Consider the following 56111-nt stretch of genomic DNA (forward strand, 5'->3'; position numbering starts at 1 on the left):
CGCATCTTGCTGGAAAACTACTTCCTGCCGGGCGATCTCGAAGCCCAAATCGAGGCCTTCGTCGAACACTACAATCACCGGCGATACCATGAGAGCCTGAACAACGTGACACCCGCCGATGCCTACTTTGGCAAGGCCGAAACCATCATCAAACAACGCGAAAGGATAAAGCGAAAGACCATCGAACAACGGCGCTTGCAGCACCGCAAGCTCGCCGCATAATATCAAACCAATGACGAGGCCCATACTCCGCTAATTTACGCAACCATCTGCGCATAATGTTCTGACGACGGACACCTTCGACGTGATCGACAGACGAATCCGCAAGCGTTTCAGTTGGACGATCGAACCGGACGGGAACATTCCGCGCCCGTACAAATTTGCGCTTCCGCCTGCCGGTTTTGGTTACTTCATCGGTCGTGATCCAATGGCCGAAGGCAAAGTGCGTTTCCCGCACCCAGAGTCGGTCGCCGGAGGCATAAGGCGTGTCCCGCGCGCGCCATTCCGCGTTGCCGTCATCCATGACATAGCTATCAGACCAGGCGGTTTCGGGATTGAAGATGTTGAACCTGCCGCGACCTGGACCATGGTGCCCCAGAACCCGCCGCGTCTGTATCTTGCGGTCTTCGAGAAGGGCGTGGACCATCGGGCCGCTGAAAAGGATCGGGATGTCAGCCATCACACCGCCCCCCGCAGATTAGGGGAGTGCTTTTTGGTTCGCTGAACCTGCGTGAACCTCGGATCCCTGCACAAACCAAGAACAGACCTGTTCACGAAACCGCTTTTTTGCGGGTATTCTCTTATTCTGCGTGGGATGCTGACACTTGGTAAGGGAGAGGTCGACAGTTCAACCCTGTCCAGCAGCACCAGCGCTTAGCTGACATTGCGCCCGAGTTTTGCACAGTTATCTGCTCCTTTCGATGGTTTCGACAGCCTCTTGCTGATGGTGCGGACTGTGATGCCAATAGTGCTTACGAATCGTCTCAAACGTCGTGCCGAAATACTCTGCCGCCTGCAGAACACCGAGTTCACGGCGGACGGTTGATGAGCCCGTCTTTCTTTGGCGATTAAGTACCCTGCCGCTTTTGGTTATCGTCGTTGTGGTTCGCGGCTTCGCCCATTCGCGCTCATAGCGACGGCAGGTTGAACCCTTCACGGAGGCACAAGTTTGGCTGCCCCATAACGGCGCGAGCGCCTGGATTGAATAAATCAATGTTCCGGCCACCGCCAAGTTCTCACCCTTGTCATCCGCGTATCGCGCCAGCACTTCACCGATCATCAGTTCTGACGGATTGGCAGGACCGATGCGTTCGACCGGCTTTCTGCGCGTGGCCCGGTCGTTGAGTTCTCGGGCAAATACATCCCGCACGCGAGTTGCTTCCCGCTTGCCCAAAACCAATGGGCCCTACAATTCGAGGATGGCACGAGTTCATTCGGCTTCTATCTCAACTCCGGGACCAACGAGTGGACACTGAGTGCCAGCCAGGCCAATGCACGGATTTAGCGCCCTTCGAGCAAGACACCGGCGGCACCAGAATTGGAGCTCCGTCTTGTCTGGGACAAGGTGAAAAATCTTGCCAATATCTGGGCGAATGGTCGATTGGTCAATGAGGCTGTGACGGTCCCAGCTATGGCTCCTCCGACGGAGCTCACATTCGGTAAAACTGCCTCGACCTCCGATTTGCATGCAACACTGAAGTATTTCGCTGTACGCCAGTCCGGTGAGACAATCACGCCCGGCCCGCGCTTTGAGCCGCCCAAGCCTCGGCCTGATACTTGCCAAATAGCGGCAGGCTATTTCGTGTCAGGAAACAGCCCGTGCAGGCTCTGATTCATCGCGGGCAAGGGCCTTGCGAATATCGTTTGCCAATCCTGGCTTACCCATCTGTAGCATCGTTGCTTGCAGCCGCTCCGCAAGCTCACCACCACCACCACGCAACAATGTCTTTTGCATCACTCCTCCAAGATAGCGCCGGTAGGTCCGCGCCGGTCGATATAATTCATAGAACCGCGACGACGTCATTGTGCCTTCCACGCATCCATCCACCACAGTCGATAGGACGCCTATCTGCCTCAGGAACTGAGCGCTAAAATGCGCTGCGTAGCGGGTGTGGAGCAAGATCACGTTTGAATTTGCCAATCGTGCGGCATGTCTCCTATCCTCCGGTACTTCGGGATCAAAGATTATCCATGCTTTGCCGACATTATGTAATTCGTCGGCCGCATCCGAATAGGGTCCGGACCAATTTGAGCGTAGTCCGCTTGGATATCTCGCGTCCCAATTTACGACCGAAGGGGCCAAACTTGACTGAGGAGAAAAGGCTATGACCGTGCTGCCAGGAGCGAGAGAAGAAAATGCGCATGCCGCATATCCCCCCCATAGAGACTCCGGAAAAAACTACCTTGCGGTATCCCTCAAAAAGTCCATCGCCGCGCAGTCTGTCGAGATAACCGAACAACTCATCGGATCGAAACCAGTCCGGCCGATAAGCCATGACACCCAAGCTCGACCAGTCGCGCTTTTCGGCGAACTCATAACCCCATGGATCGCGAAGCCGATTCTTATCACGAGCGCGAGATAAGTCGTCGAAACCAACATATAAAACGCTGGATTTTCGGTGGGTATGCTGAACGGCAAAAGTGTCGCCTGATACGTAAAACCCTCTCCGGTACTTAGACACCGCAAGTGAATTTAACCATGAGGGCGCGGGGGCGCGCGGAGGATGTTGCTGTCGCGGTACCTGCTGAGATTGCAAGGAATTCGGCAATCCAACAAGCGCTCTTGCTTGCATCGTCAAAAAGGGAAAATTAATCACGAGTCGGTCAGCGATTTCTTCGTCAGTAAGGCGTACGCAACCACGTTGATGTGCGATTTCAGCCGTAAATTCCGTATCGTTGTTTCCGTTGTGAGTAGCTAGCGACATTCGGTCCGGAATTATACTGGAACGAAATCGTCGTTCCAAAGCAAAATGCCCAAAGCCAAATATGCTTTTCCTGTCGTGCTTAAGTGCCGCACCTGCAGAGAAAAACTTAATCGGCCAATGATAGGTTTCTGGCTTACCGTCAGTTAAGGCGCAGTAAAGCGTACTGGACAAGGAGATCGCAAAAGGTTCCTCGGATTCTAACAGCGGCTCTGCATGCGCCTTCAACTGCTCAACGAAATCCGCGCAAACACAGTCGTCATCATCTAGTCGGAATTGAATGGTTTCGGAAAGCGACAGTTTGAGTTCGCGATAGACTTGCTTTTGTGCTGAAGCCGCATCCAACATCCCAAAAAAGCGCAGCGTGACTTGCGGAATCCCTGAGCATATTTCTTCCAGCTTCTCACGATACTGCTGCGGCATCATTTCTGAGGCCAAGACAATGAAATGAAAATCTTCATCCGTTTGCGCCCGCATCGAGGCCAACGTTAAATGTTCGAAGGTTTTTAAGCGAGCCTCTATCCGTTCAGGTTGAAACAATTGCTCAGCCTGTTTCAACGCGATTGGCAGAATTTCTTCATCAGTTTTGTCACGGTAAACTTTCCAGTCCCCCCGACCGACCAGAGAGAAGCGGCACAGACCGACGACCACCATCCCATCCTCCCATAAGCTAATATCCGCACATCAATGAACGAAACCTATGTCAGACCCGCAGGGAATCGGCGATTTATTGCCTATTATCCGTACAATCGAAGGTTTTGCAACACGCAAAGGATGACTCTCGAAACGAGAGTTGAAGTCGTTACTTACATGAAAACGGAATGAGGCCCTTCATTAGTGAACCATTCCCTATACTTTTTAATTTTACAAATATTTTCAACAGATTAAAAAAATAACCTTCCCGCCACCGGCACGCCCTCGCGCTCAGAAAATGACCCCATGAAGCGCGGATCCATGGATCATAAGCGTGAGAGGAAGTGGCAATCTGAAACTTTCCTCCGAGATCACAACTCAGTGCTTGACAGCTATTATTTGCCATATATGGTTTCTATGCTGGCATTTTCTTGCCTACAGCGATTCTTCGCCAAGTTTGGCCGGAATTTAGGCATCCAGCAATCGATGGTGGCTCGTCTGTTCGATAGTCCAAGGTACTAATACCTTATTTCCCCAATTAGGTCCGCCGAAGTGTCGTAACCCCGAGAGTCGTTTCTCTCATGACGAGGTTTTGGAAACATGGCTTATATTGCCCAAGTGCCTGACGGACTATTGACCCTAGATGCTGATGCCTGGGTCATTGATACAAATGCGCAACACGTTTTAACCGGTTTTTTCGACGGTGCCGAAGAAACTACCGGAGATATCGAAGCAACAAATGAAGGCGGTGATGGCGGCATTGCTGAGGCAGGCGAAACAGTTACCGTTCCGAAAGCTTCGGGTGACGTTCAAGGAACTTATGTTGGTCCGGTTACGCTATCCAGTGCGAACGTTACAGTTGGCATTCCTGCGCTAGCAGGTATCAACGTCAAATTGAATGACATCGACGGTCACGCCATCCGCGGCGAAGATGGCAGCAACTACTTTGTTTCCGATCAACCATTGGAGGATGACCGTCTCGGTGCGACTCTTTCTGTATCGGTTCTTGGTCAAAACATCGAGCTACTAGATGTGCCGCTTTCCGAGATAAATGAAAGCATCGCGGGAGAGCTTGATAGTATTGCAGACTCGCTGGGTCCGATCGCTGGACTGCCGTTCAGCACGCTCGCCGCTACTGTGCGCAGCGGCGCAGATCTAACTCAGCAGGTTCTCGATGCTGTAACGCTAAACGTTGCTGAAGGTGACGGCACCTTGCCTGTTGTCTGTTTCGCACGCGGAACGCTCATCATGACCGACTTCGGGGCAGTTCCAGTTGAGGAACTGTCCGAAGGCATGCTCGTGTTGACGCGCGACCATGGTCTTCAGCCGGTGCGCTGGATTGGCGGACGGAAGATCAATGGGAATACCTTGCACCTTCACCCCAATATGCGCCCAATCCGTATTTGCGCAGGCGCGCTCGGTGAGAACACCCCGGCACAAGATTTGCTGGTCTCTCCGCAACACCGCATTCTCGTGCGCTCGAAGATCGCACAGCGCATGTTCGGAACAACGGAAGTCCTGGTCGCGGCCAAACAACTCTGCCAACTGGACGGAATTGATATCGCGGATGATGTTTCAGAGGTAGAGTATTTCCACTTCCTGTTTGATCAGCATGAGGTGGTGTATTCGAACGGCGCAGAATCGGAATCGCTTTATACTGGGCCCGAAGCGTTGAAATCCGTAGGGGCTGCCGCCCTTGAGGAGATTTTCACGCTTTTCCCGCAGCTCAAGAACACAGACACCATCCCGTCAGCTGCCCGCGAGTTACCCTCGGGACGCAAAGCGCGCAAGCTTGCGGTACGCCATCGCCAGCATAATAAACCCCTGGTGTCCTAAAACTATTATGAGTTGCTTAATATATATCGAGGCAACTCATATAGCACCGATGAAAAAGGCGGTTAGTGTGGTGCCACACCCTAACCGCCAACCTTCATTTCGGTGCAACGAAGGAAGCATTCATCCAGTCTACGGCTGCATAAATGCTCGTATATATTTTACTCGGTAGCGGCTAGGGAAGCAAGGGGATACGCCGAAGTTTATTGATAGTTAGTCAATCAGTTTAAAATTAACCATCATTATTTTTTTTTCAGTAAACTGATGTATATAATACTCTCGACAGTTTTCCAGCCAAACGTCAATTCGTTTTTTTCATGTAACTTCAGTTCTCTAGAAAATCACGGCTTATTTTACTGTAATCGAGAGGAACTGACAACGACATGGGAGGGAGGCAAGTGGTATACATACTTGCGCAAACGGAAAACTCGGCAAACACGAAGCACAACATAAATCCAGAAAGTCATGGACCATCAATATCTGCATCGCACCGTCGATCATATGCAGAAAATGATCCTAGGAAAGATTTCAGGATTTGGGTCGCGCGGAACAATTACCTTATTAAAATTGGCATAGGTTTAGCCGCGATTATATCGATTATATTATTCTGGCTTATATTCGCATAGCTACCGTTACGAAGCGGCAGTGTCCTTCTTTCGGACGTTGTGAGAATTGTCCCGCGGAATTGCAATGTACATCACATGAACGTGGCCATTCATAATAGTGCGTCAGGCCATGCTCAATGATCTCCAGTGTCCGCAATGATTCCCATTAGACGAATGCGCGCCATATCTGGTATGTTGAGGCCACCGGGCATATAGGAATTGCGCCCTTGCATTCGAGCAAGAGGAACTTCCTATGGTGCCGCACACCATTTCCGAGGATGCCGAGATCGTCGTAGGAGAAGGTGCCTATGTCCAGAACAGGAGCACGGGCACAGTCGAAATGTGCCCGCAGGGTGGAGATCACGGGTTTATCATCCCGGCCTTCAATCAGGCAGTTTTTATCGAGACAGGCGGAACGTACACGTTCAAACCGAGGCAAAACCGGACTGCGATTATCGGGGTCTATGTCCTGTGAATGCCGCCTTCATATTCGGGCATTGGCCGCTGGTTCGGTACGCCTCGCGGTCTCTACTCCAACGCTTTCAGTTGATACTTGGCCGGAGCACCCGCAATCCGATCCCGCAAACCTAATCCCGCAAGACGCCAGCAATTCCGACACGGCTACTGGATGGGATGCTGCCACAAGATTGACAATCGATGACGGGGCGGGCCTGGCGAAATGGGATGGCTCAAACACGGGTACAAGTATTTCAAATATCGACATCTCTCCACCTGCCGTTACGGGCAATCAATATGGCGTTCTGGCGTCCGTCGTGTCTCGCACGTCCGGTAATCTGTTCACGGGGTTCCAGTTCTCCAATACGGCTACGGCAGGCTCCGGTTTTACCGATATCGGAAACTGTTCCCGGCAGCTCACGGCGACCGGCGACTATAGCCGCGCCCGGATGTACGTAAACGCGGGCGCGGTGCTTGATGTCGATTACTTGCAAGCTTATGACATCACCGCGATCCTTCAAAAGAAACGGCGGATCGTATTCGTCTACTGTCCGCATGATCGGCCTCTTTCGTCCGCGGGCCTTTCTTGTTTTCACGGAACCACGCTTCGGCATAGGCGCCGACACGGACAGGAAGCGTTACCTCACGCCCATGCAGGCGGAATTGCGCGATGATCTGATCTGCATCGTCATCGACCATGAATCCGACAGCCGATGCACGAGCGGCGCGCTCCCACGACTTCGGATCACGGATACCGCTATAGATGGATCGAAAGTTTGCCTCTGATCCAAACTCGGCTTCAAATTCGGCCGCCGCTTCCGCGCCCTCCGCCAGTTTGCGCGTGCGGTGTTCAACGGCCTGCTCAACATCTTTCCGGTATCGTTCCCGCTGTTTCTCGGCTTCCGCCCATTGGGCTTCGCAGGCGTTTCGCATTGCCTGATGATCCATCAGGGCCTTCGTTACCCCATCCGCCCTGCGCAGGAGCGCGGCAAGAAAATGCCGGTTGATCGGCTCCGCGTCGGTCTTGTCGGCCTCGCGAATCGTTTGCCAGCGCTTGCCATTAAACTCGCGCAACCCCCAAGCAGGCGGCAGGTTGGATAGATCGTCTACGATTCCGGGCGGAATGTGGATCCATCATTGATCGCAATATTTGGCGATTGCCTCGGCTTTCTGCGGATTCGTCGCTTCGCACTTCCAGTCACTGCGGCTGATCGTGATTTCTACACCATGCAGTTCCAACCCTCGGGACGGCCAGAGCGACATGATGACAGTATCGGCGTACCCGCCGCGCGCCGGTTCCCTCCCCGACCTCCTATATGATCGCATATTCTAGGGTGGTCCATCGTTTCGCCATGGCGGCAGTCAGGTCCGGGGCTTTCAGTTTCACTGGCCTGGATTTCTTTTCGAACAGGTCAGTCATGATGCACCTCCGGCAGACCGGCTGTCCGCACAGAAACCGCACAGTTATGCCGGAACACAGCGAGAACTACGGCATATTGACGGAGTATGATTGGCCTTGTATCGTTGCATTTCTGGGCGTGACCTGTCCCTTGGTAAGGGGGAAGTCGACAGTTCAATCCTGTCCAGCAGCACCTCAGATCACCGAAGAACGAACGCTATGCGCTTGTGTCGCAAGGATTGCGACATGGCGCTTCGATGCATCTTCGCCATCTCTGCATCAGGTCTGAAAATCAAAAAGTATAGATGTGAACAATAAATTTACCTTGTTTTTTGCCATGCGCTGGCCTCCTGCGGCCGAATGCTATGAAGTCACCGCGTAGATTCAGCCGGTCATCGACAAGTGAGGAACTTGGGTTTCTTCCGTTTTCCGTACGCCCTCATCCGCGAAAAAACCGGTGATGATATTTCTCGCCATCCAATCACCATGCCCTGATATCCTTGGGCACTCCCGACATCCGAGGCACAGGTCAGTTTCAGAGTATAGACTGTGGGAAACGACAGATTTTCAGGCGATATTTTCTAAAATGCAACATCCATTTTATTGTTTTTCATAGCGATCACTGCCTGTCCTATTTTTCACATCCTTCGCATAATTCGAAAAAACTGAAAATAAGATTTCATTAACCATTTCCTATTGACAAATTTGCCGTATTTCCGTTGCATAGCAGGGCTTCCGGGTTGATTGCAATATTTCCGATCGATTGTTTCCCGTGACGTTAGCTTGCGTGAGTGTGCCAACTTGCGCGCCTGTGTTGTATTTTGCCGTCCTTCCTGGGGCGTACTTCGGTGCTAACGAAAAGGATGCCTTCATGGCTTATATGACTCAGCTCGCGGGCGCAGTGCTCGCGTTGGATGAACTCGATCTGACGATCGTGGAAATCCCTCCGACTTCCGTATTAAATAATTTCGGAAATTCCGACGAAATCACTCAATATAACGTGCAGGACGATGGTGATGCCGCCACGTTGGAACAAGGCGATTATCTGGCTCCGGTGACAAACGGAACCGCTACTCCGGGGACCTATGTCGGCACGGGGGTGATCGAAAACGCGGGCCTCACCCTTGGCAGCATGACCGATAACTTGCTGGGGCTAGGCGTCAGCGTATCGGTCAACCCGATCGACGTGGATTATTTCGCTGATGAAAACGGGAATGTGTATGCGATCACCGACGAGCCGTTGAGCGATGACCGGATCATGGCCTCTCTGCGCGTCAACCTGCCTGGATCGAATAACATGATCACGGTCGAAGTCCCCGTTTCGGAACTGACGGATACTCTGGCTGATCTTGATCCGACCGGACTTCTGGGACCTATTCTGGGCAGTGCCGCCGACCTCAGCCAGTATATCATGGATACGGCGATCATAACCTCCACAACCGACCCTGCCGGCACCAAGCTTCTGGGCGACGACGAGCACACCGTCGTCTGCTTCGTTCGCGGATCGCTGATCGAAACGGAAAACGGGCCGGTTGCCGTGGAACATCTGAGCGTCGGGGACCGGATTATTACCCGTGATCATGGTATTCAGGAAATCCGCTGGATCGGTTCGACGTCTTTGGGTTCTTCCGTGTTGGAAAGTAATCCGAATCTTCGTCCAATCCGGATCAGAGCCGGCGCTCTTGGGGAAAATACGCCGTCATCGGATTTGTTAGTTTCTCCGCAACATCGCATTCTCGTGCGCTCGAAGATCGCACAGCGCATGTTTGGAACAATGGAAGTCCTGGTTGCGGCCAAACAACTCTGCCAACTGGACGGAATTGATATCGCGGAGGTTTCCGAGGTCGAATATTTCCATTTCCTGTTTGATCAGCATGAGGTGGTGTATTCGAATGGTGCCGAAACGGAATCGCTTTATACCGGTCCGCAGGCACTGAAATCCGTGAACATTGCGGCCCGCGAGGAAATCTTCTCGCTTTTCCCGCAGCTCAGGGATGCGGAAACCGTCCCGTCGGCAGCACGCGAACTGCCTTCGGGCCGCAAGGCCCGCAAGCTTGCGACGCGCCATCTGCAGCACGGCAAGCCGCTGGTGTCGTAAAACAACGATTGGTGATGCCCGAAGGTGTAATTCGGGCATCTCATACGGCGATCCCGCGATGTCCGGGCCTCATTCCCGGGAAATATCTTGGCGGGAAAGGCGGTCAGGGTGGTGCCACACTCCGACCGCCAAGCCTTCATTTCGGTGCAACGAAGGATGCATTCGAGCGATTCACCAAAGTGTTCGAATGCTTGGGGAAGTGTAATGCGTGTAGGTTGTGAAAAACAACTGGATCTGTATCGCACAGGCGATAGCTTGCCGGTCGCCGGATTTCATTCCTGATCCGATATCCCGGATCCAGTGGGAGAATGAGGGCAATAGATAGAAGGTCCGCAACCGGTGTTCAGTCAGCTTCACGCGCGCTTCGGAACGGGCGAAAGCCACTCCCTTTTCTTGTCGCGACCGAGATAACGGTAAAACAAATTCGGGAGGAAGACAAATGACACATATTCTACAGACGGAGGAAAATTCCACCGCCTACATGGGAGACATAGGGCAAAACTACCGAGGGCCATCGATTTCCGCAGCGTATCGTCGTTCATATGCTGAAAGCCGGCCTGCAGAGAATTTCTGGAACCGGATAGGTAGAAACAGTACTCTTCTTCGAATTGGTATGGGGTCGGGCGCTTTGGTGGCGATGATATTTTTCTGGATCATGTTCTTCTGAAAGCATCTCGGGAAAAATATTCCTCGGCGACCGGAAGCATTCGGGTTCCGCCAAGCAAAAAGATTCGGGTAAGGTTTTCCGTCATTTGGTTGTGTTTCGGGCCTCTTCAGGAAGCAATATCGGATGGACGTAAGTTATGCTGTCAACATGGTCAAATACGTCTCCAGGAGTACATTATCGGCACATGAATCCGGCAGGCTCCCGTTATCTTGCAGTTCCGGGAGACGGTAGATTTTTTTCATTGAAACTTTCAACGTCTTTCGACACGGACGTTCCGGCCGAAGTCCTTTTTGACAGGATCGTCGATTTTGACTGGCTGGCGCATAGGATAATGCGAAACGGAGGCCATGTTTCACGTATCGACCCGACCCGGGAACCGGGGATCGGACTGGGTTGGAATATCGGATTCCTTCGGAATCGAAAGGCGCAATCCGTCCGCGTAAAGATCGAACAGTTCGACAGACCTGCTGCCATATCCGTATCCGCACAATCCAAGACATTAGAAGCCTTGATGCTGGCGACCGTGATATCAATGGATCACTTCCGCGCACGCCTTGTCACGCGCACGATCATTCGTCCGCGCAACATACGGGCCGCTGTCATGGTTCAACTCGCAAAAATCAGGCGGACCCAGCTTAACAGCCGCTTTGACGAAATGGTTATGATACTCATCAAAGAAATGATGAACGAGCACAAGACGATGGGCTGCGTCTAAGAAACCGGCCCGGTGTCCTGCCCCTGTTCACAGGCATTGTTGCAGACGTTCCGGTGGCAGATTAGGCTGCACATATCGCAAAGGGCGCGGAGACGGTGGTTATGGTCGGACTCGCCTCCGCTGTCGGGGGGCTGTACAATTAGCCGAATGCGCGGGCATTTGAATCGCGCCCCCTGCCGAACTTGTCAGATTGAAAGTGAAAGCCATGAGATACGCATTCCGGATCGTTTTTGTTGCGGCCTGCCTCGCCAGTCCGGCCATCGGTTTTGCTGAAGATCTGCCGCAACCCGTTATCGATCTTGACCTGACCGATATCGAGATTCGCGAAAAACCGCATGCCGAATATGGCCGCCGTGTAAGCGGCACCCTGCCTGGCGGCTCCGTTGTCGAGATCGATCTCAATGGGGATGACGTGATCGAGGATATCGAGGCTCGCGGGAACGATCTCTTTCCTCCGGCGGATATCCGCGCTCTTATCCCTGCCGAAGTCATGGAAAACGAGTCCTGGCCCGCCGATGCCCGTTTCGAGAAAATCGAGTTCGAAAGCGATGGACGAATCGAAATCGAAGGCCGTCTTTCCGATGATCGCGAATTCGATGCCGAATTCGCCGCCGACGGCCGCCTGATCGAATTCGACACCGACGACTGACCCATGAGCAGCATCGCCCTCATCCTCCTGGGACTTTTCCCGGGTCTCAAGCTTATCTCGGCAATTTTTTTCCTTCTGGACCGGGCAATCCTGGCCATCATTGGCACCCATATCTATTAATGGTCGCTGCAGCCCCTGAAACCGGCTTTCACGACGTCGAGCACCGTATCGAATAAAATGACATCAGCGAACTTCGCGAGACGTCGCTGACGGCGGCACATATGATTGATGTTGGCGTATTTCACGTTCGATCGGCAGCATAAGCCCCTTTTGCCGATGCCGCCTAAGCGTTTGTTCGCCGTTTTCCGGGCTCAGATTAAATGTTTCTATACATTTGCACGGCTCGCGTACTAACTATCTGTACCTATAGGAAACGTAATGGAGCTTTCTGATGACCAAGTTTGCAACCCTGACCGCTGTTATCGGCCTGTCAGCTACTTCGGCGCTGGCCGGTGGCTATGTTGCTCCTGTTGTCGAGCCTGAACCCATTATCGTCGAAGAAGAACCCGCATCCTCAAACGCTGGTCTGGTCGTTCCGGCCCTGCTTTTGCTGGGTGTAGTTGCTGCCGTTGCGGCGGATGACGATGATAGCTGATCCGATATCCGTCGCGGGTTATTCCTGCCGGTATCGACAGCACCGATAACGTATTTACGTTAAGAAGATCATGCTCTTGATTGTCGTATGACAATGGCCCGCCTTCATTGGCGGGCTTTTCTTTACCCGGTCGTCGCCACTACCTAGGCGCACAGATGCACCCTGTCCTATTCAGAATTTCATTCCGATACTGAACGCGGCGCCTTCGCTTCCAATTCCGAAACTTGCGGCGCCGAAACTGAATCCGATCAATGCGCCGGTCATAACCTGCTCCACCGTGTGTTCACCCGCGTGAACCCGGCTTGCAGCGGTGAGTCCGGCAGCGCCATATGCCGCTGCTCCGGCGAAACGATCATCCCGGAAGCATTTTCCCGCAAGATCGGCCGCTCCGAACGCTGCGGCCGCCGAATGGCCCGAGGGAAATCCCTTGCCTTCTCCTGAAGGCCGGCGGGCCATCGGGGTGCCGTCCGTCCAGGATTTCAGTGCAAGAACAACCGCCGCCTGCAATATTCCCCGAACCGCAAAATCTTCAAGCCGGTCATCACGGGCCGCGCAGATCGCTGCTGCCGCTGGCAAGCCGTATTTCATCGCCGTGCCGAAATCCTCGAACGGGTCGGCCGCGACCGGCAATGGCGTCATTCCGCACAGCCCCGCCAGAATGATTGCCCTCATCATCTGGTCCCCCGTCAGGAAATATCTTCTCCCAGCCTGATAACCCGATCCATTCGCTCCGCCAAGGCATGGTTATGCGTGGCGATCAGTGCCGACAGACCGGTTTCACGCACCAGCCCCATCAGCACCTCGAAGACCCGGTCAGAGGTTTCCGGATCCAGGTTGCCAGTCGGTTCATCGGCCAGAAGCAATGATGGCTCATTTGCGAGCGCCCGGCAAAACGCCACCCGCTGCTGCTCGCCGCCGGACAGCTGCGCCGGACGATGATCGGCGCGATGAGTCATGCCGACGCGGTCCAGCAATTCTGCAGCCCGCTTTGCCGCCATTCCCGACCCGACGCCATTGGCAAGCTGGGGCAGGATGATATTTTCCGCGGCACTGAATTCGGGCAGCAGATGGTGGAACTGATAGACGAAACCCAGTTCGCGCCGGCGCGCCTCGGTCCGCGCACGGTCAGGAAGCCCATGCATATCGCGCCCGTTCAACTCCACCAGCCCTGAATCCGGCGTATCCAGCAGCCCGGCAATATGCAGAAGCGTGGATTTTCCCGCCCCCGAGGGTGCGACAAGCGCCACCACCTCTCCACGGGCGACATTCAGTTCCAGCCCGTGCAGCACCTCTACCGGCGCGGGGCCGTCCTTGCCATAGGTTTTCGAAACCCCTGCGAGTCTCAGAACGTCACTCATAGCGCAGGGCCTCCACCGGGTTCATCCGCGCCGCCCGTCGCGCCGGGAAGATCGTGACAATAAAGGACAACGCAAGTGACAGCCCGACAGCACGGAAGATATCCCACGCCCGCAATTCGGCAGGCAGATGATAGATGCCCCGCACTTCGGGCTGCCACGCGCCGCCATTCGTCAGCGCATTCAGCCCCGCCATGATATTCTCGACATTCAGCGCCAGAAGCACGCCAAGGATCACCCCGGCGATCGTCCCGATAATCCCGGTAAAGGCACCGCAAAGGAAGAAGACGCGCAATACCGCCCCTTCGGTCAGGCCCATGGTCCGCAGAATGCCAATATCGCGGCCCTTGTTCTTGACCAGCATGATCAGCCCCGAGGTGATATTCATCGACGCGATCAACACCAGAACCGAAAGGATGACGAACATCACGTCATCTTCCATATCGAGCGCGGCCAGAAAGCTGCCAGACGAATCCCGCCAATTCCAGATCTGCGCGTCCTCGCCCGCGGCCTGAAGAAGCGGCAGCGTCCAATCATCCACCCTTTCGGGATCGGATACGAATACCTCTATCTCGTCGGCAACGCCTTCGCGATTGAAATAGTCCTGCGCCTCGGCCATGGACATATATATTCGCGTCTGGTCGATATCGTAACGACCGGCACTGAAGACATACACGACCTCGTAAGACTTGACCCGGGGCGTCGTGCCCACCGGGGTCTTCGCGCCTTCGGGCGCGATCAGCTTGATCTTGTCACCAATGTTCAGATTCAATTCACGCTGAATCCCCGCGCCGATGGCAACGCCCTTGTCCAGATCCTCGATATTGCCCTGAGATGTCTCGGGATCGGCAATCCGCGGCATCGCCCTGAGCGCATCGGATGTGACCCCAAAGATTTCGGCCACGTTCGAGGAATCATGCGCCGTCGCCATCACCTGTCCGCGTATGACCGGCGTGGTCCGCTCGACCCCGGGCAGTTCCGCAAGGCGGGCGGCCATCGCATCGTAATCCTTGATCCGCCCCGGAACGACATAAACGTCGTCGGTAAATTCGTTCTCGACCCGCTGCGGCGCCATGTAAACGGTCGTGTGCGCATTCGCGCCCAGAATCGTGTCCACGAACTCGGCCCGGAATCCGGCCCGCACCGCCAAAGTGGCAATCAACGCCATGACCCCAAGGGCAATACCGATCAGGCTGATCCATGTCATGACGCTGACACCGCCTTCGGCGCGGCGCGCGCGCAGATATCGCCAGGCGATCAGGAATTCGTATCTTGAAAAAGCCGAGGGGCTGGACATGCGTGAAGCCTCTGAATTTGCGCGCAGACCCTGACGCCGCAGCCTGAAAAGATCAAGCCGACAATGCCGTGAGGTCTTCTTCTTTGTCCAAATACCTGTATTGCGGCACCCTCCGTCAGATGCGAAAAGCGGCGCATGGCCAAATCTGCTTCCGCCTTCACCTGCACCGCCTGCGGCACCGCTCATAAGAAATGGGCCGGGCGCTGCGATGCCTGCGGCGCATGGAATACCATTATCGAAGAGGCTCCGCTCTCGCGGGGGCCTGGGCGCGGGCTGGGTGCCGCCAAAGGACACAGCATTCCGCTGGCCGGACTGACATCGGACGAACCGGCACCGCCCCGCGCGCAATCCGGAATGGCCGAACTCGATCGGGTTCTTGGCGGCGGATTGGTGCCCGGTTCAGCCATACTGGTCGGCGGAGATCCGGGAATCGGCAAATCGACGCTGCTTCTGCAGGCCGCCGCCGCCTTCGCTCGGGTGGAGCTGAACGCGATCTATATCAGCGGTGAAGAAGCCAGTGCGCAGGTCCGCATGCGCGCGCGCAGGCTTGGGCTGAGCGACGCGCCCATGCGGTTGGGAGCGGAAACTAACCTGCGCGACATCCTGACCACGCTTGATCAGGAACGCCCCGACCTGGCGATCATCGATTCAGTACAGACGCTCTGGGCCGATCACGTCGAAGCCGCGCCGGGCAGCGTGGCACAGGTCCGCGCCGCCGCCCATGAACTGGTTACCTTCGCCAAGCGCCGGGGCGTCGCCGTGATTCTCGTCGGCCATGTCACGAAAGACGGCCAGATCGCCGGCCCTCGCGTTGTCGAGCATATGGTGGATACCGTATTGTATTTCGAAGGAGAACGCGGCCATCAATTCCGCATCCTGCGCAGCGTCAAGAACCGCTTCGGCCCCGCCGATGAGATCGGCGTGTTCGAGATGACCGGCGCGGGCCTTGCCGAAGTCGCCAACCCCTCTGCGCTTTTCCTTTCCGAACGTGGTCAGCCCGTCCCCGGCAGCGCTGTCTTCGCCGGGATCGAGGGTACCCGCCCGGTCCTGACCGAGATACAGGCGCTTGTCGCCCCCTCCAACCTTGCCTCGCCGCGCCGCACGGTGGTCGGATTGGATTCCGGCCGGGTATCCACCATTATCGCCGTGCTCGAAGCGCGTTGCGGAATTCCCTTTGCGGGGCTTGATGTTTTCCTGAACGTGGCGGGCGGGATGCGGGTGAATGAACCAGCAGCCGATCTCGCCATCGCTGGCGCGCTTTTGTCGGCGCGTGAGGACAGCGCATTTCCGCCGGAGGCGGTTCTTTTCGGCGAAATCAGCCTGTCTGGCGCCCTCCGGCCAGTCGCCGGAGTGGAAAACAGGTTGAAAGAGGCGCAAAAACTTGGTTTTTCACAGGCGATTATACCCGAAGGCCAAAAACTCGAGGGATTGGACGGCATAAGCGTGATGCGGATTGCCGATTTGACAGGATTTGTGGGCGAGCTTTTCGGCGCCGGCTGAATCGCCTGAAAATACAGCGCTAACCCGCGCGGGAGAACGACATGGACGGCTTTACGATTATTGATGCGGTTGTCGCCGTGGTCATCATTCTTTCCGCGATTCTGGCATGGTCGCGCGGCTTCGTCCGCGAATCGCTTGCCATACTGGGATGGATCGCCGCCGCCGTTCTGGCCTTTCTCTTCGCAGCAACCCTGCGCCCGATGATTGCACAACTGCCAGTGCTTGACAGGTTTCTTGGCGATAGTTGCGAACTGGCCACAATCGCGGGTTTCGCGGTGGTGTTTGCGCTTGCTCTGGTCGTTTTCTCGATCATCACCCCACTGTTTTCCTCGGTGGTCCAGCGATCGGCGCTGGGCGGGATCGATCAGGGAATGGGCTTCCTGTTCGGAGCCGCCCGCGGCATCCTGATCGTGGCCATCGCCTTCATCGTCTATGAGCGCGTCATTTCCACGGCGCAGTCGCCGATGGTCGATAACTCGCGCTCGGCACAGGTCTTTGCGCGCCTGAGCGGCGAAATGAACGAGCAGATTCCCGACGACGCGCCCGGCTGGCTGGTTCGCCGTTACGAACAGCTGGTCGGCGATTGCACCGCAACCGGTGAAGAGGTCGATGCGACCCAGACCCCGCCAGCAGAAACCGCGCCGGCCGAGACCGCACCGGCAGAAACGGCGCCGGAACAGGCTGAGCCAGCACCGATTCCGCCGGCATCGAACTGATCCGGACGGGCCGGGACTCCGCTTTATGACGGATTAATGAATGAAATCTGCCCTTGCCGGGTTGCGAGGGCGTGACTTTCACTATCCGCCGCACTACATAGCGGGTGATAGCCCGTCGCCATTCAGGATCGCCCATGCAACCATTCCTGGCCCATCCGTTCGATTCGGACCGCCTGCACGAGGAATGCGGAATCTTCGGTGCCATCGGCGTGGCCGACGCTTCCAACTTCGTGGCGCTTGGCCTTCACGCCCTTCAGCATCGCGGGCAGGAAGCCGGGGGAATCGTCGCGCATGATTCCGAACAGGGTTTCAACAGCGCCCACCGATTCGGCTATGTTCGTGACAATTTCACGAAAACCGATGTGATGGCGACTCTGCCCGGCCCGCTTGCCATCGGCCATGTGCGTTATTCAACCGCCGGGACCAAGGCGAATACCGCCATTCGCGATGTTCAGCCCTTTTTCGGCGAGTTTTCGATGGGCGGCTGCGCGATTGCCCATAACGGCAATATCACCAACGCCGCCGCGCTGCGCCGCGAATTGATCGAGCGCGGCTCGATCTTCCAGTCCTCATCAGACAGCGAATGCATCATTCACCTGATGGCCCGCTCGATCCAGCGCAACATTCCCGAACGGATGAAAGACGCCCTGCGCCGCGTCGAGGGTGCGTTCAGCGTCATCGCCATGACCCGGACCAAGCTGATCGGCGTTCGCGACCCGCTCGGCGTTCGCCCGCTGGTGCTTGGCAAGCTGAGCGATGACGGTTTTGTGCTTGCCTCGGAAACCTGTGCGCTGGACATTATCGGCGCCGAATTCGTGCGGGAAATCGATCCGGGCGAGATGGTCGTGATCTCCAAGGGTAAGGTAGAGACCTCGCGCCCCTTTGGCCCGTCGCAAGGCCGTTTCTGCATTTTCGAACATGTCTATTTCTCGCGCCCCGATTCGATCATCGGCGGTCGTTCGGTCTATGAAACCCGCCGTCAGATCGGCGTGGAACTTGCCCGCGAATCCCCGGTAGAGGCGGATCTGGTCTGCCCCGTCCCCGACAGCGGCACCCCCGCCGCCATCGGTTTCGCACAGGAATCGGGCATCCCCTACGGCATGGGGATCATCCGCAACCAGTATATGGGTCGGACCTTTATCGAACCGACCGACCAGATCCGCAATATGGGCGTACGGCTGAAACTGAACGTGAACCGTGCCCTGATCCGTGACAAACGGGTCATTCTGGTCGATGACAGCGTCGTTCGCGGCACTACCAGCCGCAAGATCAAGGACATGATCATCGATGCGGGTGCGGCTGAAGTGCATTTCCGCATCGCCTCGCCCCCGACCGCATGGCCCTGTTTCTACGGTGTGGATACGCCCGACCGGGACAAGCTTCTGGCCGCGCAAATGACGCCCGAGGAAATGCGCGAATGGATCGGCGTCGATTCGCTTGCTTTTGTGTCGCTGGATGGACTTTACCGGGCAGTCGGGGAAGCCAAGGGACGTAACCGCAAATGCCCGCAATATTGCGATGCCTGTTTCTCGGGCGATTATCCGGTCGCACCGTTCGATCAGCTTGAACGGGGATTCCAGATGAAGCCCGGCTCGGAATCCACGGTGAATGAGGCTGCGGAATAGGGTTTTCGGACGTTCCCGACCCTTCGTCCCGCGATGGGGGGGGGGGGGGGCGCCGCCCCGGACCCCGAGGTATTTGCCGCAAAGAAGAAGAGAAGGGGGCGAAACGGTTGGCCTTGGAAGGATGCGGTTGAAGGGTGATTGCACCCTGCAGTTCCACGCGCTACATGGCCACATCATGAGTAACCGCCCCGAACTCCCGCCCGAAATCGCCCGTCGCCGCACGTTCGCGATCATCTCGCATCCCGATGCGGGCAAGACCACGCTGACCGAGAAATTCCTGCTTTACGGCGGCGCCATCCAGATGGCCGGACAGGTCCGGGCCAAGGGCGAAGCGCGGCGGACGCGGTCGGACTTCATGAAGATGGAGCAGGATCGGGGCATCTCGGTTTCCGCCTCGGCCATGTCATTCGATTTCGACGGGCATCGCTTCAATCTGGTCGACACGCCCGGTCACAGCGATTTCTCGGAAGACACCTATCGCACCCTGACCGCCGTCGATGCCGCTATCATGGTGATCGACGGGGCCAAGGGCGTCGAAAGCCAGACCCGCAAACTGTTCGAGGTCTGCCGTCTGCGCGATCTGCCCATCCTGACCTTCTGCAACAAGATGGACCGCGAAAGCCGCGACACATTCGAGATCATCGATGAAATTCAGGAAAACCTGGCCATCGACGTGGCTCCAGCAAGCTGGCCCATCGGCGTGGGGCGCGAGTTTCTTGGCTGTTACGACATGCTGAACGACCGGCTGGAACTGATGGATCGTGCCGATCGGAACCGTGTCGCGGAATCGGTAAAGATCAGCGGCCTTGACGATCCGCAGCTGACGCAGCATGTGCCGGAAAATCTGCTGGCAAAGCTGCGCGAGGAAGTCGAGATGGCGCGCGAACTTTTGCCCGCCTTCGATCAGCGGTCCCTTCTTGAAGGCCATCTGACTCCGATCTGGTTCGGCAGCGCGATCAACAGCTTTGGCGTGCGCGAATTGATGAAGGGCATCAGCACCTTTGGTCCGGCTCCACAGCCTCAAAACTCCGCATCGCGTGAAATCGCCCCCGAGGAGAGGGCCGTCACGGGCTTCGTCTTCAAGGTTCAGGCGAATATGGACCCAAAACATCGCGACCGCGTGGCATTCGTGCGGATGGCTTCGGGACATTTTCTCCGCGGGATGAAGCTGACCCATGTGCGCACGAAAAAGCCGATGGCGGTATCGAATCCGGTTCTGTTCCTTGCCTCTGACCGCGAGCTTGCGGAAGAGGCATGGGCGGGCGATATCATCGGCATCCCGAACCATGGGCAACTTCGTATCGGCGACGCCCTGACCGAAGGCGAGGCGCTGCGTTTTACCGGTATCCCGTCATTCGCGCCTGAATTGCTGCAATCGGTCCGCGCGGCCGATCCGATGAAGGCCAAGCATCTGGAAAAGGCGCTCATGCAATTCGCCGAAGAGGGCGCGGCCAAGGTCTTCAAACCCGCCATCGGCTCGGGCTTCATCGTCGGCGTGGTCGGGGCATTGCAATTCGAGGTCCTCGCCAGCAGGATCGAGATCGAATACGGCATTCCCGTCCGCTTCGAATCGTCTCAGTTCACCTCTGCCCGCTGGGTGCAGGGACCGAAAGAAAAAGTCGATGCGTTCATCAATGCCAATAAGGGGCATATGGCCCATGATCATGACGGCGATCAGGTTTACCTGACCCGGCTGCAATGGGATATTGACCGGGTCGAGCGCGATTATCCCGATCTGACGCTTTCCGCGACCAAGGAAATGATGGTCTGAAACCTGCGGCACAGGGTTCCGAATTGCACTTGCCGGTCGGGTTCGGTTATGCCTCGGTCAACGCGCAGGAGGATTCATCATGAACCAAAAGCAATATCAGCCGCCCCGGGTCTGGACATATGACACCGAGAACGGCGGGACATGGGCCGGAGTGAACCGCCCGACATCCGGCGCTCAGTTCGAGCGAGAATTGCCGGTCGGAAAACATCCATATCAGCTTTACTCGCTGGCCACGCCCAATGGCCAGAAGGTCACGATCATGTTCGAGGAACTTCTGGAGGCGGGCGAAAGCGGCGCGGAATATGATGCATGGCTGATCAGTATCGGCGATAGCGAGCAATTCTCGTCCGGGTTTGTCGGTGCCAATCCCAACTCGAAGATACCGGCAATGATCGACCGTTCGGGCGAAAAGCCGGTTCGCGTGTTCGAGTCCGGGCATATCCTGTTGTATCTGGCTGAGAAATTCGGGCGTTTCCTGCCCAGGGATCACGCCGCGAGAACCGAGGCGATGAACTGGCTGTTCTGGCTGCAAGGCTCGGCGCCCTATCTTGGCGGCGGGTTCGGGCATTTCTACGCCTATGCCCCTTATCCGATGGAATATCCGATCAATCGCTTTACCATGGAAGCGAAGCGACAGATGCATCTGCTGGACAGCACATTGGCAGAGCGTCCCTTTATCGGCGGTGACGAATACAGCATCGCGGATATAGTGATCTGGCCCTGGTACGGCAATCTTGTCATGGGCCAGCAATATGATGCGGGCGAATTCCTGAATGTCTCGGAATACACGCATCTGCGCCACTGGGCAGACAAGATCGCCGAACGGCCCGCCGTGCAGCGCGGCAGGATCGTCAATCGCAAGACCGGCGAGGCATGGGAACAGCTTCCCGAACGCCATGATGCCTCGGATTTCGACAAACTTCCGCCGGCTCCGGCAAAAAAGGGCTGATATATTCAGGATTGCCGGACAGGCAGGCAACCTTGCGCTCTCTTCTCGTAATCGGCTTGAATCCGCGTTAACCTTTGGGTGCCAGCCAAAGGGAGAGCCAGCATGCCGATCAGCTTTACAGTCAACGGCGAAGAACGCAGTGTCGATGTCGATCCCGACACACCGCTTCTTTGGGTTCTGCGGGACGAATTGCGCCTGACCGGCACGAAATTCGGCTGCGGGATCGCCCAATGCGGGGCCTGCACGGTCCATCTGGACGGTATGACGCGCCGATCCTGTGTCACGCCCATCTCGATGGCCGAAGGCTCGGATATCACCACGATCGAAGGTCTTGAAGGCCCCGAGGCCGACGCGGTTCAGGCAGCATGGCGCGCGATTGACGTACCACAATGCGGGTATTGCCAATCCGGCCAGATCATGACGGCGACCTCGTTGCTGCAACAGATCGCCTCTCCGAGTGACGAGGATATCGACAACGCCATGGCCGGGAATATCTGCCGCTGCGCGACTTATGTCCGCATCCGGCAGGCGATCCATGACGCCGCCAGAACGCTGGAGGGCTGAGCGATGAATATCCAGACCTCCCGCCGTGGCTTCCTGACCGGGCTGATCGTTGCCGTCGCCCTGCCCGGCCTTGCCCGCGCGCAGCAGAAATCCGGTGCGGCCGCGTTTTTCAATGAACTTCCCGGCGGTTCGGGCGGAATGTCAGCGAATGCCTTCATCCGCGTCGCCCCTGATAATACCGTTACCGTACTGATCAAGCATATCGAATTCGGACAGGGCCCATATACCGGCCTGACCACACTTGTGGCCGAAGAGATGGACGCAGACTGGTCACAGATGCGCGCCGCCGCCGCGCCGGCCGATGTCGAACTTTATGCCAATCTCGCAATGGGTATGCAGGGCACCGGCGGTTCGACCGCCATGGCCAACAGTTTCATGCAGATGCGCAAGGCCGGTGCCGGCGCCCGGGCGATGCTTGTCGCCGCCGCTGCCGAACGTTTCGGTGTGCCCGTCGATCAGATCACCGTCGAGAAGGGTATCGTCAAAGCGGGCGATCAATCCACAAGTTTCGGTGAACTGGCCGAGGCCGCCGCGCGGCAAACCGCGCCCGAAGATCCTCCCGTCAAGGATCCCGGCGACTTCACCCTGATCGGCACCGATCTGCCAAAGGTGGACAGCAGCGCCAAAACCGATGGCTCGGCTCTGTTCACGCTGGATGTTTATCGCGATGGGATGCTGACGGTGGTGGTCGCCCATCCGCCGAAATTCGGCGCCAGGGTCGCAAGCTACGACGACAGCGCCGCGATGCAGGTGCAGGGCGTGCGCAAGGTGGCGCAGATCCCCTCAGGCGTTGCCGTCTATGCCGACAATACATTCGCCGCGTTGAAGGGGCGCGATGCTCTGACCGTGGAATGGGATGAAAGCAAAGCCGAAACCCGTTCGACCGAAACGATGATTGCCGAATGGACCTCTGCCGCCAAGGCCGGAGGGGAATGGGAAGTCGAGAAATCCGGCGATGTCGACGCCGCATTGAATGGCGCGGAAATCGTCGAAGCCACCTATGTCTTCCCCTATCTGGCCCACGGACCGATGGAACCGCTGGATGCCGTGGTCGAATTGCACGACGACGAGGCCGAAATCTGGATGGGCAGCCAGATGCAGACCGGCGATCAGGCCATCTTCGCCAAGATCCTTGGTGTCGATAAGGTTGATCTCCATACCATGCTTGCGGGTGGAAGCTTTGGCCGCCGCGCCACACCGGATTGCCATCTTGCCGCCGAAGCGGCCGAGATCGCAAAAGCCAACGGCAAGGGCGCCATCAAGCTGATGTGGACGCGCGAGGACGATATGCAGGGCGGCTATTACCGCCCCCTGACCGTCCATCACATACGGGCGGCCCTCAATGAACAGGGCGGCATCGAGGCCTGGGATCACGGCATCGCCGCGCAATCGGTCGTCATCGGAACACCGTTCGAGCAGATGCTGCAGGGCGGGCCCGATTTCACCGCATTCGAGGGCGCGAACGAATTACGCTACCAGACCGCCAATCATCGCCTTCGCTGGGCCAAGATGGACTCGCCGGTTCCGACATTGTGGTGGCGTTCGGTCGGGCATACGCATACCGGCTTTGCCGTGGAATGCTTTATCGACGAGTTGCTGGAAAAATCCGGCAAGGATCCGGTCGAAGGCCGTCTGGCCCTGATGGGCGAGGAACAGGCCCGCGAAAAGGCGGTGCTCACGCGCGTTGCCGAGATGGCCGATCAGTCAGGCGACTTCGGCTATGGAGTCGCGGTAGTGAAATCCTTCGGCACCTATGTCGCCCAGATTGCCGAGATCGAGGATCGGGGCGGCGTCCCCCATGCCCGCCGCGTCTGGTGCGCGATCGATTGCGGGACGGCGGTCAATCCCAATGTCATCCGCGCGCAAATGGAAGGCGGGATCGGCTATGGCATCTCTGCCGCGCTTCACAGCGAGGTCACGTTTGACGAAGGCGGGCTGATCCGGCAACGGAACTGGGACAGCTACCGCATCCTGCGCATTTCCGAAATGCCCTCCATCGAGGTGGCGATCCTTCCCTCGACAGCCGAACCTACAGGGGTGGGAGAGCCGGGCACTCCACCCATTGCTCCTGCAATTGCAAACGGATGGCGGCGCATGACCGGCACCGCGCTGCGCCGCCTGCCCATCATTCCGGTTGCATGAGAAAGGAGACCCGCATGACACGTTTCAGCCTTTCCGTTGCAATGACCCTTGCACTCGCGGCGCCACTTGCAGCGCAGGATCTGCGCATGCCTGCCGATTTCGAGAATATCGAGAACGAAACCGAACGATCGGCAGCGCTTTTCGAAGAGATGGGCAAGGTTTTGACCCATCCGCGCTGCCTGAACTGCCATCCCAAGGACAGCCCCACACAGGGCGACGACATGCATCCGCACGAACCTCCGGTGATCCGTGGCGACGCCGATTTCGGCGCGCCGGGCATGAATTGCACGACCTGCCACAGCTCGGAGAATTTCGAGACGACCGGTGTCGGCGGCATCGAAAGCATTCCCGGACACGAACCCTGGTCACTTGCGCCGGTGGAAATGGCATGGGTTGATCTGTCTCTTGGCGAAATCTGCGCTCAGCTCAAGGATCCCGAGCGGAATGGCGGGCGCAGTCTGGAAGAATTGCACGAACATATGGCCGAGGACGGGCTTGTCGGCTGGGGATGGGAGCCGGGAGCGGGGCGCACCCCTGCGCCGGGTTCGCAGGATATGTTCGGTGAACTGACACGCGCATGGATCGACACCGGCGCGGCCTGTCCCTCGTAAGATGGTGTGGCCAGCCGGCCGGCCGGCGCATCGCGTCCGGGCGACGGGTCGCTGCCCCGACCTGTGAAATCCCTGCCCTGCTTGTTCGGGTTCAGGGATCGATCAGGATCGCGCGGAAATCATTGACATTCGTCAGGGTCGGGCCGGTAATCACCTGCCCGCCGACAGCCTCGAAGAACCCATGCGCATCATTCGTGTCCAGCGCCTTGCCCGGATCGCATCCCGCCTTGCGCGCCTGTTCAAGAATTTGCGGCCCGACCCATGCCCCGGCGATTTCCGCCGCACCGTCGACCCCGTCGGTATCGCAGGCCATGGCATGAATCCCCTTTGCTCCATCAAGTGCAAGCGCCAATGCAAGCGCATATTCCGCATTCGGCCCACCGATCCCGTCTCCGCGTCGTGTGACGGTAAGTTCACCACCGGAAAGAAGGATCTTCGGGCCTGAGGATTGCAAGGCCATCCCGGCATGGGCACGGGCGATTTCGCGCGCTTCCCCCTCGATTGCATCGCCCAGAAGCTCGACCTCATATCCCGCCGCTCGGCCAAGTTCGGCAGCGGCTTCAAGGGACATCCGCGGGGCGGCGTAAACCCGGTTGATCACCGCGCCCAGTCTTGCGTCTTCAGGCGGGATGACCCGGTTCGATCCGGTCAGCGCGGCCTTGACCGATACAGGCACGGCGATGTTCCATCGATCAAGCAGATCCCGCGCGGTCTCGGGGCCGTTCGGATCTCCTACTGTGGGGCCGGAACCGATCAGCGCCGGATCGTCCCCCGGCACGTCCGAGATCATCAACGCCAGCATGCGGGCAGGCCAGGCGGCAGCGGCAAGCTGCCCGCCTTTCACACGGCTCAGATGTTTGCGGACGATGTTCATTTCACCAATCGGCGCGCCGGAAGCCAGCAGCGCCTGATTGACCGCCTGTTTCTCGGCCAGCGTAATCTCGCCCGCCGGGGCGCATAGCAAGGCGGACGCGCCTCCGGAAATCAGCGCAAGAACGAAATCGCCTTCCCCCACTGTCTGAAGCATATCCAGCATCCGCCCTGTCGCGGCAACGCCCGCGGCATCGGGAACGGGATGCGCCGCAGAAACGAGCTCGATCCCCTGAAGCGGTCTTTCGTAACCGTAGCGCGTGATGATCAGCCCCTCGCATGGCCCCCAGACGGCCTCTACCGCCTCGGCCATGCGGGCGCTTGCTTTCCCCGCCCCGATCACCAGCACCCTGCCCGTCGCCGGACGGTCGGGCAAATGCTGTGCAAGGCTACGCATCGGATCGGCCATCTCAACGGCCCGGTCGAACATTTTGCGCAGCAATTCTGCAGGTTGCGCCGCATTCATGGCGTCATCCATCTTCTTCCTGGCCCGGTTGCCATAGCTGCCATCCTTCTTCTGCGAATTTCACGACATGTCGCGTCAAGCTGCACCAATTTCCGGATATTGCCAAGCTGCCTGCCTCCATTCCTTCAGTCATCGCGGAACTATGAATTGTTCGGGCTAGAGTTTCGGTCTGCAATGGTATACCGAACCTCGAATCCTTTCTCCGGCAGAGCAATCCGGCGGAAGGCAATGACTGGATTCGAGATGAAAGGTCTGTCACCATGCAAGGCACATATCATCAGCGTCATGGCCTGGAAGTCGCGTCGGACTTCGTGAAATTCGTTGAAGAGCAGGTCCTGCCTGGCACCAAAGTCGATGCCAACCGATTCTGGTCGGGATATGCCGGCCTGCTGGATGAATTCGCCGACGAGAACCAGATCTTGCTGAACCGGCGCGATGAATTGCAATCCGCAATCGACAGCTGGCACAAAGAGCGTGGAAATCAGCCATGGGACGCCGCCGCCTATCGCGGGTTTCTGACCGATATCGGCTATCTCGCCCCGCAGCCTGCGCCCTTCAGTGTCGATAACGGCGCGGTCGATCCCGAGATTGCAAATATCGCCGGACCGCAGCTTGTCGTTCCCGTCAGCAATGCCCGGTTCGCGTTGAATGCCGCAAATGCGCGTTGGGGTTCGCTATACGATGCGTTCTACGGCACCGATGTCATGGGCCCGCCCCCGGCCACCAAGGGAATCGACCCCGCCCGCCGTGATGCCGTTGTGGCGAAGGCTGCGGCATTTCTGGACAAGACATTTCCGCTGATCTCGGGCAGCCATGCCTCCGTCACGAATTATCGCGCCGACAAGGACGGGCTTCACGCAACCGTGGACGGCGCGGAAATCGCTTTGGCGGATGCTTCGGCCTTCCTTGGCACCAGACAGGACGGCAAGGATACCGCCTTTGTGCTGCGCCATCACGGGCTGCATGTGGAACTGGTGATCAACCCGGACCATCCGATCGGCGCGGCTTCGCCATCTGGTCTGCGCGATATCGTCGTCGAGGCAGCTTTGACCGCGATTCAGGATTGCGAGGACAGCGTTGCTGCCATCGATTCCGAAGACAAGATCGGCGTCTATGCCAACTGGCTGGGACTGATGAAGGGCGATCTGGCCGAGACTTTCGAAAAAGCCGGCAAGACGATGACCCGCAGGCTGGCCGGAGATCGCGAGATCGAGGCACCGGACGGCAGCAAGCTGACCTTGCCGGGGCGTGCATTGATGCTGGTCCGCAATGTCGGATTGCTGATGACCACCGATATCGTCCGGCTCAATGGCAAGGAAACCCCCGAGGGGCTGCTGGACGCCATGGTCACGGTTGCCTGCGCATTGCATGATCTTGGAAAAACCGAAGGGCCGCGGAACAGCCGCCTGGGATCGGTCTATGTGGTCAAGCCGAAGCTGCACGGGCCGGATGAGGCAGGCTTTACCGATCGTGTCTTTACTCGCGTCGAGGCCGTTCTGGGCCTGCCTGCAAATACCGTGAAACTTGGGCTGATGGATGAAGAGCGCCGCACCTCGGCCAATCTTGCGGCCTGCATTCACGCAATCCGCAACCGGGTCGTGTTCATCAACACAGGTTTCCTTGATCGTACCGGGGATGAAATCCACACCTCCATGCAGGCCGGCCCCTTTGTCGGGCGTGACGACATGAAGGCCGCAGGCTGGCTGCACGCCTATGAGGATCGCAATGTGCTGACCGGGCTTGCTTGCGGGATGCGCGGAAAGGGGCAAATCGGCAAGGGCATGTGGGCCAAGCCCGACGCGATGGCCGAGATGCTGGACAGCAAGACCGGCCACCCGAAAGCCGGTGCGAATACCGCATGGGTGCCCAGCCCGACCGCCGCAACGCTGCATGCACTGCATTACCATCAGATTGATGTAGCCGCACGGCAAGAGGAACTGGCAGGCAATTCGATGCCGGAACTGGATCAGTTGCTGACCCCCGCCCAGATGGGCAATCACCGGCCTGCGCGCGACAAAATTCTGCGCGAGGTCGAGAATAGCTGTCAGGGTATCCTGGGCTATGTCGTGCGCTGGGTCGATCAGGGCATCGGCTGCTCGAAAGTGCCGGATATCGACGACGTGGCCCTGATGGAGGATCGCGCAACCTGCCGGATCAGTGCCCAGTATATGGCGAACTGGCTGGAACATGGTCTGGTGTCTCAGGACGAGGTCGAGGACGCGCTGCGCCGCATGGCCGCCAAGGTGGATCGCCAGAATAAAGGCGATCCGGCCTATATTCCCATGGCGCCAGGTTTCGACGGCGCGGCATTCGCGGCAGCACGCGACCTGATTTTCGAGGGTGCGCGCCAGCCCTCGGGCTACACCGAACCTGCCCTGCATGCGCGGCGCAAGGAAGCAAAGGCGCTCAGGTAAGGCTTATCCCGGCTTACGAGGCGTCCTTGCCATCCCCTCTGCCCGCCATCAGGCGCAACGGCGTGTAGGTGATGATCGTCTCGCCGCGTTGATTCACGATCCGGTTGCGGGTGCGCACCAGCCCGCGACCGCCTTTCTTCGCCGGACGGATTTCGGTGACCTCGATCTCGACATGGATCGTATCGCCTTGCAGGACCGGCGCTTCGACATTCATTTCCATATGCAGGAATGCCAGCCCGGTGCCTTGTGCCGTCGCGTTCAGTACCAGCCCTTCCGCAAGAGACAGCGTCAGGGCCGCAGGTGAAGGCCGCCCGGGAATCGCGGAATGGGCCGCGCGATATTCGGCATCGACAAAAAGCGATTCCAGCATTCCCACAGAATTGACGAAATTCACGATATCGGTTTCGGTGATAGTCCTGCCAAAGGTCTGAAACCTGTCTCCGATCGTCAATTCGTCCCAGTGGAACCCTTCACCAACCAGCTTCATTCGTTTTCCTTTTTTCTAACAGCCTGACCGCGGATCCTGTGATGGCCGCAGCTCATTCTGATGCACCGTTCTGTTCGGCCAGGGCGTTGCGGAACGCCTCGAGCACCTCGGTTCCCTGCAATCCGCGGGCGTCAAGCTCTTCCGCCCATTTTTCGCCAATGGTTCCCATCCGCTCGTTTATCTCGGCCTTGTCGTCGTCGGAAAAGGAGATGAATTCGACCCCGGCATCCGCCATGGTCTGCTTGTCTTCCAGATCCAGCTCTTCGCTGATCTTGCAGGCCGAGCGGATCACCTCTTCCGCGGCGTCAGTCATGGCTTGCTGCACCGTGGGATCAAGCCGGTTCCAACGATCTTCGCTGATGACATAGCTGGCGACGAAAGAGCCGAAATTCATATCCTCGGTCCCATAGGCCAGCGCAGGTTCCAGCTCATAGGGAAGAACGCTCGAATGCGGGAACAGCACACCGTCGATGGTGCCACGGGTCAGGGCCTCGCGGGTTTCAGGGGCCGGGATCGTGACCGGTGTCGCGCCCATCAGTTCGACCGCGATTTCCTTGGTCCCCCCGGTCGCACGAAGTTTGAGACCATCGAAACTGTCAACCCCGGAGATTTCCTTCTTTGCGGTCATGATCTGGTAGGGTGACAGGACCATGACCAGCAGCATGCGGACTCCCTGCGGTGCAAGCTCGGCTTGATCAAGAATCCCGCCCGGTTTGGCTATCGACCAATAAGCCTCGGTTCCCTGACAGGATTTATTGAATGCCTCGGGCAGTTCGCCAACCGCCGAAAGCGGAAGTTTATCGGCGATATAGGACACCCCGACATAACCGATATCCACGGTGTTGGTCTGGGCCAGCGACAGAAGATCCTTCGATTTCCCCAATTGCTCGGCCGGATAATATTCGAACTCGACCTCTCCCCCGGTCAGTTCGGTGACCTTCTCCATCCAGACCTTGGTCATGTTTTCGGCGATGTAATGACCGACCGGGAAACTGTCTGCGACCCGCAGGGTTTCCGCCGACGCCAGCGACGGACAAGTCAGCAGCGCCGATAACGTCACCGCAGACGCGAATTTTCCGTGATGCATTTTCATTTCCTCCTCCTGTTGAATTTATGTTCTCCTGACCGTCACATCGTTGATGGCAGCCACAGGATCAGACTTGGGAACAGCAGCAATAACAGCAGCACGATCAGATGCGCCCAGACATGCGGCATCACCCCTCTGAACAGTTCCCCAAGTGGGCGTTTCGTATAACGGGCGACGACGAAGACGTTCATTCCCATGGGCGGTGTCACCATCCCGACCTCGGCGGTGACGATGACCATGACCCCGAACCAGATCGGATCGTAACCAAGCTGCAAGACAACCGGCAGAATGACCGGCACCGTCAGGATCAGAATGGCGATCTGATCCATGAAAAAGCCAAGGATCAGATAACCGATCAGGATCAGTGCCATGATCGCCATGGGGGCAAAGCCCAGCCCGCCGACCCAGCTTGCCAGATCATTCGTGACCCGCGAGAGCGTCAGAAAATAGCCGAAGATATGCGCGCCAAGGATGATGAACAGGATCATCGCGGTCGTATGCGCGGTATTTCGCAGCGCCGTCAGCAGGGTTTCCATATTCAGTTTGCGCTCATACCCGGCCAGCAGCATCGCGACGAAGGCCCCGATCCCTGACGCCTCGGTCGGGGTCGCAAGCCCGGTATAGATCGCGCCGGTCACCGCCAGGAACAACAGCAACATCGGCCCGACATGCTTAAGCGATGCGAATTTCTCGCGCATGGTATAGGCCCGCCCGACCGGAGCCGCGGCGGGATTGAAATGCAGCAGGACCGCAATCGTCAGAATGATCGCAAGGGTCACGATAATACCCGGGATGACGCCACCAATCAGCAATTCCCTGATCGGCAGATCGGCAATGATACCGTAGAGGATCAGCGCGATCGATGGCGGGATCAGCATGGCCAGCGCTCCCGAAATCGCAACCGCGCCGCCAGCAAGCTTCGGATCATAACCCTGCTCCATCATCGACGGAAGCGAGGTCGAGGCAAGCGTTGCCGCAGCCGCCGTACTGGAACCGGAAATCGCACCGAACCCCGCCCCGGCAATCGCGGTCGCCATCGCCAGACCGCCGCGCAGCCGCCCGACCCATATGGCGGCGGCCCTGAACAGGTCTTTCGCGACGCCGGACAGGATCACGAATTCGGCCATCAGGATGAACATCGGGATCGTGATGATCTCGTATGAACTGGCGGTGGAAATCGGAGTCGTGCGCAGGATGCCCTGAACGAAGCTCCACCCGCCAAGAATATAAAGCCCGGCCGCTCCGGAAATCGCCATCGCAAGCGCGACCGGCAGACCGGTCAGCAGAAACAAGAACAACAGCAGCAGAACAAGTGTAACCGTCATTATAGCTGTTCCTTTTCCGGCTGATCTTCATGAGGGGAATAAAGCAGTCCCGGCCGGTCTCTTCCGGTCACGCATGAACCGAAATGCAAGGCTGCCCGGATCAGGCAGCGCAATGCGATCAGGGCGGTCCCGATAAAAGCCAGGAAATAAGACGGCCAGGTCGGCCATGAGACACTTGCACTGATCAAGTCTCCGCCCCGCCATGCCGCGATCATGCGATGCCCGGCTTGCAACGCGATGATTGTCAGGATAACAACCGCCAGCGCATAGCCGACACCCAGCGATATGTGCAGCATAGGGCGCGGCAATTTGTCAGTGAACATGTCGATTGCGATATGGCCGTGATTTCGCAGCGTATCCGACAATGCCAGAAAGAAACCTGCGACCATCAGGTAGGTGCCGATCATGTCATAGGACCATGCCAGCGGCTGCCGAAGCAGGTAGCGCATCGAAACATCCGCCACCACCGTCAGCATGATGACACCGATCGCAATTCCGGAAAAAAGCGCAAACAATCTTTCAATCGCCGACAGAAGCCGCGTCCCCGCGTTATCCTCCGGTGTCGTCGTCATTGCCTATCCTCCCGTTTCTGGCCTTTATCGTCGGCATCCGGCGGTTGCGCATGCCGGTTGATCCGGTCTCATTTCCCCGGTCGTTCACCATCCAGAACCGCCCCCGCCTCCACCAGAGCCTTGATGCGATCGGCATCTATCCCCCAGGCTTCCAATACCGCCCTTCCACTTGCTCCGGGCCGTTCCGGGGGAACCGGCATCGCCAACGGTGTCGCAGAGAACCGCGGAGCCGGGGCCGGTTGCGTGACACCATCGATTTCGACGAAGGTGCCGCGCGCGCGGTTATGCGAATGCCGCGCGGCCTCTTCGAAGGTCAGGACCGGCGCGACGCAGGCATCCTTTCCCTCGAAATGCGTGATCCATTCATCCCGGCTGCGCTGTCTGATCCGATAGGCAATTGCCTGGCGCGCTCGCCGCCGCCCCTCCTTTGACCCTTGCAGCGGCGCGTCTTCGTCACTCAGCCCAAGCCCCGCCAGCAAGATCAGCTGAAATTTACGCTCCAGCGCGCCAATGGACAGATATTTCCCGTCCGCACATTCGTAGACTGAATACTGAGGCAAGCCGCCATCAAGCAGATTTGTTCCGCGCGGGCCGTCATGCATCCCAGCGGCCCGAAACCCGGCCATGGCGGTTGCCAGCAAGGCAGCACCGTCGACCATCGCCGAGTCGATGATCTGCCCCTGCCCGGTTGATTTCGCATGCAGTAATGCCGCAAGCATGCCGATCACCATCATCAGGCTGCCACCGGCATAATCGGCAAGAAAATTCGCGGGAATGGTCGGCGGTTCCCCTTCGCGGCCGATCATGTCCAGCAGCCCGGTAATCGCAAGGTAATTCACGTCATGACCGGCGCGTAGCGCCATGGGCCCGTCCTGCCCCCATCCGGTCAGGCGCCCATAAATCAGGCGTGGATTACGCCCAAGGCAAATATCCGGCCCCAGGCCCAGCCTTTCCATGACGCCGGGGCGGAACCCTTCAATCAGCCCATCCGCCGATGAAATCAGATCAAGCAGACATTCCACCGCCTGCGGATTCTTCAAGTCCATTGCCAAAGATTGCCTGCCGCGTGCCGGCAGATCGAGTTCATCCGGTCTGTCGATCCCAAGCCCGGAATCGGCAATGCGCGCGATCCGGATCACTTCGGCGCCCATATCCGATAACAGCATCGCGGCAAAAGGCGGCGGCCCGATGCCCTCCATCTCGACGATGCGTAATCCCTTCAATGGCCCCTGCCTATCCATAGAGATGCCGTCCCCTGTCATGCCATTCGCGGCTGAGTTCATCGCGAAACTCCGGCGCAGCAATGGCAATCATCCGCCTTGCCCGCTCATCGATCGCCTGCCCGCGCAGTTCCGCAATGCCGTATTCCGTCACGATCGTATCCGCATCCGCTTTGGAAATCGTCACTTCGGCCACGCGCGGCACGATTCGCGAAACCGTCATCCGGGAAGTCGTCGCGGGCAGTGCGATGATGGCGCGCCCTCCTTCCGACATCTGTGCCCCGCGCGTGAAATCAAGCTGACCTCCAATGCCGCCGATAATAGGCCCGCCATTTCCGGCTCGTTCGGAATTGATCTGGCCAAGCAGATCAACCTCGACGGCCGAGTTGATCGCCGTAAAACGCGACAGCCCGGCGATAACCCTTCCGTCATGCGTATAATCCGTTCGGCATATGGCAATATCGTCATTCCCGTCCGCCCAGGCCCAGACTCCGGGGCCGCCCATGATCATGGAGGTGACCGACCGGCCAGTGTCGGTCTCCTTGAAGGAATTGGTCAGGGCATCGCATTCCATCAGTTCCGGTATTCCATCAGGCAATGCGCCGCTATGCAGGCCAAGATCACGGTGCCCTTTCAGCGCCCGGATGATCGCAAGCGGCAGCTTGCCGATGCCAAGTTGCAGCACGGCACGATCCGGAATCAGGCGGGCGACAAGCGCAGCGATACACGTCTCACGCGGGCCGGGCTGGCCCGATGGCAAGGATGGCGGAGCGGCTGCCGCGGCCACGCGAAGATGAATTGGAATATCGTCGGGCCACCCCGTGCCCGGAACGCGCGGAGTCGCCGGATTGATCTCGGCGATCACCAGACGGGCGCGACGCGCAACATCGAAAAGATACAGATCTCCCATGCCCAGACAGGGCCGCCCGCACTTATCCGGCAAGGAAAGCTGGATCAGCACGACATCCGCCTTCATCTTCCCGCTGTGTAAATTGCGCGTATATTCGGAATAATGTCCCGGAAATATCCTGACCTTGTCCCGGGGAAGCGCCGCAAGTTCCCCCATTCTGCCATAGCTTTCAAATGACGCATTATCGCCGCATGCCTGCAACGAATCCGAAATCATCGTGCCGACGCAGAATGTCAGATCAGGCACCGTTCGCGCAGCCAGAGCGGCAAGCCGGGACAGTGTCAGCGGCTCCCCGGCGCCCTGAGCGATCAGCACATGATCGCCCGGCTTCAGAAACTCGGCAAGGTCCAGCGATGCCGCGTCGACAGGTTCAGCGTTTTCCGGCATTGTGACCCTCCTCCCAGGTCGATCCCGGTCAGTAGGATTTCGGCAAGCCAAGCACACGCTCGGCCAGATAGGACAGGCAAAGTTGCGGGCTTACCGGAGCGATCCGGGGCACGAAGGCTTCGCGCAGATATCTTTCGACATGATATTCCTTGGCATATCCATAGCCCCCATGCGTCATCACGGCTGTCTGGCAGGCTTCGAAACCCGCTTCTCCGGCAAGATATTTCGCGGCATTGGCAGCCGCGCCGACAACCGAAAGCGGCGCATCATGGTCGTATTTCCACGCCGCCGACATCACCATCAGCCATGCGGCCTCAAGCTGGGCCCAGCATTTCGCCAGAGGATGCTGAATTCCCTGATTCTGCCCGATGGGGCGATTGAAGACGATCCGTTCATTGGCATAGCGGGCGGCGCGATTGACAGCAGCCATGCCAAGCCCGACGGCTTCCGCTGCGATCAGGATGCGCTCGGGGTTCATGCCATGAAGGATATATTCGAAACCGCGCCCCTCTTCGCCGATCAGATCTTCCTCAGGAATGAAAAAATCCTCGAAGAACAATTCATTCGAATCAACGGCCTTGCGCCCCATTTTCTCGATTTCGACGGTCCTGATACGCGCGCGGTCATAACGGGTATAGAACAGGCTTAGCCCGTGGGTAGGTTTTTTACCCTCGTCCAAAGGCGTCGTGCGCGCCAGCAGCAGGATCCTGTCGGCCTCCTGCGCTGTCGAGATCCAGACCTTCTGACCATTGACCAGATATCCGCCATCCTGACGAACGGCCCGCAATTTAAGCTGCGTCGTGTTCAGGCCGGTATTCGGTTCGGTCACGGCGAAGCAGGCTTTTTCCTTACCTTCTGCCATCGGGCGGATCATGCGCTGTTTCTGATCCTCGGTTCCGAAAACCGCCACGGGATTGAGACCGAAAATATTGATATGAACTGCGGAAGCGCCGGACATCCCCGCACCGGATTCAGCGATGGTCCGCATCATGATCGCCGCTTCGCTGATCCCAAGACCCGAGCCGCCATAGGCTTCCTGCGTGCAGATCCCCAGCCAGCCGTCTTTCGCGAGCGCCGCATATAATTCATGCGGATACTCGCCCGACGCATCCAGCTTCAACCAGTAACCATCATCGAACCTGTTGCAGATCGCCGCGACTGCGTCACGGATGGAATCCTGTTCTTCGGTCAAGGAAAAATCCATGCATCACTCTCTTTCGCGTTGGCGGTCTTGCTCTTTGGCATTTTGGGCATGGGCGGGCGCCACCAATGCGCCCGTACGCAGCATCCCGTTAATTTCTTCTTCGGAAAATCCGGCACCACACAGAATTTCCGTCCCATGCTCACCCGGTTTTGGCGCCGGGCGGCCGGGGCTGGCCGGTGTCCTGCTCCAATAGGCGGGAACGGCCATCTGCCGGATACGACCCTCGGTCGGGTGGTCGATCATTTCGAAAAATCCGGTTTGGGTCAGATGGGGATCGTTCAGCATCCCTTCGAAATCATGCATCGGCATCGCCGGAATATCGGCCATCTCCAGAAGCGCCATCCATTCCGCAGTCTTACGGGTTTCGAATATCCGGCTTAATTCGGCATAAACCTCGTCGATATGGGCCATGCGGGCTGCAAAGCTACGATACCGGGGATCGGCTTCGGGCATCTCGGGCCGCCCGATCGCCTGGAAAAACCGCCGCCAATGCCCGTCATTGTAAACCAGCGCACAGACGAAACCGTCTTTCGTTCGGTATGGCCGCCGGTCCACCGATAACTGGCGACGGTATCCACCCCGGTCCAGCGGCGGGTCATAGGTAAGGCCGCCCATATGATCGCCCATGATCAGGTTGACCATCGTTTCCAGCATCGGAATATCGACCCGCTGCCCCTGCCCGCTGCGATTCCGCTCGACCACCGCGGCAAGGATCGCATTGACCGCGGCCAGCCCCACGATCCGATCCACGATGGCCGAGGGCACATAGCGCGGCTGACCATCGTTCACGCAGGAAAACAGGTAAGGCAGCCCGCTGGCCCCCTGTATCAGATCATCATAGGCAGGACGGTCGGCATATGGCCCCGTCTGACCGTAACCGAACATCCCGGCATAGATGATCTGCGGGTTGACCGCCGAGATGTCCTCGTATGACAGCCCAAGCCGCGCCATCGCCCGCGCCCGGATATTATAGACCAGGATATCGGCATCCTCGCAAAGCCGCAGCAGGGCCGCGCGGCCGTCGATGGTCTTGAGGTTCAGGATGATGGATCGTTTCGAGCGGTTCGCATGAAGAAAGATCGGTCCCATATCATCGTGTCGGGATGGTCCGATCTGGCGCACGACATCGCCTTCCGGGCTTTCGACCTTGATGATATCGGCACCGAAATCGCCAAGCGTCAGCGTCGCATAGGGCCCCATCAGAACCGAAGTCAGATCAATGACGCGAAGTCCGTCAAGTGGCCCCATGTCGAATGCCTTCCTCCCCAGTGCTGATTTTTAGTTCATATATTTGAACATTAAGTTCACTAACATGAACCCTAGACTTCAGCTTTCCACTCTGTCAAGTATTGCTCCCGGGCAATTTCATGCCCTCAATCCGGGTGGGCGCCGAAAGCGGTGCAGTGATTCATCCTGTCAGCCAAGAATGCCGCGACATGCCGACAATCGTGAAACAAGCTGCAAATGTCCTTGATCTACTGGAGTTTTTCGCCGCACAGGGAAGGCCCGCCACGCTGGCTGAACTCGTCGATCATTTCGGCTGGCCCAAATCCAGCACCTTCAATCTGATCGTCACCCTGTCAGAGCGCGGCTTCCTTTATGAACCGCGGCCCCGCCAGGGATTTTATCCGACCCCACGTCTGCAGGTGCTTGCGCAGGATATCGCGCAGGCAGAACCGCTGGCGGACAGTTTGCAGGAACTGCTGCGTGAACTTGCCGCGCTGAGCAGCGAGACCGTATGGCTTGCAGGACCGGCGGGAATGCATGCGGTCTTTCTGTCGGTCATCGAATCCCCGCATGCCATCCGTTATACGGCGGAACCCGGAAAACGTGTGCCGCTTCATGCAACGGCGACCGGTCAGGCCATCCTGTCCCAGATGCCCGCAAGACGGCGTGCGGCGATGTTGCGGCAGGCGGAATACCGGCGCTACGGATCCGGCACGCCCATGTCCGCCGAGGAGGTCGAGACGCTGATCGAGCAATCGCTTCAAAGAGGATGGTTCATGAGCGCATCCTCATACAGCCCGGATCTTGGGGGCGTCTCTGTCCCGCTATCGATCAAGGGGCGGATGCTGGCGGCAACCATTGCCGGTCCGCTGTTCCGGATAGAATCTTCATTGGATATTCTTGCGGCCAGACTGATTGAAGCGGTCGGGCAGCATTGCTCCGACGATCGGGCATCAGATAAATGAATGGCCGGGCATGACGCACGAAAACCGTCCACGCAGGAAAGGATCACCCCATGACCACAGCCACCGCTCCTGTCACCGAAATCCGTGTAGGGCGCGAAGGTGATGTCCTGATCCTTTCCCTTGATGGTCCCCGGACCCGCAATTCGATCAGCCGCCCGGTCTATGAAACGATCCGCGCGCAAATGCTTGATGCCAGTGAAAACTCCGATATCCGCGCCATCGTGGTGACCGGGCTTCATGGGTTTTTCTCTTCCGGCGGGAATATCGTCAATTTACAGAAAAGCGCGCAAGGCAGCATGGCCGAAGCTGCGCTGGGCACGGACGCGCTTAACACGATGATCCTCGCCATACGCAATTGTCGCAAACCGGTGATTGCCGCCGTCGAAGGAGGCGCCGCCGGAGCAGGTCTGTCGCTGGCGCTTTCCTGCGACATGATCGTGGCCGCCGAGAATGCGAAATTCACGGCAGCTTATGTCAAGATCGGCCTCTCCCCCGATGGCGGGCTGACACATTTCCTGTGCGATGGCCTGCCGCGACAGCTTGTCACCGAAATGTGCCTGACGGGCGAGCCGGTTGACGCGGCGCGGCTGCATTCATGCGGGATCGTGAATCGTATCGTTCCTGCGGACGGGGCACTCGCGGCGGCGAAAGGACTGGCCGCGAAACTGGCCAATGGGCCAATGAATGCCATGGCCGTCATCAAGGCGGAAATCGGAGCGGCCTCTTGCAACGAACTGGCGACGCAGCTGGATCTTGAGGCAAGAGGGATCAATACGGCGCGTTTCGGAAAAGAGGCCGCCGAAGGGTTGGCCGCTTTCCTGGAAAAGCGCAAGCCGGATTTTCGCCGCTGATTGCCGCTTAGTGGAAGCGGTGCTCAATCCGGTACAAATGTTCGGCATCCCGCGCCGTCCAGCCGTCAAAGCCATGGCACCGGAAATCTGGCATAGGCCACGTAAAGCGGGTGGCGCGGCGCCCTGTCTTTCGTCAGACCCAGATGCCACAGGCCGCAGCCACTCTGACGCAGCAACTGCTCGACCTCAGCGCCCCGGCCAAGATGCGCGCCATGAGCACCCCAGGCGCATAACACCCGATCCGCCCAAGCCGCCCCCTCAAGCAGCACGGCATCATTCCCGGGGCCGACCGGATCGGCGGCCTGCTTCAAATCTTCGGGGCGAGTGGCACGCCACGCGAAGATATTCGCGACGCGAAACGCGCCGAAACCCATAGCGCGGGCCCGACGCTCACATCTTTCAACCGTAGGATCGTTCTGCCGCTCATCCGCCCGCGACGGATTCAGCATCACGTAAAGCAGCCGGTCTCCCGGTCCCCATTCCCGGGTCAGCGAATACCGGTATCCGCCGCAATCCGAGAATATGGCGCAGGAGCGCGTTCCTTCATCCTGGTGATGCCGTATAATCATGACCATTCGAAAATGAAAAAACCCGCCGGATCGGGCGGGTCATTTCGTACCTGCGGTGATCCCGCCGATCAGCCCTGACGGGCCTTGAAACGGCGATTGGTCTTGTTGATCACATAAACACGGCCTTTGCGGCGCACGACCTGACAGTCGCGATGCCGGCTCTTGAGCGAGCGGAGCGAGTTACGAACCTTCATCGGTCTTCTCCTTCATCGCGGCGCGTCGCAGCCGCCAGGAAAACGAAATGCCCCCGGTTTCGGCCGGGGGCGGCGAAATAATGGTGGGCGGTACTGGGATCGAACCAGTGGCCACTACGATGTCAACGTAGTGCTCTACCGCTGAGCTAACCGCCCGTTCCCTTGGTGATTCTGCCGCCATTCCTTTTAGGAATTGCAGGCGTGACCGCCTCGGTGCGAGCGTCTATACATAGGCCGTAAGCGGGTTTCAAGACCTATTGGAACACCTACATAGTGGATTATAACCGAATCGTGCCTCTGAGATTGGGAAACGCCTTGTGACCAAGTCTGACATGCCGTTTATTCTGAAGCGCCCCAGTCACTGGATGAGCGGCGTGATATTCGCATCTCCGCATTCCGGCAAGGAATATCCCGACTGGTTTCTGGATAGCACCTCGCTGCCGAAGAAGGTCCTGCGCTCATCCGAGGACGCCTTTGTCGACCGGTTGATCGACTGTGCCCGCGAATACGGCGCGGTCACGCTATCAGCACGAATGCCGCGCTGCCTGATCGACCTGAATCGCGGCCCCGACGAAATCGATCCGCTGGTCGTGCGCGGCGTTCCGCGCCATCCGCTCAATCAACGAACCCTTGCGGGACTCGGCGTCATTCCGCGCGTGGTCGCACAAGGCCGGATCATTCACAATCGCCCGCTTAGTCGCGCCGAAGCCGAGAGCCGGATCGATGCCTATTGGCGCCCCTATCACCATACGCTGAGCGCGTTGATCGCAGAAGCCCGCACGAAATTCGGGCAGGCGATCCTGATCGACATGCATTCGATGCCGCGGGACGCTCTGTCTCATCTGCATGGGCACCGGCCGGAATTCGTTCTGGGGAACCGTTATGGTCTGTCGGCCTCGGCTCGGGTGCTGGATATGGTCGCGGACACGATCGAGTCGGAAGGCTGGACCGTCCGGCGGAATTCCCCCTTCTCGGGAGCCTATATCTGTTCGACCTATGGGCGTCCCGGACGGAATATTCATGTCGTGCAGGTCGAGATTGACCGTTCCCTGTATATGGACGAAACGACGATCAGCCCGCTGCCCTGCTTTAACATATTCGCAGACCGGTTGGGCAACATCATCCGCAAGTTGTCGGCATTCGACGCCGGCATGAATTCCGATGAAAGCATTGCTGCCGAATAGTTACTGAAAATAATGTAAAGAAAGGTTTCGAACATGCAGGATATCCTGGAGAACTTGGGCGAGCTTCTTGGCCAGAATCTCGCTCTGGTCGTTCTGGCGATCGTCCTTTTTCTGGCAATCAGTTCGGCGGTCCGCATCGTTCCCCAATCCGAAAAATATGTCGTCGAACGATTTGGCCGGCTACGATCGGTTCTTGGTCCCGGGATCAATTTCATCGTCCCGTTCATCGACCGGGTGCGGCACAAGATTTCGATCCTCGAACGTCAGCTTCCCACGCATCGGCAGGATGCGATCACCGCCGATAACGTGTTGGTCGAGGTCGAAACCTCGGTTTTCTACCGTATCATCGAGCCGGAAAAGACCGTTTACCGCATTCGCGATATCGATGCCGCCATTGCGACGACGGTCGCCGGTATCGTACGTTCGGAAATCGGCACGGTCGAGCTGGATCAGGTCCAGTCGAACCGGGCCCAACTGATCGAGCGCATCCGGGAATCGGTCGTGAACGTGGTCGACGATTGGGGAATCGAGGTAACCCGGGCCGAGATTCTGGACGTCAATCTGGATGAAGCGACACGCGCCGCCATGCTTCAGCAGCTTAATGCGGAACGCGCCCGCCGCGCTCAGGTAACCGAAGCCGAAGGCAAACGCCGCGCCGTCGAACTGGCTGCCGATGGCGATCTCTATGCCGCCGAGCAACAGGCCAAGGCCAAGCGCGTTCTGGCGGAAGCGGAAGCCTATGCGACATCCGCCATCGCCGAAGCCATTGCCGCAAACGGTCTTGAGGCCGCCCAATATCAGATCGCGATCAGGCAGGTGGATGCACTGACAGAAGTCGGCAAGGGTAATGGCAAGCAAACTGTTATCCTGCCCGCTTCTGCCCTCGATTCCTTCACCGAAGCCTTCAATCTGCTGAAGGGCCGGGCGAAATGACCTGGATGAATGGCTGGTTATGGATTGTCGCGGCCCTGATCCTGGCGATATTCGAGTTATTCGCCCCAGGCTGGATTTTCATGGGCATCGCGGCAGCCCTTGGGATCATGGGATTGCTCATGCTCAGCGGCTTCTGGACTGCGGGGCTGCCCGTAACGCTGGTCGTCGCTGCGGTCGTCTCCGGACTCGTCTGGTTACTTCTGCGCAGATTCGCGGGCGTCAGAAAGGGTCAGGTGCGAATCTGGGATCGCGACATCAACGATTGACCGGGCCGCCAGTCAAGGCAGGAGCAGGTATTTGCACAACGAAGAAACCCGTTTCCACGGCGCCAAGCTGGTACTGACCGAAGGTGGATGCTTGCTGACCTATCTGCGGGACGATTTCATACATATCCCCTTTCCCGCCCATTGGGATCTGCCGGGCGGCGGACGGGAAGGACAGGAGACGCCGATCGAATGCGCCCTGCGGGAATTGCAGGAAGAGTTTGGGATTAGGCTGCAGCCGGCGCGATTGACCGGGCGCCGGTTTCCCTCGTTTCAACGGCCGGGTGAATTTTCGTGGCTGTTCCGGGGCGACCTCACCCCTGCCGAGATCGCCGCGATCCGTTTCGGCGACGAGGGGCAGGAATGGCAAATGATGCCGATCGAGGAATTCCTTGTTCATCCCCAAGCCGTTCCCCATTTCAGGCAACGGGTCAAGAAGATGCTGACCTGAGCGTAGGAATGCGCCTGGCGAGGCGGGTTCATCCGGAAGATCGCGCTGGCAACAGCCCGCCAAAATCCGGCGCGGCGCTTGCCCCGGAGGCCCGCGATTGTTAACCCTTGCAAAGACAGTGATCCATTCAACCAGAGGCCCAGCCCATGAATCCGCGTTTTGCCCTTCTTGCCCTGCTGCTTCCCCCACTCGCCGCCTGTGACGAGGCGGCAAGATCCGATTTACGGCAAGGGCTTGGAATGGGGGCCGAGGAGGCCCAGCCGGAAGACCCGGCCAAGCCACGCCCGCCCGCGGTATCACCACTGGAAGTGCCGATCGAAACGGGTGCGGGCGAAGCCGTTCCCGCCACCAACGCCAATGCCGAGACCCTGAACACGCAGGCATTCGCCGCCCGCGGGAATGAACCGTTCTGGAGCGTCGATGCCAGCGGCAGCACCGCGGTCTACAAAACGCCCGAAAACCAAACCGGCCGGCAGGTCAATGTGAACCGGTTGTTCTTCGCGCAAGGCGTGGAATATGTCGGCACGCTGGACGGGCTGGTCTTTAAATTGACGGTTCGCGGCACCGACTGCACCGACAGCATGTCGGGCGAGAAATTCCCGATGAGCGCATCGCTGACCGTCGGCGGGAAAACCCATGAAGGCTGCGCCGCGCCAGCCGAAGCCGCTCAGGGCTGAGCCACGATAAATCCGTCGATGTGGCACGGAAACATCCGCAGCCGCGAAATCGGAACATATGGGCTGTTCCACTGCTCCGATCCCGTTAATATGCGTTGAAACATTGTTACCAAGGATGCCGCCCATGCGACGCTCCCGTCTGACAAGCCGCCTGATGGCGACCACCCTGCCTACTGCCTTTCTGGTGGGGTCGGTCACTGGCACCGCCATCGCCGAGCCGATGATTGCGCGCAACATGTCCACCTATGGCCTGCCCGGCGGAATCGAAACACCCACCGCAGAGGCTTTGCCCGATGGGACGCTTGGCGCGACACTGTCATGGTCGGATTATTCGCAGCGCAACAATATCGTGTTTCAGGCGATGCCGCGACTGACGACGGTGCTGCGTTATTCGCGCGTCGAAGGGATCAACGACCACAACGATCTGGGCCATATCTGGGACCGTTCCTTCGATCTGCGCTTTCAGGCACTGGATGAATCGGGCTGGCGTCCTGCCGTTGCGATCGGCTTGCAGGATTTCATGGGCACCGGCGTCTATTCGGGCGAATATATCGTCGCCACGAAGAACATCACACCGACGATCCGCGCCTCGGCCGGTCTGGGCTGGGGGCGTCTTGCGGGCAAGACCCGCCCGCTGCTGGAAGACGGCGATCAGGGCGGCAAGCCCCAGATCGACGATTGGTTCACCGGCAGCGCAAAACCATTCGCGTCCATCTCGTGGCAGGTCAATGACAAGCTGAGCCTTGCCGCCGAATATTCCAACGACGATTACATGCGCGAAACTCGGAACGGCAAAGACGGTGATCCGGGTCATCTGAATCTCGCCGCCTATTACCGTTTTGGCCAGAACTACGAGGTCGGGCTTTATTCGCTTGGCGGCGAAACCTTCGGCGCGCAATTCTCGTTCTCGCTGAACCCGCGCAGGTCCCCCTATCCTTCCGGGTTGGAAAAGGCCCCTGCCCCGGTTCGCCCGCGTCCGGCTGTCAGTGCCGATCCCGAAGGCTGGTCGGGCCAGTGGGCCCAGGATCCGACAGCGCAGCCCGCAATCCAGACGGCACTGGGCGATGCGCTTGCCAAAGAGGGACAGGTTCTGGAATCCATGGCGCTTTCCGCAAACCGGGCCGAAGTGCGCATCCAGAACAAGCGTTATATCCAGCAGGCCGAAGCGATCGGACGGACTGCACGGCTGATGACCCGGGCGCTGCCGCCCTCGGTAGAAACATTGGTCATCACCTCCTCTGCGGACGGGGTGCCGACCTCGTCGGTGACGCTGAACCGCGCCGATGTCGAGCGGCTGGAGAATACGCAGGCGGGCCAAATCGCGGATGCGGCGGTGCTGACCGATGCCCGTCCATACCCGGGCGATCTGGTGATGTCCGACGATCTGTATCCGCGCTTCCGCTGGAGCATCGGCCCCTATCTCGATCTGGGTCTGTTCGATCCCGGCGAACCCTTGCGCTATGAAGTCGGCGCCGAGGCACGGGCAAGCTATGAATTCATGCCGGGGCTGATCCTGACTGGCGCATTGCGGCAACGCGCATTCGGCAGCATTGATCAGAAGGGGCCGGGTATTCCAGGCCAACGCGGCGAACATTACACACCCGAGGAATATGAGGCCGATCCAAGCCTTGAGACTTCACCGGAAGGCGTACCGCGGGTTCGTTCCGATACCCGAATGTATCGCAGCGACGGACCGACCATTCCGGAACTCACGCTGGCATGGTATGCGCGGCCCAGCGACACGATCTATACCCGCGTCACCGCCGGTCTTCTGGAACGCGCCTATGGCGGCGTCTCGGCTGAAGCGTTGTGGAAACCGGTCAATTCGCCCCTGGCCATCGGGGTCGAGATCAACCGCGTCCGCAAACGCGATTTCGAGGATGTCTTCGGTTTCCGCGATTACGAGGTCACCACCGGGCATATCTCGGCCTATTACGAATTCACCGAAGGTTTCGCACAGGGCTTCACGGCACAGCTTGATGTCGGCCAGTATCTTGCCGGGGACAAGGGCGCCACGATCAGTCTGACGCGCGAATTCGCCAATGGCTGGCGGATCGGGGCATTCGCCACGAAAACCGATCTGAGCGAAGACGAATTCGGCGAAGGCTCCTTTGACAAGGGTATCACCATGTCGATCCCGATTTCCTGGGCGACTGGCCAGCCCTCGCGTCAACGCGCGAGCAGCACCTTGCGGTCGTTGTCACGCGATGGCGGTGCGCGGGTCGATGTGAATGGCCGGCTTTACGAAAAGGTTCGCGACAGTCATTCCGTGAAACTCTATGAAGGCTGGGGAAGGTTCTGGAGATGAGCAAGACAGCGATCAGAAATACCGCCCTCGCCTGTGCGGCGGCCGTGATAGTGTCGGCTTGCGGCAATCAGGGCGATGACCAGAACGCCAGTCCTTTCGCGATCGCGGCCAAAACCACGGCGCAAGCGGTCGCGGCCCGGCGCGCCGCGAATAAAGAACCGGCAGCGCCTCCGAAAACGCCGGAACAAATGGCCGCCGAGGCATTGCGGGTCAATCCGGGACCATTGATCATGGTCGGATTCGAATCCCTTGGCCGGACCCAGGTTATGGCACTGACTCAGGAAAACGGGGGAATGCGCACCTATATGACGCCCGCGGAAGAGGCGTTGATCATGCGGGGGGGCATGGTGACGGGAACGCGCGGCCTGGGGAACGATCTGTCGGTCGCAGAACCGGGAACCGAGGCATTGATCCGGGCAAGCCGCTCGGGCAGTGCAAGACGGGTCATGCATTACTACAGCGGCGACGGGCTGGAGCGTCCGATCGATTTCACTTGCACCGTGGCAGCGGGGCCCAACCCTTCGGTCATGGCCGAAAGCTGCGAAGGCCACGGCATCAGCTTCCAGAACAGCTTCATGGTGCAAGGCGGACAGATTCCGGTCTCGCGCCAATGGCTTGGCCCGGCATTGGGATATGTGACCATCCAGACATTGCGTCCCTGACTAAACCGGCATCGCGCCCGGATGCAAAATCCGCAAATCATGCCGCATTAACCGTCACGAGAAAGGGTGAGGCGCTTCGGCCCCACCCTTTCGTTACTGAAGGATCATGTGCGGCAAACTATCCCCGTTGTCAGGCTTTGTTATATTTCGCGTCAACCTGATCTATCGCGTCAACATTGCCCGCCGAGCGGCCATTCGCGTCGAAATTCATCGTCTCCGCCAGCCATGCGTCAGCAATGGCCTTGGCCAGTTCCGGCCCTATGACCCGTGCGCCCATAGTAATGATCTGAGCGTTGTTAGATAGCGCCGCGCGCTCGGCGGAATAGGTATCATGGGTCAAGGCGGCACGGATACCCGGCACCTTGTTGGCCGAGATGCAAACGCCGATGCCGGTGCCGCAGACCAGAATGGCGCGGTCATAGACCCCCGACAGAACCTCACTTGCCACGCGGTCGGACAGATTGGCATAGAACGGATCCGCGCCGGCATCGGTGCGCGAGATCTCGGCCACCTCATGCTTGTCCTTCAGATGATCCGCCAGCAGTTTGGCGAGACCTTCACCAGCGCTGTCTCCTGCGATTGCAAGCTTCATGTCTTTCTCCTTTATAATATGGCGGCGCAACGGGCGAGAATGTCCAGATAACCTTCGACTTTCCATGCCGAGCGCCCGATAAACAACCCGTCGATATGCGGGCAGGCGATCAGTTCCTCGCAATTTCCCGGATTGACCGAGCCGCCATAGAGACAGGGTACCGGGCGGTCCAGAACCTCTCGGGCGACCGAGACGATCTCGGCCTGTCTTGCATCGGCATAATCCGAGGTCGCGGGAATGCCGTTTTCGCCAATCGCCCAGACCGGTTCGTAAGCCAGCAGGATCTCGGCGGATGTCTGTTCGGGTGACAGTTTCCCAAGCGCGGCACGCGTTTGCGCCTCAAGTACTTCGCTGGCACGGCCCTCTTGCCGCTCGGCCAGGGTTTCTCCGATACAGATCAGCGGAATAAGGCCATGCCGAATGGCAGCTTCGGTCTTGAGGCCGACGGTCTCATCGGTTTCGCCGAAATGCTCGCGCCGCTCGGAATGCCCGAGTTCGACGATATCCATCCCGCAATCGGTCAGCATCCGCGGCGAAACCTCGCCCGTCCATGCGCCCTCATCGGCCCAATGCATATTCTGCGCTCCGACCTTGACGCTGGTTTGCGCCAATAGCGACTTGACCTCGCGAATAGCGGTGAACGGGGGAATGACAAATCTCTGGATGCGGGGGTCACGGTCGCCATCTGCCGCCGCCAGGGCTTCCGCGAAGCTGCTTGCCTCGGCCAGCGTCTTGTTCATTTTCCAGCTTGTGCCAATCCAGAAATCCGCCATTTTCCTAATCCTTTGCAATAGTCACTTGCAGCCCTGCCCCGGCGATTGCATCGCGAATTTCGACCGATGGCGACGCATCGGTAATAATGGCATCGAATTCGGCCAGATCGGCAAGCAGATGTAACGCCGGACGGCCAAATCTGCGATGATTGACAAGCAGGACGGAACGTTCCGCCGCCCCGATCATGGCGCGCTTGGCCTGCACCGCCGCGTCGTCCATATGGAATGCCTGCAACCCTGCCACGGCAGGAGTCGATATGAAAGCCAGATCAGCGCGCAAGCGTGACAATGCCGTTTCCGTAACAACTCCGAAAAATCCGTTGAATTTGGCGCTGTACTCGCCCCCAAGGGCAATCAGGGTCATGCGAGGCAGACCCTTCAACCTGTCGATGACCGCGGCATTGTTGGTGATCACCGTCAGGGGTGCTTTCTCGGGCAGTCGCGCGCCCAGAACCGCCGCCATCGAGCCGTCATTGATCATCACCGTCATCCCCGGCTCGACCAGATCGAGCGCGGCGGCGGCCATCCGGGTCTTGGCATCGGCATCCTGCAACTCGCGGATCCGGAAATCGCTTTCGAATCTGGTGCCGGTTTCGATGGTGGCACCGCCGCGCACCTTCCGCAGCAGGCCCGCCTGTTCAAGATCGTCAAGATCCCGGTGAATAGTCATTTTGGAGACGCCGAAACGATCGGCCAGATCATCCAGCCCGACAGCCCGCGCCTCGATCAGAAAATCCATGATCGCCTGCCTGCGTCCGTCGCGTTTCAACAATCGCCTCCTATGTGGTGCCGCAGGCTTGTAACACAAAAATAACATAATTCAACATAAATTATGTTATTTTGTTGATTCATCTGTGATGATTGAAATTGTTGAACAACGCGCCCGTCCAGAACGGCTTCGACGCCCAAGCTTCCTGACGGCACGGCACATTGCAATCTCTTTACATTCGCAAGAAATAGCGCAAAAATTGCCCTCGCCTGCCCTTACGTCAAGATGGATGCAGGCAAGAAAACGTGATAGGGTCCCCGCAGGCTGTCTGGACGATAAGACTCTGATGATGATCGGGCGGCTTTCATCATATGCCATAACTCGGGGAAGATTTTCATGGCTGTCGATATTTTTCTGAAGCTCTCGAATAACATCAAAGGTGAATCCCAGGACGACAAGCATCGCGACGAGATCGATGTTCTGGCATGGAACTGGGGTCTGACCCAGTCCGGCACGACGCATATCGGCTCGGGCGGCGGCGGCGGCAAGGTCAATGTGCAGGACATCACCCTGACCAAATATGTCGATCTGGCCACCAATGACCTGATCAAGCGTGCCACTTCGGGCGAGCATATCGAGAATGGCGAATTGATCGTCCGCAAATCGGGCGGTGCTGCACCGGTCGAGTATTTCCGGATCAAGATGGAAAACATCATGATCACCAGCTATAACACCGGCGGCGCGAAAGACGGTCTGGATCGCATTCAGGAAACCCTGACGCTGAATTTCCGCAAATTCGAAGTGCTCTATACCTTGCAGGAAGATTCAGGTGCGGCCGGCGCCGAGACCTTGGCCGGCTGGGATATCGCCGAAAACAAGGAATGGAGCGCGTAAGCCGCCATTCCGATCAATATTTCAAGGCAGGCCGGAACATCGCTGTTCCGGCCCTTTCCATCTGCCCGGCCATTAATGACAACCATCTGACGATCACGTCGCGCAAGCCTTGCGGGAGCCGGCATTAGGGTCCAAATCTAGGGGAACTGGGAAAGGACCAAATATGACATTGAAAGCGACATTCGATTCCCGCGATGCGGCGAAAGGCAACGATCTGGGACAATTGCCCGAATGGGATCTGAGCGACCTATACCCCGCCCCGGACTCCGCCGAACTGAACGAAGACATCGAAAAGCTCGCGCGCGACGTCGCTGATTTTGCCAAGACATACAAAGGCAGGCTTGCAGACCTGTCTGCCCCGGAAATGCTGGCCTGCATCGAAAACTATGAACGGATCGACATCATCGCGGGCCGGATCATGTCATATGCGGGATTGCGCTATTATCAGAACACAACTGATGCGGAGCGCGCCAAGATGCTGGGCGATCTGCAAGGCAGGATCACCGACATCACAACGCCTCTGGTATTCTTCAGTCTGGAATTCAACCGCATAGCTGACGAAACCTATGATACTCTTTTTTCCGCCGCCGACGGTCCTGCCCGCTACAAGCCTGTTTTCGACCGGATGCGCGCAATGCGCCCGCATCAGCTTTCGGATGAACTGGAGCAATTTCTTCACGACAATTCCGTCGTGGGCGCAGCGGCGTGGAACCGGCTATTCGATGAGACGACTGCCGCGCTGGAATTCGAGGTAGACGGCGAGACACTGGGAATCGAAGCGACGCTTGACCGCCTAACCGATCACGACAGGACCCGGCGCGAAACCGCAGCACACGCGCTTGCCAAGGTTTTCAAGAAAAATATCAAGCTCTTCTCTCGCGTCCACAATACTCTGGCCAAGGAAAAGGCCATCGAGGACAAATGGCGCAAGATGCCCACGCCGCAATATGGCCGGCATTTGTCGAACCATGTAGAGCCTGAAGTGGTCGAGGCGCTGCGCAATGCCGTGACAGCGGCCTATCCGCGCCTGTCGCATCGCTATTACGCCCTGAAGGCGAAATGGCTGGGGCTGGACAAGCTTCAGGTCTGGGATCGAAATGCGCCCCTGCCCACGGACGCGCCCCGGACCATCGGCTGGGACGAGGCGCGCAGCACCGTTCTGGACGCTTATGCGGGGTTTTCGCCCCGTCTGGCCGAACTGGCCGAACCTTTCTTTGATCGCGGATGGATCGATGCGGGTGTCAAACCGGGCAAGGCACCGGGCGCTTTCGCCCATCCGACAGTGACTACCGCGCATCCCTATGTGCTGCTGAACTATCTGGGCAAGCCGCGTGACGTGATGACGCTGGCGCATGAACTTGGCCATGGCGTGCATCAGCGTCTGGCGGCGGATCAGGGCGAATTGCTGGCGGCCACGCCCCTGACGCTTGCTGAAACCGCCTCGGTCTTCGGCGAGATGCTGACTTTCCGCGCATTGCTGGCCAAAACCACCGATCCCGTGCAGAAAAAGGCACTGCTGGCGGGCAAGGTCGAGGATATGATTAATACCGTGGTGCGCCAGATCGCCTTCTACGATTTCGAGTGCAAGTTGCATGCGGCCCGCGCCGAGGGAGAACTGACGCCGGACGATATCAACGCGCTGTGGATGTCGGTGCAGGCGGAATCGCTGGGCCCGGTCTTCGAGTTCATGCCGGGTTACGAGACATTCTGGACCTATGTCCCGCATTTCGTGCATTCGCCCTTCTATGTCTATGCTTATGCGTTCGGCGATGGGTTGGTGAATGCGCTTTACGCCGCCTATGAGCAGGGGCTGCCCGATTTTCAGGACAAATATTTCGAAATGCTGTCGGCGGGCGGGTCCAAGCACCATAAGGAATTGCTGGAACCATTCGGGCTGAACGCCTCGGATCCGGCGTTCTGGGACAAGGGCTTGTCGATCATCGCGGGCTTCATCGATCAGTTGGAAGCTCTCGAGGAATGATCTCGCTGCATCCGCTGAACCGGCAACAGGCGGATGCAGTCCTGCATATTGCGGTGCGGCCCGATCAGGAGAAATTCGCCGGAACGGTAGCGGCGGCATTGGCCGAGCCGGAAACAACGGTCGATCTGCATGAAATTCGCGAGCATGACCATGCTGTCGGGCTTTTCAAGATCGACCGCGCCTATCATCTGGCCCATGATTTCGCAGCGCCCAAAGATCTGGGATTGCGCGGCATGATCCTGGACCGGAACCGGCAGGGGCGCGGACTTGGATCGGCGGCGATGACTGTGCTGAAAACCTATCTGGCCTCGCGATACCCGGACCGGGCGCGGGTCTGGCTGACGGTCAATATGGCCAATCCGACGGCCGCTGCGGTCTATCGCAAGGCCGGGTTTACCGAGACTGGCGAAATCTGGTTGCATGGGAAAGCCGGGCCGCAGATGATCATGTTCATGTCGTTGGAAGAATGAGGGCTTCCACCCCGGTCGCACCATCAGGCGCGCCCGCCCCCAGCGGATATTCGGATGACGAAAAAGGCGCGGATTTCGCGAAAAGGTGGACGAAACAGGGGCGGGGAAGTGATCAGACGGATTTTGATCGGGGTCGGCGGGCTTGTCATACTAGGGGCGACAGCGTTTTTTCTTTTCGCGCCCGCCTATGTCGAGCGCGGGCTGAATCCCACGACCATGCCAGAAGAGGGATGGCCTGTTTCCGATGAGGCCAAGGCGCTGCATCAGCGACTGGTCATCGGGGACTGGCATGCGGATTCGCTGCTGTGGGACCGCAATCTGCTGAAACCTGCGGATCGCGGACACACGGATGTCCCGAGGCTCCTTGAGGGCAATGTGGCCTTGCAGGTCTACACGACGGTGACGAAAAGCCCTCGCGGACAGAATTACGATCAGAACAGCACCGAGGCGCCCGACAATATCACGCCGCTTTTCATGGGACAGTTAAGGCCGGTTCGCTCGTGGTTTTCGCTGCGCGAGCGGGCGCTTGTTCAGGCCCGGGATTTACAACGAATGGCGAAGGCCGCGCCCGATCAACTGCGGATCATCCGCACGCGCGAAGATCTGACCGGCTTGCTGGACGCCAGAAGGAACGGCGGGCAGGTTCTGGGCGTCATGCTGGGATCAGAGGGCGGGCATCCGCTGGAGGGTGATCTGGCCAATCTGGATGTGCTTTATGATTCCGGTTTCCGGCTGATGGGACTGACACATTTTTTCGACAACGAATTGGGCGGCTCCTTGCATGGCGAAGGCGGCAGCGGGGCCGGGCTGACGGAATTCGGCCATCATGTCGTCGGGGGCATGATCGAAAAGGGCATGGTCATCGACCTGGCGCATGCCTCGCCGCAGGTGGTTCGCGATGTGCTTGCGATCAAGGGAACGAAGCCGATCCTGTCCCATACCGGCATCCACAGTCATTGCGCCAGCCATCGCAATCTGGACGACGATCTGGTCCGACAGATTGCCGCCAAGGGCGGCGTGATCGGGATCGGCTTCTGGGCGGATGTCGTCTGTGGCAGGACGCCTGCCGATATTGCCCAGGCGATCCGGGCTGCAATCGCGCTTGTAGGCGAGGAGCACGTATCGCTCGGGTCGGATTACGACGGGTCGGTCAGCGCGCCGTTCGACGCCGCGCATTTATCGGCATTGACGCAGGCATTGATGGATGCCGGGCTAAGCGAAGCTCAGATTGCAAAGGTCATGGGCGGGAATATGATGCGCTTTCTGGGAGATGTCCTGCCGGAAGCGTGAAGGAGAGCCGGAATGAAACGCGGAATATTGCTGAATGCCGAATTATCCGGCCTGATCGCGGCAATGGGACATGGGGATCTGCTGGTCATCGGGGATGCCGGATTGCCGATACCGCCGGATACACGCTGTATCGATCTTGCCGTCACGCGCGGCATTCCCCGCTTTATGGATGTGCTTGATGCGGTGCTGTCGGAATTGATCGTGGAACGCTCTGCCCTGGCGCATGAGACAGGCTCGGATCTGATCGGCGCATTGTCAGGTAAACCGCTTGGATCGGTCGAGCGGCTGACACATGAAGACCTGAAACGGATCAGCCAAAGCGCCCGCGCGATTGTCAGAACCGGGGAATTCACCCCATATGCCAATATCTGCCTGTGGTCCGGGGTCGCGTTTTGACGGGAAGGAGCGCAGGATGACTGCTGTGATCTTGCTGACCGGACCTGCCGCCGCACTTGCCGGAACCAGACATCAAAGCGCAATCGCAAAGACTCCTGTCACAGCACCGGTCATGATCGAAGCCGAAGGAATTGCGGGCGACGAACAGGCTGACCGGCGGGTGCATGGCGGTCCAGAAAAGGCGCTGCATCATTATCCGCGCGATCATTACCCGACATGGCAGGCTGACATCGGCGCACTCGATCTGCTGAACGCGCCGGGTGCATTTGGTGAGAATATATCGGCATCGGGACTGACCGAGAAGAACGTGGCCGTGGGCGATATCTTCCGGCTGGGCAGCGCCTTGATACAGGTGTCACAGGGGCGTCAGCCGTGCTGGAAGCTGAACCATCGCTTTGGCGTCGCGGACATGGCATTGCGGGTACAGCGCAGCGGACGCAGCGGCTGGTATTATCGCGTCCTGGAAACAGGCAGCGCAGGCCCCGGCGACGCTCTCACCCTGATTGAGCGCCCTGCCCCCGACTGGACCCTCCACCGTCTGTGGCAGGTGATGTATGTGGACCGGATGAACATCGACGCATTGTCGCAGATGGCCGCGCTGGATGTTCTGGCCGAGGGTTGGAAGCGCTATGCGCGGCGGCGGCTGGAAAGCGGCCGGGTCGAAGATTGGAGCAAGAGGTTGGAGGGATCTTCATGACAGAAACACCAAGACCGCCACTGGTAATTTCCGTACAAAGTCAGGTCGTGCATGGCCATGTCGGCAATTCGGCGGCACTGTTTCCGATGCAAGCCGCCGGACTGGAAGTGGCCGCGATCCCGACCGTGATCTTTTCGAATACGCCGGATTACCCGACCCTGCGCGGCGCCCCGGTTACCCCGTCTCTCTTTGCGGATCTTCTGCTGGGGGCGGACGAGCGCGGATTGCCGCAGCGCGCGACCTATCTTTTGTCAGGCTATATCGGCTCGGTCGAGGTCGCCAGACAGCTGGGGGATTTCGTGACCCGCTGCAAAAAGGCCAACCCCGACCTGATCTATATCTGCGATCCGGTCATGGGGGATCACGCGCCGGGCCTGTATGTGCCCGAGGAAATCGCCGGAGTGATGCAGGATGGATTACTGCCTTTGGCCGATATCGCCACGCCAAATTCCTTTGAACTGGGCCATCTGACCGGCTGCCCGATCAGAACCCTGGAAGACTTGCAGCAAGCGGCCGCGGGTTTGAGGCTGGCCCCGAACGCGCAGTTGATCGCCACCGGATGCGCCCTGGCCGATACCCCCGCACATTATCTGGAATCGGTCATCCTGGGACCAGAAGGGATCAGCCGTCATCCGACTCCGCATATTCCGGTCGCCCTGCCCGGCACCGGGGATCTGTTCACCGGGCTTGTCGTGGCAGGACTTGGCCGGAATCATCCGCTGCCCGAGGCGGTGGATATGGCGCAGGCCATGACCGGCCGGGCATTGGATCATGCCCGCTCGATCGGCGCACGCGAGGTGATCCTGTTCGAGCCGGGCTTTCGGCGCGCGCTTCTGGAAATCTGACAGGGAGATCACCGGCATGGAAATAGGGGGAAAGCTGGACCCGGCCGTCATTCGCCGTGTGCAGGACAGTTTCGACCGGCAAGGATTGATGGCGCATCTGGGCGCAGAACTGGCCGAGATCAGGGCCGGACAAGTGACAATCCACCTGCCTTTCCGGCAAGAACTGACACAGCAGCATGGGTATTTCCACGCGGGCGGCACCTCATCCATTGCCGACAGCGCCGGCGGCTACGCAGGCTATACCTTATTCCCCAAGGGCAACGCAGTGCTGACGGTGGAATTCAAGTTGAACCTGATCAATCCCGCACGCGGAGAACGACTTGAAGCCATGGGCCGCGTGATCAAGCCGGGACGGACATTGACGGTGTGTCAGTTGGATGTCTGGGGCGTGGATGGCGTGCAGCGCATTCATGTGGCGACCGGTATGCAGACCCTTATCAGCGTAAAGGGTGATGCCTGAAAAACCACAGCAAAGCCCACCCTACCAGATTCCTTATAAAAATACTTGGAATTGCCGGCACACCTAGATAATGCACAGCCAGAATCAATAAAAACAAAGGTGCTGGCAATGAACTTGTGTCATCTCGCTCCGTTGACCGGGGTTTCGGTAATTGCGCTTTCGACATCGCTTCTGGCGCAGGAAGCACAGATCTCCCAGAATCCGGGGATTACGGTACTTGCGCCGATCACATTGGTTACAGAGGGACAGGAATCCGTCGAGGCAACCGGCGGCGTGATCGTCAATCGCGAAGACCTTGAAGCGCTGCAACCCTCGGATATCTCGGATGTTTTCGCACGGGATTCCGCTGTCAGCGTCTCGGCTGGGACCGGGCCTGCCAAGCGTGTGCATGTGTTCGGGATCGAGCAATCCAACCTTGCCGTGACGGTCGATGGCGTGCCGCAATTCGGCGATAACTGGCATCACGCCGGATCGAATGTGATCGACCCCGCCTTTCTCAAGCGCGTCGATGTCGATGCAGGGGCAGCACCTGCGGATGCTGGCTTCGGCGCCCGCGCCGGCGCCGGTCGGTACGAGACCCCTGGCGCCCCCCCCCCGCTGCCAGACGGGCGCCGTCCGGGCGGGCGGGCCGGCTTTTGCGAAATTTGGAACGGGCGGGGGGTTTTGGCCCGGCGTGG

At 58.5% G+C, this 56111-nt stretch carries 55 protein-coding genes and 1 tRNA gene; 34 read left to right on the forward strand and 22 right to left on the reverse strand.

All coding sequences use genetic code 11. The annotated features are described in order from the left end of the window. Window positions 1–222 (forward strand): integrase core domain-containing protein (locus tag Q0601_RS20725; RefSeq protein ID WP_305291816.1); only part of this gene is annotated, 222 nt, incomplete at its 5' end. 682 nt (window positions 223–904) lie between these two features. Here the strand turns inward: Q0601_RS20725 and Q0601_RS20730 are convergent. The 3 genes from Q0601_RS20730 to Q0601_RS20740 form a co-directional block, all read right to left on the reverse strand. Next, a complete protein-coding gene (locus Q0601_RS20730) occupies window positions 905–1369 on the reverse strand; it encodes a hypothetical protein (protein WP_305291817.1) in 465 nt (154 codons plus the stop codon). Window positions 1370–1804: 435 nt separating this feature from the next. Next, window positions 1805–1954, reverse strand: a complete 150-nt coding sequence (locus Q0601_RS20735) for a hypothetical protein (protein ID WP_305291818.1) — start codon at window positions 1952–1954, stop codon at window positions 1805–1807. 250 nt (window positions 1955–2204) lie between these two features. Then, window positions 2205–3575 carry a glycosyltransferase gene (locus tag Q0601_RS20740; RefSeq protein ID WP_305291819.1) on the reverse strand — a complete coding sequence of 457 codons (1371 nt, stop codon included), beginning with the start codon at window positions 3573–3575 and terminating at the stop codon, window positions 2205–2207. A 579-nt stretch (window positions 3576–4154) separates the two neighbouring features. On the opposite strand from Q0601_RS20740, the gene Q0601_RS20745 reads away from it, so the two are divergent. Then, window positions 4155–5390 carry a Hint domain-containing protein gene (locus tag Q0601_RS20745; protein ID WP_305291820.1) on the forward strand — a complete coding sequence of 412 codons (1236 nt, stop codon included), beginning with the start codon at window positions 4155–4157 and terminating at the stop codon, window positions 5388–5390. An 855-nt stretch (window positions 5391–6245) separates the two neighbouring features. Further along, window positions 6246–6467 (forward strand): hypothetical protein, encoded by a 222-nt coding sequence (locus Q0601_RS20750; protein WP_305291821.1) that lies wholly within the window; start codon window positions 6246–6248, stop codon window positions 6465–6467. A gap of 485 nt (window positions 6468–6952) precedes the next feature. Here Q0601_RS20750 and Q0601_RS20755 read toward each other — a convergent pair whose 3' ends face one another. Further along, window positions 6953–7522 carry a hypothetical protein gene (locus Q0601_RS20755; protein WP_305291822.1) on the reverse strand — a complete coding sequence of 190 codons (570 nt, stop codon included), beginning with the start codon at window positions 7520–7522 and terminating at the stop codon, window positions 6953–6955. Between the two features lie 1139 nt (window positions 7523–8661). Here Q0601_RS20755 and Q0601_RS20760 point away from each other — a divergent pair. The 4 genes from Q0601_RS20760 (at window position 8662) to Q0601_RS20775 (ending at window position 12571) form a co-directional block, all read left to right on the forward strand. Further along, window positions 8662–9945: a Hint domain-containing protein gene (locus Q0601_RS20760; RefSeq protein ID WP_305291823.1), complete on the forward strand. Its 1284-nt coding sequence runs from the start codon at window positions 8662–8664 to the stop codon at window positions 9943–9945. A gap of 851 nt (window positions 9946–10796) precedes the next feature. Beyond that, window positions 10797–11327: a hypothetical protein gene (locus tag Q0601_RS20765; RefSeq protein WP_305291824.1), complete on the forward strand. Its 531-nt coding sequence runs from the start codon at window positions 10797–10799 to the stop codon at window positions 11325–11327. Between the two features lie 205 nt (window positions 11328–11532). Beyond that, window positions 11533–11976: a hypothetical protein gene (locus Q0601_RS20770; RefSeq protein ID WP_305291825.1), complete on the forward strand. Its 444-nt coding sequence runs from the start codon at window positions 11533–11535 to the stop codon at window positions 11974–11976. 391 nt (window positions 11977–12367) lie between these two features. Continuing rightward, complete coding sequence (locus Q0601_RS20775; RefSeq protein ID WP_119747188.1) at window positions 12368–12571, forward strand: hypothetical protein; 204 nt, start codon at window positions 12368–12370, stop codon at window positions 12569–12571. A 171-nt stretch (window positions 12572–12742) separates the two neighbouring features. On the opposite strand, the gene Q0601_RS20780 is transcribed toward Q0601_RS20775, so the two are convergent. The 3 genes from Q0601_RS20780 to Q0601_RS20790 are packed head-to-tail and all read right to left on the reverse strand — an operon-like array spanning window position 12743 to window position 15223. Next, window positions 12743–13246, reverse strand: coding sequence for a phosphatase PAP2 family protein (locus tag Q0601_RS20780; RefSeq protein WP_305291826.1), 504 nt, complete (start codon window positions 13244–13246; stop codon window positions 12743–12745). A gap of 11 nt (window positions 13247–13257) precedes the next feature. Continuing rightward, window positions 13258–13929 (reverse strand): ABC transporter ATP-binding protein, encoded by a 672-nt coding sequence (locus Q0601_RS20785; RefSeq protein WP_305291827.1) that lies wholly within the window; start codon window positions 13927–13929, stop codon window positions 13258–13260. After that, a complete protein-coding gene (locus Q0601_RS20790) occupies window positions 13922–15223 on the reverse strand; it encodes a lipoprotein-releasing ABC transporter permease subunit (protein WP_305291828.1) in 1302 nt (433 codons plus the stop codon). The genes Q0601_RS20785 and Q0601_RS20790 overlap by 8 nt, the downstream gene beginning before the upstream one ends. A 135-nt stretch (window positions 15224–15358) precedes the next feature. Here Q0601_RS20790 and radA point away from each other — a divergent pair, with 135 nt between their 5' ends. The 8 genes from radA to Q0601_RS20830 all read left to right on the forward strand — a co-directional run bounded on the left by radA (window position 15359) and on the right by Q0601_RS20830 (window position 25101). Further along, window positions 15359–16723: a DNA repair protein RadA gene (gene radA, locus Q0601_RS20795; RefSeq protein ID WP_305291829.1), complete on the forward strand. Its 1365-nt coding sequence runs from the start codon at window positions 15359–15361 to the stop codon at window positions 16721–16723. A 41-nt stretch (window positions 16724–16764) separates the two neighbouring features. Next, entirely contained in the window at window positions 16765–17439 is a 675-nt protein-coding gene (locus Q0601_RS20800) for a CvpA family protein (protein WP_119747196.1), read from the forward strand. Window positions 17440–17573: 134 nt separating this feature from the next. Further along, on the forward strand, window positions 17574–19064 hold the full coding sequence (gene purF, locus Q0601_RS20805; protein WP_305291830.1) for an amidophosphoribosyltransferase: 1491 nt from the start codon (window positions 17574–17576) through the stop codon (window positions 19062–19064). A gap of 175 nt (window positions 19065–19239) precedes the next feature. Next, on the forward strand, window positions 19240–20835 hold the full coding sequence (locus Q0601_RS20810) for a peptide chain release factor 3 (protein WP_305291831.1): 1596 nt from the start codon (window positions 19240–19242) through the stop codon (window positions 20833–20835). A 79-nt stretch (window positions 20836–20914) separates the two neighbouring features. Continuing rightward, window positions 20915–21784 carry a glutathione-dependent disulfide-bond oxidoreductase gene (gene yghU, locus Q0601_RS20815; protein WP_305291832.1) on the forward strand — a complete coding sequence of 290 codons (870 nt, stop codon included), beginning with the start codon at window positions 20915–20917 and terminating at the stop codon, window positions 21782–21784. A gap of 102 nt (window positions 21785–21886) precedes the next feature. Next, entirely contained in the window at window positions 21887–22348 is a 462-nt protein-coding gene (locus tag Q0601_RS20820) for a (2Fe-2S)-binding protein (protein WP_305291833.1), read from the forward strand. 3 nt (window positions 22349–22351) lie between these two features. Next, a complete protein-coding gene (locus Q0601_RS20825) occupies window positions 22352–24490 on the forward strand; it encodes a xanthine dehydrogenase family protein molybdopterin-binding subunit (protein WP_305291834.1) in 2139 nt (712 codons plus the stop codon). A 14-nt stretch (window positions 24491–24504) separates the two neighbouring features. After that, window positions 24505–25101 (forward strand): Isoquinoline 1-oxidoreductase subunit, encoded by a 597-nt coding sequence (locus Q0601_RS20830; RefSeq protein WP_305291835.1) that lies wholly within the window; start codon window positions 24505–24507, stop codon window positions 25099–25101. 91 nt (window positions 25102–25192) lie between these two features. On the opposite strand, the gene Q0601_RS20835 is transcribed toward Q0601_RS20830, so the two are convergent. After that, complete coding sequence (locus tag Q0601_RS20835) at window positions 25193–26449, reverse strand: glycerate kinase type-2 family protein (RefSeq protein WP_305291836.1); 1257 nt, start codon at window positions 26447–26449, stop codon at window positions 25193–25195. A 248-nt stretch (window positions 26450–26697) separates the two neighbouring features. Between Q0601_RS20835 and Q0601_RS20840 the strand changes: the two genes are divergently transcribed. Then, a complete protein-coding gene (locus tag Q0601_RS20840) occupies window positions 26698–28851 on the forward strand; it encodes a malate synthase G (RefSeq protein WP_305291837.1) in 2154 nt (717 codons plus the stop codon). Window positions 28852–28864: 13 nt separating this feature from the next. Here Q0601_RS20840 and Q0601_RS20845 read toward each other — a convergent pair whose 3' ends face one another. The 8 genes from Q0601_RS20845 to Q0601_RS20880 all read right to left on the reverse strand — a co-directional run bounded on the left by Q0601_RS20845 (window position 28865) and on the right by Q0601_RS20880 (window position 37291). Beyond that, window positions 28865–29338, reverse strand: a complete 474-nt coding sequence (locus Q0601_RS20845; RefSeq protein ID WP_305291838.1) for a MaoC family dehydratase — start codon at window positions 29336–29338, stop codon at window positions 28865–28867. 52 nt (window positions 29339–29390) lie between these two features. Beyond that, window positions 29391–30431 (reverse strand): TRAP transporter substrate-binding protein, encoded by a 1041-nt coding sequence (locus tag Q0601_RS20850; protein ID WP_305291839.1) that lies wholly within the window; start codon window positions 30429–30431, stop codon window positions 29391–29393. Window positions 30432–30466: 35 nt separating this feature from the next. Continuing rightward, window positions 30467–31750, reverse strand: coding sequence for a TRAP transporter large permease (locus Q0601_RS20855; protein WP_305291840.1), 1284 nt, complete (start codon window positions 31748–31750; stop codon window positions 30467–30469). After that, window positions 31750–32322 carry a TRAP transporter small permease gene (locus tag Q0601_RS20860; RefSeq protein WP_305291841.1) on the reverse strand — a complete coding sequence of 191 codons (573 nt, stop codon included), beginning with the start codon at window positions 32320–32322 and terminating at the stop codon, window positions 31750–31752. Before Q0601_RS20860 ends, Q0601_RS20855 begins: the two co-directional genes overlap by 1 nt. 68 nt (window positions 32323–32390) lie before the next feature. Further along, entirely contained in the window at window positions 32391–33605 is a 1215-nt protein-coding gene (locus Q0601_RS20865; RefSeq protein WP_305291842.1) for a CaiB/BaiF CoA transferase family protein, read from the reverse strand. After that, complete coding sequence (locus Q0601_RS20870) at window positions 33556–34839, reverse strand: acetyl-CoA hydrolase/transferase family protein (protein WP_305291843.1); 1284 nt, start codon at window positions 34837–34839, stop codon at window positions 33556–33558. The genes Q0601_RS20865 and Q0601_RS20870 overlap by 50 nt, the downstream gene beginning before the upstream one ends. Window positions 34840–34867: 28 nt before the next feature. Next, window positions 34868–36043, reverse strand: a complete 1176-nt coding sequence (locus Q0601_RS20875; RefSeq protein ID WP_305291844.1) for an acyl-CoA dehydrogenase family protein — start codon at window positions 36041–36043, stop codon at window positions 34868–34870. A gap of 3 nt (window positions 36044–36046) precedes the next feature. After that, window positions 36047–37291: a CaiB/BaiF CoA transferase family protein gene (locus Q0601_RS20880; protein ID WP_305291845.1), complete on the reverse strand. Its 1245-nt coding sequence runs from the start codon at window positions 37289–37291 to the stop codon at window positions 36047–36049. A 188-nt stretch (window positions 37292–37479) separates the two neighbouring features. Between Q0601_RS20880 and Q0601_RS20885 the strand changes: the two genes are divergently transcribed. Beyond that, the gene (locus Q0601_RS20885) at window positions 37480–38235 is read left to right on the forward strand and encodes an IclR family transcriptional regulator (RefSeq protein ID WP_305291846.1); all 756 of its coding nucleotides are present in this window, start codon (window positions 37480–37482) and stop codon (window positions 38233–38235) included. Between the two features lie 50 nt (window positions 38236–38285). Then, window positions 38286–39086, forward strand: a complete 801-nt coding sequence (locus Q0601_RS20890) for an oxepin-CoA hydrolase, alternative type (RefSeq protein WP_305291847.1) — start codon at window positions 38286–38288, stop codon at window positions 39084–39086. 65 nt (window positions 39087–39151) lie between these two features. On the opposite strand, the gene Q0601_RS20895 is transcribed toward Q0601_RS20890, so the two are convergent. The 3 genes from Q0601_RS20895 to Q0601_RS20905 form a co-directional block, all read right to left on the reverse strand. Further along, the gene (locus tag Q0601_RS20895) at window positions 39152–39655 is read right to left on the reverse strand and encodes a DUF1643 domain-containing protein (protein WP_305291848.1); all 504 of its coding nucleotides are present in this window, start codon (window positions 39653–39655) and stop codon (window positions 39152–39154) included. 68 nt (window positions 39656–39723) lie between these two features. Then, window positions 39724–39849 (reverse strand): type B 50S ribosomal protein L36, encoded by a 126-nt coding sequence (gene ykgO / locus Q0601_RS20900; protein WP_119747228.1) that lies wholly within the window; start codon window positions 39847–39849, stop codon window positions 39724–39726. A gap of 81 nt (window positions 39850–39930) precedes the next feature. Then, window positions 39931–40005, reverse strand: a tRNA-Val gene (locus Q0601_RS20905). Window positions 40006–40166: 161 nt separating this feature from the next. Between Q0601_RS20905 and Q0601_RS20910 the strand changes: the two genes are divergently transcribed. The 7 genes from Q0601_RS20910 to Q0601_RS20940 all read left to right on the forward strand — a co-directional run bounded on the left by Q0601_RS20910 (window position 40167) and on the right by Q0601_RS20940 (window position 46327). Continuing rightward, window positions 40167–41033, forward strand: coding sequence for an N-formylglutamate amidohydrolase (locus Q0601_RS20910; protein ID WP_305291850.1), 867 nt, complete (start codon window positions 40167–40169; stop codon window positions 41031–41033). Between the two features lie 33 nt (window positions 41034–41066). After that, a complete protein-coding gene (locus Q0601_RS20915) occupies window positions 41067–41966 on the forward strand; it encodes an SPFH domain-containing protein (protein ID WP_305291851.1) in 900 nt (299 codons plus the stop codon). Continuing rightward, window positions 41963–42232: an NfeD family protein gene (locus Q0601_RS20920; protein ID WP_305291852.1), complete on the forward strand. Its 270-nt coding sequence runs from the start codon at window positions 41963–41965 to the stop codon at window positions 42230–42232. Before Q0601_RS20915 ends, Q0601_RS20920 begins: the two co-directional genes overlap by 4 nt. Window positions 42233–42263: 31 nt before the next feature. Then, entirely contained in the window at window positions 42264–42680 is a 417-nt protein-coding gene (locus tag Q0601_RS20925) for an NUDIX hydrolase (RefSeq protein ID WP_305291853.1), read from the forward strand. 146 nt (window positions 42681–42826) lie between these two features. Further along, window positions 42827–43357, forward strand: a complete 531-nt coding sequence (locus tag Q0601_RS20930; RefSeq protein WP_305291854.1) for a COG3650 family protein — start codon at window positions 42827–42829, stop codon at window positions 43355–43357. A 124-nt stretch (window positions 43358–43481) separates the two neighbouring features. Next, the gene (locus tag Q0601_RS20935) at window positions 43482–45665 is read left to right on the forward strand and encodes a YjbH domain-containing protein (RefSeq protein WP_305291855.1); all 2184 of its coding nucleotides are present in this window, start codon (window positions 43482–43484) and stop codon (window positions 45663–45665) included. Beyond that, on the forward strand, window positions 45662–46327 hold the full coding sequence (locus tag Q0601_RS20940) for a YjbF family lipoprotein (RefSeq protein WP_305291857.1): 666 nt from the start codon (window positions 45662–45664) through the stop codon (window positions 46325–46327). The genes Q0601_RS20935 and Q0601_RS20940 overlap by 4 nt, the downstream gene beginning before the upstream one ends. A 130-nt stretch (window positions 46328–46457) precedes the next feature. On the opposite strand, the gene derI is transcribed toward Q0601_RS20940, so the two are convergent. Genes derI through Q0601_RS20955 form a run of 3 tightly spaced genes read right to left on the reverse strand, consistent with a single transcriptional unit; the run spans window position 46458 to window position 48461 of the window. Continuing rightward, on the reverse strand, window positions 46458–46919 hold the full coding sequence (gene derI / locus Q0601_RS20945; protein ID WP_119747243.1) for a D-erythrulose-4-phosphate isomerase: 462 nt from the start codon (window positions 46917–46919) through the stop codon (window positions 46458–46460). 11 nt (window positions 46920–46930) lie between these two features. After that, entirely contained in the window at window positions 46931–47692 is a 762-nt protein-coding gene (locus Q0601_RS20950) for a triose-phosphate isomerase (protein ID WP_305291858.1), read from the reverse strand. Window positions 47693–47696: 4 nt separating this feature from the next. Next, window positions 47697–48461: a DeoR/GlpR family DNA-binding transcription regulator gene (locus Q0601_RS20955; protein WP_305291859.1), complete on the reverse strand. Its 765-nt coding sequence runs from the start codon at window positions 48459–48461 to the stop codon at window positions 47697–47699. Window positions 48462–48797: 336 nt separating this feature from the next. Between Q0601_RS20955 and Q0601_RS20960 the strand changes: the two genes are divergently transcribed. The 9 genes from Q0601_RS20960 to Q0601_RS21000 all read left to right on the forward strand — a co-directional run. Further along, window positions 48798–49295, forward strand: a complete 498-nt coding sequence (locus Q0601_RS20960; protein ID WP_119747249.1) for an Hcp family type VI secretion system effector — start codon at window positions 48798–48800, stop codon at window positions 49293–49295. Between the two features lie 163 nt (window positions 49296–49458). After that, window positions 49459–51276 carry a M3 family oligoendopeptidase gene (locus tag Q0601_RS20965; protein ID WP_305291861.1) on the forward strand — a complete coding sequence of 606 codons (1818 nt, stop codon included), beginning with the start codon at window positions 49459–49461 and terminating at the stop codon, window positions 51274–51276. Beyond that, window positions 51273–51746 carry a GNAT family N-acetyltransferase gene (locus Q0601_RS20970; protein ID WP_305291862.1) on the forward strand — a complete coding sequence of 158 codons (474 nt, stop codon included), beginning with the start codon at window positions 51273–51275 and terminating at the stop codon, window positions 51744–51746. The genes Q0601_RS20965 and Q0601_RS20970 overlap by 4 nt, the downstream gene beginning before the upstream one ends. Before the next feature lie 108 nt (window positions 51747–51854). Then, complete coding sequence (locus Q0601_RS20975; protein ID WP_305291863.1) at window positions 51855–53036, forward strand: dipeptidase; 1182 nt, start codon at window positions 51855–51857, stop codon at window positions 53034–53036. Window positions 53037–53048: 12 nt separating this feature from the next. Beyond that, the gene (gene rbsD, locus Q0601_RS20980) at window positions 53049–53432 is read left to right on the forward strand and encodes a D-ribose pyranase (RefSeq protein WP_305291864.1); all 384 of its coding nucleotides are present in this window, start codon (window positions 53049–53051) and stop codon (window positions 53430–53432) included. A 16-nt stretch (window positions 53433–53448) separates the two neighbouring features. Continuing rightward, the gene (locus Q0601_RS20985) at window positions 53449–54129 is read left to right on the forward strand and encodes an MOSC domain-containing protein (protein WP_305291865.1); all 681 of its coding nucleotides are present in this window, start codon (window positions 53449–53451) and stop codon (window positions 54127–54129) included. Continuing rightward, window positions 54126–54974, forward strand: a complete 849-nt coding sequence (pdxY, locus tag Q0601_RS20990; RefSeq protein ID WP_305291866.1) for a pyridoxal kinase — start codon at window positions 54126–54128, stop codon at window positions 54972–54974. Before Q0601_RS20985 ends, pdxY begins: the two co-directional genes overlap by 4 nt. A 16-nt stretch (window positions 54975–54990) precedes the next feature. Further along, entirely contained in the window at window positions 54991–55434 is a 444-nt protein-coding gene (locus Q0601_RS20995; RefSeq protein WP_305291867.1) for a PaaI family thioesterase, read from the forward strand. Between the two features lie 108 nt (window positions 55435–55542). After that, window positions 55543–56111 (forward strand): Plug domain-containing protein (locus tag Q0601_RS21000; RefSeq protein WP_305291868.1); only part of this gene is annotated, 569 nt, incomplete at its 3' end.

This window comes from Paracoccus wurundjeri, from assembly GCF_030678915.1.
Taxonomy (GTDB): Bacteria; Pseudomonadota; Alphaproteobacteria; order Rhodobacterales; family Rhodobacteraceae; genus Paracoccus; species Paracoccus onubensis_A.

What these genes read in the sequence shown, in the direction of transcription:
- Q0601_RS20735 (WP_305291818.1), bottom strand. Translation starts at nt 1,954, where the DNA reads ATGCAAAAGACATTGTTGCGTGGTGGTGGTGGTGAGCTTGCGGAGCGG.
- Q0601_RS20740 (WP_305291819.1), bottom strand. Translation starts at nt 3,575, where the DNA reads ATGGTGGTCGTCGGTCTGTGCCGCTTCTCTCTGGTCGGTCGGGGGGAC.
- Q0601_RS20745 (WP_305291820.1), top strand. Translation starts at nt 4,155, where the DNA reads ATGGCTTATATTGCCCAAGTGCCTGACGGACTATTGACCCTAGATGCT.
- Q0601_RS20750 (WP_305291821.1), top strand. Translation starts at nt 6,246, where the DNA reads ATGGTGCCGCACACCATTTCCGAGGATGCCGAGATCGTCGTAGGAGAA.
- Q0601_RS20765 (WP_305291824.1), top strand. Translation starts at nt 10,797, where the DNA reads ATGAATCCGGCAGGCTCCCGTTATCTTGCAGTTCCGGGAGACGGTAGA.
- Q0601_RS20770 (WP_305291825.1), top strand. Translation starts at nt 11,533, where the DNA reads ATGAGATACGCATTCCGGATCGTTTTTGTTGCGGCCTGCCTCGCCAGT.
- Q0601_RS20775 (WP_119747188.1), top strand. Translation starts at nt 12,368, where the DNA reads ATGACCAAGTTTGCAACCCTGACCGCTGTTATCGGCCTGTCAGCTACT.
- Q0601_RS20780 (WP_305291826.1), bottom strand. Translation starts at nt 13,246, where the DNA reads ATGATGAGGGCAATCATTCTGGCGGGGCTGTGCGGAATGACGCCATTG.
- Q0601_RS20785 (WP_305291827.1), bottom strand. Translation starts at nt 13,929, where the DNA reads ATGAGTGACGTTCTGAGACTCGCAGGGGTTTCGAAAACCTATGGCAAG.
- Q0601_RS20790 (WP_305291828.1), bottom strand. Translation starts at nt 15,223, where the DNA reads ATGTCCAGCCCCTCGGCTTTTTCAAGATACGAATTCCTGATCGCCTGG.
- radA (WP_305291829.1), top strand. Translation starts at nt 15,359, where the DNA reads ATGGCCAAATCTGCTTCCGCCTTCACCTGCACCGCCTGCGGCACCGCT.
- Q0601_RS20800 (WP_119747196.1), top strand. Translation starts at nt 16,765, where the DNA reads ATGGACGGCTTTACGATTATTGATGCGGTTGTCGCCGTGGTCATCATT.
- purF (WP_305291830.1), top strand. Translation starts at nt 17,574, where the DNA reads ATGCAACCATTCCTGGCCCATCCGTTCGATTCGGACCGCCTGCACGAG.
- Q0601_RS20810 (WP_305291831.1), top strand. Translation starts at nt 19,240, where the DNA reads ATGAGTAACCGCCCCGAACTCCCGCCCGAAATCGCCCGTCGCCGCACG.
- yghU (WP_305291832.1), top strand. Translation starts at nt 20,915, where the DNA reads ATGAACCAAAAGCAATATCAGCCGCCCCGGGTCTGGACATATGACACC.
- Q0601_RS20820 (WP_305291833.1), top strand. Translation starts at nt 21,887, where the DNA reads ATGCCGATCAGCTTTACAGTCAACGGCGAAGAACGCAGTGTCGATGTC.
- Q0601_RS20825 (WP_305291834.1), top strand. Translation starts at nt 22,352, where the DNA reads ATGAATATCCAGACCTCCCGCCGTGGCTTCCTGACCGGGCTGATCGTT.
- Q0601_RS20830 (WP_305291835.1), top strand. Translation starts at nt 24,505, where the DNA reads ATGACACGTTTCAGCCTTTCCGTTGCAATGACCCTTGCACTCGCGGCG.
- Q0601_RS20835 (WP_305291836.1), bottom strand. Translation starts at nt 26,449, where the DNA reads ATGGATGACGCCATGAATGCGGCGCAACCTGCAGAATTGCTGCGCAAA.
- Q0601_RS20840 (WP_305291837.1), top strand. Translation starts at nt 26,698, where the DNA reads ATGCAAGGCACATATCATCAGCGTCATGGCCTGGAAGTCGCGTCGGAC.
- Q0601_RS20845 (WP_305291838.1), bottom strand. Translation starts at nt 29,338, where the DNA reads ATGAAGCTGGTTGGTGAAGGGTTCCACTGGGACGAATTGACGATCGGA.
- Q0601_RS20850 (WP_305291839.1), bottom strand. Translation starts at nt 30,431, where the DNA reads ATGAAAATGCATCACGGAAAATTCGCGTCTGCGGTGACGTTATCGGCG.
- Q0601_RS20855 (WP_305291840.1), bottom strand. Translation starts at nt 31,750, where the DNA reads ATGACGGTTACACTTGTTCTGCTGCTGTTGTTCTTGTTTCTGCTGACC.
- Q0601_RS20860 (WP_305291841.1), bottom strand. Translation starts at nt 32,322, where the DNA reads ATGACGACGACACCGGAGGATAACGCGGGGACGCGGCTTCTGTCGGCG.
- Q0601_RS20865 (WP_305291842.1), bottom strand. Translation starts at nt 33,605, where the DNA reads ATGAACTCAGCCGCGAATGGCATGACAGGGGACGGCATCTCTATGGAT.
- Q0601_RS20870 (WP_305291843.1), bottom strand. Translation starts at nt 34,839, where the DNA reads ATGCCGGAAAACGCTGAACCTGTCGACGCGGCATCGCTGGACCTTGCC.
- Q0601_RS20875 (WP_305291844.1), bottom strand. Translation starts at nt 36,043, where the DNA reads ATGGATTTTTCCTTGACCGAAGAACAGGATTCCATCCGTGACGCAGTC.
- Q0601_RS20880 (WP_305291845.1), bottom strand. Translation starts at nt 37,291, where the DNA reads ATGGGGCCACTTGACGGACTTCGCGTCATTGATCTGACTTCGGTTCTG.
- Q0601_RS20885 (WP_305291846.1), top strand. Translation starts at nt 37,480, where the DNA reads ATGCCGACAATCGTGAAACAAGCTGCAAATGTCCTTGATCTACTGGAG.
- Q0601_RS20890 (WP_305291847.1), top strand. Translation starts at nt 38,286, where the DNA reads ATGACCACAGCCACCGCTCCTGTCACCGAAATCCGTGTAGGGCGCGAA.
- Q0601_RS20895 (WP_305291848.1), bottom strand. Translation starts at nt 39,655, where the DNA reads ATGATTATACGGCATCACCAGGATGAAGGAACGCGCTCCTGCGCCATA.
- ykgO (WP_119747228.1), bottom strand. Translation starts at nt 39,849, where the DNA reads ATGAAGGTTCGTAACTCGCTCCGCTCGCTCAAGAGCCGGCATCGCGAC.
- Q0601_RS20915 (WP_305291851.1), top strand. Translation starts at nt 41,067, where the DNA reads ATGCAGGATATCCTGGAGAACTTGGGCGAGCTTCTTGGCCAGAATCTC.
- Q0601_RS20920 (WP_305291852.1), top strand. Translation starts at nt 41,963, where the DNA reads ATGACCTGGATGAATGGCTGGTTATGGATTGTCGCGGCCCTGATCCTG.
- Q0601_RS20930 (WP_305291854.1), top strand. Translation starts at nt 42,827, where the DNA reads ATGAATCCGCGTTTTGCCCTTCTTGCCCTGCTGCTTCCCCCACTCGCC.
- Q0601_RS20935 (WP_305291855.1), top strand. Translation starts at nt 43,482, where the DNA reads ATGCGACGCTCCCGTCTGACAAGCCGCCTGATGGCGACCACCCTGCCT.
- Q0601_RS20940 (WP_305291857.1), top strand. Translation starts at nt 45,662, where the DNA reads ATGAGCAAGACAGCGATCAGAAATACCGCCCTCGCCTGTGCGGCGGCC.
- derI (WP_119747243.1), bottom strand. Translation starts at nt 46,919, where the DNA reads ATGAAGCTTGCAATCGCAGGAGACAGCGCTGGTGAAGGTCTCGCCAAA.
- Q0601_RS20950 (WP_305291858.1), bottom strand. Translation starts at nt 47,692, where the DNA reads ATGGCGGATTTCTGGATTGGCACAAGCTGGAAAATGAACAAGACGCTG.
- Q0601_RS20960 (WP_119747249.1), top strand. Translation starts at nt 48,798, where the DNA reads ATGGCTGTCGATATTTTTCTGAAGCTCTCGAATAACATCAAAGGTGAA.
- Q0601_RS20965 (WP_305291861.1), top strand. Translation starts at nt 49,459, where the DNA reads ATGACATTGAAAGCGACATTCGATTCCCGCGATGCGGCGAAAGGCAAC.
- Q0601_RS20970 (WP_305291862.1), top strand. Translation starts at nt 51,273, where the DNA reads ATGATCTCGCTGCATCCGCTGAACCGGCAACAGGCGGATGCAGTCCTG.
- rbsD (WP_305291864.1), top strand. Translation starts at nt 53,049, where the DNA reads ATGAAACGCGGAATATTGCTGAATGCCGAATTATCCGGCCTGATCGCG.
- Q0601_RS20985 (WP_305291865.1), top strand. Translation starts at nt 53,449, where the DNA reads ATGACTGCTGTGATCTTGCTGACCGGACCTGCCGCCGCACTTGCCGGA.
- pdxY (WP_305291866.1), top strand. Translation starts at nt 54,126, where the DNA reads ATGACAGAAACACCAAGACCGCCACTGGTAATTTCCGTACAAAGTCAG.
- Q0601_RS20995 (WP_305291867.1), top strand. Translation starts at nt 54,991, where the DNA reads ATGGAAATAGGGGGAAAGCTGGACCCGGCCGTCATTCGCCGTGTGCAG.